Here is a 50,068-nt window from a genome sequence, read left to right on the forward strand (position 1 = left end):
CTTCAAGGCCTACGGCACGACGAACCGCACAACAGGCTAGGAACCGGAAAGCCTCAACCGACGCACAACCGTCAAGCCTCATCTGACGCTAGACACTCTGGCGATCAGCAGCCTGGCCAAGCCCATACGGATTTCCGTATGTGGTCGCTACGCTGGAGTGGACCAGCATCACAGGACGCAGGGAGTGTGCTCACCGGATGGGACCGAAGTCGGAGCGGGTCTATCTCACGATTCGAGAGTGGATCTCGACAGGCAAGTACCAGCCTGGCTCCAAGCTCCCCTCCGAGCGGACCCTCTCGGAAGAGCTGAGCATTGGCCGTACGGCACTTCGTCAGGTGCTGGCCAAGCTCATCGCTGAGGGCGTCATCGAGGTCCACGGCCGTAGCTCGTACCGCGTGCCGGCCCGATACGTGAGCACTGTGCCGCCAACCGACCTTAAGCCGTGGCAGATTCACGGCGAGCGCACGGTGTACGACAACCGCTGGGTGAAGCTGGGTCTTGTGGACGTCGAACCGCCCGGCGTCGAGCGCTTCGAGCACCACGTCGTACGGCTGCACCATGTCGCCATCGCGGCTGTCATCGACGAACAAGACCGCGTGTTGATGCTCTGGCGCTACCGCTTCGTCCCCGACTCGTTCGGCTGGGAGCTCCCTGGGGGGATCGTCGACGAGGGAGAAGACGCCGCACACGCCGCTCTCCGGGAAGTCGAGGAAGAGACCGGCTGGCGTCCGGATGCCCTGGAATATGTGGTCACCTATCAGCCCATGGTCGGCATGGTTGACTCACCGCACGAGATCTACGTAGGCCAGGGCGCGAAGCTCGTCGGCGAACCGACCGACCTCGAAGAAGCGGGACACGTCGCCTGGGTGCCTCTCGCAGACATTCCCGGGCTGATGGCCCGCGGGGAACTCATGGGCTCGGGGACGCTCGTGGCCCTCCTGTACCTGCTCGCCTCACGGGGTGCTGGAGCCGCCCCTACAAGCGCTGCGTGAGATCTTCGATCCGGCGCCGGTGACGCACTGATCCGGTGCGGTTCGCCAGCAGCCGGGCTTGCTGCAGGTGCTCGTGGGCCTGGTCATACTCGCCGCGGGCCATGTGCGCCTGGGCGAGATCACAACGCAGTCCCGCCGACGCTCGTATGAACGTGGGGTCTGCGGAGTCGAGGGCGGCGTACAGACTGGTCACCGCTTCGTCGTCGCCTATCAGGGCCAGTGCGTTGCCTCGCCACCTGTCGAGGTGCCCCTCGTTCAGGAAAATGCTCAGCATGTCCGCGTCTCGGGCCTCCTCCCCCGGTGGCAGGTATCGCATCGCGTTCTCAAGCGCCCGCCGGCAGTCATCCGGCATCCCCGCACGGGCGCAGATCTCGGCCTCGGCCGCGTACAGCCAGGCTGTGAGACGCGGTGACATCGCCTTGCCGCCGACGCGCTGAGCGTCTCGTATCAGACGCACCGCGACGGGGGCCCGGCCCGCGTCACACAGCACGTACGCCTGCTCGGCCGTGGCATGCGCAAGGTACATCGGCTCCTCAGCCTCCTGCGCGGCCCGCTTGCCCAACTCGTAGTGACGCCAGGCTCGTTCGACCGCTCCCACATCGAGCGCTTGCCATGCGGCCAGCGTTGCGGCCCCCGCCAACGCGAGGGCAACCGGGCGCCGGGTCTCGGGGAGTACGGCGAAGGTGAGTGCGTCTTCCAGTTTCGCCAGATGCCCCGTCATCGGGTCGACAAGGCTCGCGGCCCCCATCTGGCGGTCCATGGTCCTGAACAGTTCAGTCTGATCCATGAACGTCGTCACCATGGTGAGGCTGACGCTGCGGGCTGCGTCGATCCGGCTTATGAGTTCGTCGTATCCATCAGCCGCGATGGGGACGGCCAACGCCTCCGCCCTGCCGTGCAGTTCGTCGTCCGTGATGCCGAGGAGAGCACGAAGGATCTTCGCGTAGCGGGCTGAGATTGAGCGCCGGCCGTTCTCCCACTCCGAGACGTAGACGCGCAAGCTGGCGGTGGATGCAACGGTGAGCATGTGCTGATGCGCATGGCGTTCGATCTCTCGAACTAACCGCTCCTGCGACCACTCTCGTGCACTCCGTGCTGCCTTGAGTCCGTTCGTCACGTCGCCTCGCCCCGCCTGTGGTTGCCAAGCCTTAACAGCAGCATGCCTCATATCTGTGCAGGTCGTCAGGGGTTAACGAGCCGGGTGTTAACCCCTGTTGTCTACCGGGACGTTGGCAGGACCGGTTCCCTAGAAGGGTCGCAGGAAGGCGAGTTGAAGAGCCGGGCCGGCGACAACGCTTGACATCTGGTGCGCACCAGATGCAACCTTCTGGTGCGCACCAGATTAGAGCGCAAACGCCCGCGCCTTTGCTGCGGGCCACCCGACAAAGCACAGGAGCGGCGACCCACCGCCAAGCAAGTACGCCGCTCCCGCCCCTGAAAGGGAGTTCCATCATGCGGCAGATTCCCGTCGACACCACGAACGCGACTGTGATGGTCGCCAAGGCCCCGCAGCCCAAGGTCAAGGACCGCCGGACCGGCGAGATCGCCCTGGACAAGGACGGCGTCACGCTGATGACCGTGGAGGTCATGTTCTCCACGCCCGACGAGGTGGAGATCCTCAAGCTCACCGTTCCTCAGCCGGGCGTCTCCGAGGACCTGACCATGGGCACCCCGGTTGCCCTCACCGGTCTGGTCGCCTCGGCCTGGGAGAACGACTTCAACGGTCAGAAGCGCCACGGCATCGCTTTCCGGGCGGTCGCCGTCACCTCGCTCGCCGCCGGCTCGACGTCGAAGGTGGCCTGATCATGGCCGCGTTAACAGTCGCCCTCGTGCTGGTCATCGCTGCCGCAGTCATCCTGCGGTGGCGGCGCCCCGCCTGGTACTGGCTGGCCTTCGGTGCCGTCTTCGCCGCGGTGCGGGTCCTGTTCCAGTACACCTCCGTGATGGACGCGTGCGGGCTCACGGTGCCGCCGTCGCGCTGGCGCCTGGCCATGGCCCGGCTCGCCAACCGACCCGTCCCCGAGTCCCGCGCCCCGCGCATCCTGCGCCTCCGGCCCACCCGGACCGGCCTGGTGCTGCGTCTCAAGCTCCGTCCCGGGCAGGACGCCTTCGACGTCTCCGCCTCCTGCGACCGGCTGCGCCACTCCTTCGCAATGTACGGCGTCGCCTCCCGTGAGCTGCGCTCGGGTGTGGTGGAGGTTCGGATGACCGGCTACGACGTCCTCAAGCGGGTCCAGATGCCCGCGAGGACCGATCCGGCTCCGATGCGGGTTCCGGTCGCCCTACGCGAGGACGGTGCGGTGCACTACCGCGACTACCGTGCCGTCCCGCACGGGCTGACCCTCGGTGCCACAGAGTCGGGGAAGTCCGTCTACCAGCGCAACCTGGTGGCCGGCCTCGCCCCGATGGACGTCGCACTCGTCGGCATCGACTGCAAGCAAGGCGTGGAACTCTTCCCGCTGGCCCGCCGGTTCTCCGCGCTCGCCGACAACCCCGACACCGCCCTCGACCTCCTCGAAGCCCTGGTCTCTCACATGGCAGACGTCTACCAGGTGATCCGGGCCGAGCAGCGGATCACGGTCAACGTGCCCGATGCGGAGATCGCCGCCGACATTTGGGACCTCCCTGACCACCTTCGCCCGCTGCCCATCGTGGTCCTGGTCGACGAGGTTGCCGAACTCGCCCTCTTCGCCACGAAGGACGAGGAGAAGCGCCGGGACCGCATCATCACCGCCCTGGTCCGCCTTGCCCAGCTTGGCCGGGCCGCCGGAATCTACCTGGAGATCTGCGGGCAACGCTTTGGCTCCGAACTCGGCAAGGGCATCACCATGCTCCGAGCCCAGCTCACCGGCCGCACCGCCCACCGCGTCAACGACGAATCCTCAGCCAACATGGCCTTCGGCGACATCGCCCCGGACGCCGTCCTGGCCGCGATCCAGATTCCGGCCGAGACCCCCGGCATCGCCGTGACCGGCGACTCCTCCGGCGGCTGGGCCCGTATCCGCGCCCCGCACATCACGCTGCGCCAGGCCGTGAACCTCTGCAACAAGCACGCCGGCCGCACCCCTGACCTGCCTGCCCTCGCGCCGTTCCGGCCCGTTGTCGGCACCCCGGCCCCGGCCCCGGTCTCCGAGCCGCTGGCCAAGGCCGCTCCCGCGACCGTCTGAGCCCTCCCGCTCCTGGTCGGCGCGACCGTCTCGCGCCAGGTCCCTACCCCCTCCATGCCTGAAAGAAGGGAGACCGACTCCCATGTGTGAGCACATCGAGGACTTCCACCGCACCGTGCTGATGCTCGGCGCACTGGCCCTCTACGCGGACACGCCCGGCGCCGACGACCTGTTCATCGACACCATCGGCCCGTCGCTCGCGGCGTCGCTGCCCGAGCCGCCGCCGGGCATGTTCCCGCCCGGCTACGACCCAGCCGGCGGCCCCGACTACCCCGGCGGCTCATGATGGGCCGCCCCGCCTTCCGCGTGGACGCCGTCCTCGTCCAGGCCGTCATCGCCGGAGCCCTCTCCTTCGCCCACCTCCACGAACTCGCCGACGCCGCCGGACAGACCGGCTGGAAGGGCTGGGCCTACCCCATCTCTGTGGACCTGCTCCTGGTCGCTGCCTGGCGGCGGCTCCGCGCGGACGCGCCGTCCCGGCTGGCCTGGTGCTGGTTCCTGATTGCCCTGGTCGCCTCACTCGGCGCCAACGTCGCCACCGCAGGGTTCCTCGACCTCGCGCACCCGCCGGCCTGGCTGCGGTTCGGGATCGCCGGATGGCCCGCCCTCGCCTTCCTCGGCGGAACCCTCCTCGCCCACTCCCACAGCTCCGAGGGCCCGGATCCGGTTCGGCCGGCGCCAGACGCCCCGGTCCCCACGGCGGAAGTCACGCCGGAGCCCGTTCCCGCACCGCGGGCGGAGCCCGCTCCCATCGCCACCTTTGCCGCGGGCACCCCCGCGCTCGCACCCGCAGCCCCGTCTGCGGTGCCGTCCGGTCCGCCGGTTCCCACCGCACTGGTCGACCACGCCCGCAAGCTCGCCGCCGACCACCAGACCCGCACCGGGTCCCCGATCGATACCGACACCCTCCGCGCCCGCCTCGGCGTCCCGCCCCAGCTGGCCGACGCGATCGCCGCCCAACTCACCTGACCTGAAAGGAGAGCCCGTCATGCCTGCCCGCGACCACTTCCACTCCGTGATGCGGATCGGCCCCGTGCAGATCGGCACGCACCGCGACCGCCACGGCCACACCAAACACGCCGCCGTGTGCACCAACGACCGCTGCGGATGGTCCGCCGACTACTCCAGCCAGTCCGCCGCACAGCTCGCCGCCCGCACCCACCGCTGCACCGCCCGCTGAGGAGACACCCCGTGCAGGTCCCGCTCTGGTTCGCCCTGATCGTCGTCGGCTGGCTCGGCGTCAAGCTCGTCCGCCCGCCCTGGTGGCTCGTCGCCGTCCTGCTCCTCGGCGGCTACCTCCTCGCCGACAGCCTGCTTGCCCCCGTCATCGACACGGCCATCAAGTAACCACCCGAGAAGGGAGACCCCGCCATGTTCCGCCCCAAGGTTCCGACCATGCCCCAGCCCTCCGGCCACATCACCCCGCCCACGGTCGTCGAGCCGACCGCCGTCATCCAGCAGACCCCGCAGCACTTCGCGCCCGCCCCGGTCATCTCTCCGGCTCCGGTCCCGACGCGGCCGGCCGTGCAGCTCACCCCCGGAGCCGTCATCGCCCTCGTCGGCAGCGGGACCGCCGTGGTCCTGGTCGTTGGCGCCGTCCTGGTCTCGATGCTCCTCGCGGTCGCCATCACGGCCGCGTCAGTCGCCGTGTGTGCCCTGGTCATCCGCTCGCTCAGCACCGGACAGACACGCCGCTGAAAAGCACGCCTTCCAGCAGTGCACAAGCCGCCAAGCACCGCCGCTGACCGGACGGCCCCGCTCAACCTCCAACCGCAGTAAAGGAGATCCCCCGTGGAGATGCACGCGCTCGCCTTAGCTCTGCCCCTGATCGGCTGGGCCGCCCACTCCGGGCTGCTGACCCAACGCCTGGCCACCGCCCGTCGCGACCCGCTGACAGGCCTGTACACCCGCGCGGGATGGACTGCCCGTGCTCAGCGCACCATCCGCCAGCACCGCGACGCCTTGGTTCTCCTGATCGACCTGGACGACTTCAAGTCCCTCAACGACACCCACAGCCACGCCGCTGGTGACGCCGCCCTCGTCGTAGCAGCGTCCCGCCTCACCGACTGGTGCGGGCGCCACGGTGTCGCAGGCCGCTTCGGAGGAGACGAGTTCGTCGCCGTCGCCACCCGCCGGCACGGCGAGCCCGGCATGGGTGAGCTGATCCGGGACCTGAACCGCCCGTTCACACATCACGGCCAGACCCTTCCCCTGGCCGCGTCGGTCGGCGTCTGCCACCTGGCCGACCTGCCCCACCCCGCGCTGCCGGAAGCGCTCACCGCGGCTGATGCCGCCATGTACGCGGCCAAAGGGCACCCCGGCCGCCGCGGAGCCCGCCCCACCTCTCACTGACCGGCCTCCGGGCGGCGCACAAGCCGCCAAGCATCGCCGCCGCCCGGACGGTCCGGCCCCTTCCAACCGCAATCGAAAGGAACCCCCAGCATGACGCACCGCACCCGCCCGCCGTCCCGGATCTGCCCGAACTGCGACGGCTTCGCCTCCGCCGCCATCACCCTCGGCGGCCGCGACCTGAACGGGCACCTGCGGACCATCACCGCCTACTGCCCCGCCTGCCACGGCACCGGAACCGCTCGCCGCTCGCCCGCCCGGGAGGGCGCTCGTGTCTGACGCACTCCTCGACCCGACCACCCTCGGCGACCTGCTGAGGGTGGCTTCGGCCGATGACTTCGACCGCTGGCACGAGCAGATCCGCCGCACCGGCGGCTGCGCCGACCCCGTTCACCTCACCGGCTGGACCCTCAGCAAGGACAAGACCACCGGCGAGACCCTCCACCACTACTCGACCGAGAACGAGCCCGGCGGACGGCTGCGGGTCGCGTGCGGCAACCGGCGGGCCTCCCGCTGCCCCTCCTGCGCCTGGACGTTCGCGGGCGACACCTACCACCTCATCCGCGCGGGCCTGGCCGGAGACGACCGCCGCGACATTCCGTCCACAGTCCGTGATCACCCCCGGGTCTTCGCCACACTCACCGCCCCGTCCTTCGGCCCCGTCCACAACCGCCCCGACCGCGGGACCTGCCGCTGCGGCACCCACCACACCGCCACCGACCCCGCGCTCGGCACGGCCCTCGATCCCGAGACGTACGACTACGCGGGCGCCGTCCTGTTCAACAACCACGCGGGCGACCTGTGGCAGCGCTTCACCAACCGGCTCCGTCGTGAGATCGCTGCCCGCGCCAGCCTGTCGCAGCGGGAGTTGAAGGAGTCGGCCCGGCTCTCCTACGGGAAGGTCGCCGAGTTCCAAAAGCGTGGCGCCCTGCACTTCCACGCCGTGATCCGCCTCGACGGAGCGGACGGCCCCGACACTCCGCCCCCGTCCTGGGCGAGCGTCGGACTGCTCTCCGACGCCATCCGCGCGGCCGCCGCGCACTCCTACACCTCGGTCTCCGCCCCGGCCGTCGGCACTCAGCCAGCGCGTACCTTCCGGTGGGGAACCCAGCTCGACGTCCGCCCCGTGAATGCGTTCGGCGACGGCTCCGACATCACCGAACAGGCGGTCGCCTCCTACGTCGCGAAGTACGCCACCAAGGCCGCGGAGAACACCGGCACGCTGGACCGCCGCATCGGCGAACTCGCCGAACTCGACCGCCACCAGATCCCCGACCACACCCGCCGCCTTATCGAAGCGTGCAAGCAGCTTGATCCGCTCTACCCGGAACGGCGCCTGTGGGCGTGGGCTCACATGCTCGGCTTCCGCGGCCACTTCTCCTCGAAGTCCCGCCGCTACTCCACCACCCTCGGGGAGCTCCGCCAGGCCCGCGCCGACTTCCGCGCCGCACAGGAACGGCAAGCCCTCGGCCTGGACGACCGCGAGCCGGACACCGTCCTCGTCCTCGCCGACTGGCAGTACGCCGGCCACGGCCACACCCCCGGCGAATCCGCCCTCGCCGCCACCATCGCCCGCGACCTCCAACACAACCGCGAAACCGCCCGCGAGGCGCTCTCCGCTCTGGACGGAGCCTGACGTGAAAGACGAGCTGATGACCGTCCCGCAGATCCTTAGCGAGCTCGGCGGAGTGTCTCGACGGACGTTCTACCGCTGGCGTGAGTTGGGGTATGGGCCGGCCGCGTTCAAGCTGCCCAACGGGGAGCTGCGAGTGTGGCGGAGTGACTTCGCCACGTGGCTGCGGCAGCTGGAGGCCGCCGCGTGAAGTCTCTCGACGTGAAGGTCTGGGCCGTACGAAAGCGTGATACGAAAACGCCCTCGTACGGCGTTCGGTGGTCTGTTGCTGGCAACGTCTTCTCCGACTCCTTCCGTACGAAGGCACTCGCCGATCACTATCGCGCGAAGCTCATGCGGGCGATGCGCGACGGTGAAGAATTCGATGAGACGTCCGGGCTGCCGGGGTCCATGGAACAGAAGAAGTCGGCCGTTTCCTGGTACGACTTCGCCCTCAGGTACCTCGCCATGAAATGGCCACATGCCGCCCCGAATACGCGCGACGGCATCAACGAATCGCTCACCAGCGTGACCGTGGAGCTCCTCGACGAGCGGGCTGGACGGCCGTCCGACCAGGCCATCCGCCAGGCGCTCCGCAACTGGGCGTTCGTCCTGCCGGGGCCCGAAGACCGTGACGTCCCGGACGATGTGCGGAACGTCCTCCACTGGGTGTCGAAGGCATCGCGGCCGCTCGCCGATCTCGCTGAGCCTGCCACGGCCCGTGCAGTACTGGACTCGCTGAAACTAAAGCTCGACGGCACGGCCGCGGCAGCCGAAACCGTGCGGCGAAAGCGGCGGACTCTCGTCAACGCTGCCAACTATGCCGTCGACCTGGGGGAGCTGCGCGAAAACCCGATCACGGCCGTCCGCTGGCAGAAACCGAAGGTCTCCAACCAGGTTGACCCACGCGTAGTCGCGAACCCCGAGCAGGCTCGCAATCTCCTCGCTGCCGTCTCCTACGTGGGCGGCTACCGGCGGGCCCGCGGTCGACGCCTGGTGGGTCTCTTCGCCGCCATGTACTTCGGCGGTCTCCGGCCGGCTGAAGCGGTCGGCCTGGTCGAGACAGACCTGAACCTCCCCGAACAGGGCTGGGGGGCGGCGCTGCTCCATCGGACTCGTCCGTCGGTCGGCAAGCAGTGGACCGACTCGGGGGAGACCCACGACGATCGCGGTTTGAAGAACCGGCCGACCGAGGACGTCAGGCGGGTGCCGATTCCGCCCCACCTCGTCGCCGCACTCCGCGAGCATCTGGCGACCTTCGGCACGGCGGACGACGGGCGGCTCTTCTTCAGTGAGAAGGGCTCGGTCGTCCCCTCCTCGACCTACTACCGCGTCTGGCAGGAAGCCCGGTTCCTCGCGCTCCCGCCGTCGGCGGCGTCCTCGCTGCTCGCGAGTCGGCCGTACGACCTGCGGCACTCGGCACTGTCCACATGGCTCAACGCGGGTGTTGACCCGACCGAGGTGGCCGAGCGCGCCGGCAACAGCGTCGAGGTCCTGCTGAGCCGCTACGCGAAGTGCCTCGACGGACGGCAGGACGTCGCCAACCGGCGGATCGAGGACCTGCTACGCGAGTACGAGTGAGACATCCTGCACCCCACTGAGGCCTCGGGCAACTTGTCCGGGGCCTCTCTCGTTTTGTGCCCTACCTGCTGCGACGCTTCGAGCCGAGAGCCGACGAGGGGGACTCGTGGAACTGAAGGTCACGCGCTGGAAGCGGTACGGACATGATCGCCTGTATGCCAACCTGCCTGACGGCACGGCGGTCGGCTGGGCGGATGCGAAGACGGGGGACATCACGGTTTTACTCGCTGAGTACCGCGACGACGTGATCGCCGTACTGACAGACCACTTACAGAACAACTCCGAACCGGTTCCGCCGCAGAAGACGCCCAGCACGCCCGAGGCTGAGGGGCTCCCGCCGCTGCCGCCTCTGACGGCTGCCGACGACCTGTCCGCCAACCGTCCCGGCGAGTCTCTCCGTGACCTGCTCGCCAAGTCCGGGCCAAGCCTGATCAAGCGAGTGGTCTCACAGCTCCTGCGGCGCTCCACCGAGTGGGATTCCTGGCGGACGGGTCTGGCGGGGGAGCAGAGGGTGGGAGCCGAGCTGAACCGCTTGGAGCGTCACGGCTGGCGGGTCCTGCACTCCATTCCCTTGGGCGACAAGGTGGATGTCGATCACTTGCTGATCGGGCCCGGTGGAGTCTTCAGCATCAATACAAAGCATCACCACAAAAGGGCCGTGTGGGTCGGCGACGACTCCGTGAAGGTCGATCGCGGAAAGCCGGTGCCCTACGCGCGCAAGAGCCGGGCGGAGGCCAAGCGGGTAGCCCGAGTGCTTGAGCGCTATTGCGGCTTTCCTGTACCGGTGGAACCGGTGCTCGTCTTCGTCGGCGTGACCGACTTGAAGGTGGTCGCTACGCAGCTCAGCGTGCGCGTGTACCGGGAGCGTGAGGTGGCGGCACTAGCGCCGCTTTCAGGGGTGCTGACGGTGGAGCGGGTCGAGCAGGTGTACAGCGTTGCTCGCCATCGCCAGGCTTGGAGCCACCTCCCGCCGGCTGCGAAACGAAAGAGCTGACCCGCTATGCGAAGTGCCTCGACGGATGGCAGGACGCCACCAACCGAGGGATCGAGGACCTGCTTCGCGAGTACGAGTCGTGGCGTTCAGGCTCCGGGGTGAGGGGTGCCCAGCGTCTTGGCTGCTTCCGTCTGCTCCTTGGCACGCATCAGCTCTCGCGCGGTTCCCACCAGAAAACCCGCCGCGAGCAGTCCGACTACCACGGAACCCAGCCGAATCCCGTCGGCGTCGGATCCGTCCAGACGGTCAGCGTGGCGGACCTCCGTGGGGTCCGACGGGCTGTAGATGATGGGTACTTGGCCGCCGGGCATCGCGTCGTTTCCCGATCCGTCGCCGACGTCGATATCCGCCTGCACCGTGCTGGACGGCGTAGTGAAGCGCACGGTCAAGGAGTTCGCCTGGTCTTCCTCCGACCGGCCGGCAATGGCGACTACGGTCGCTTCGGTCCTACGCCCGTGCGCTCGGAGGTTCTGAAGTGTCTGGTCCTCCTGGCCGGCCTTCCAGCCCATGAATCCGGCCGCGGTGGCGAACAGCAGGAAACCCACAGCAGCCGATCGGGCTCTGGCCCAGCGGGAGCCCAGCGCCAGCGAGGCCCACCCATAGAGAAAGCGGTACGTGCCCCGGCCATCGCTCCGTATGGACCTGCGCTCACTCATCTGCGCCCCCTCGCCCAGTTACGAGTTAGGACACACAGGTCGTCGCCGAGGTTGCAGTGATGGCCGGCTCCGCGGCAGAGGCTCCGCGTGCCTGCCCGGAGGATCTGCTCGTTTCAGTGCTTCACCTGCGGCAATAGACCAAGATCCCGTCCACGCCTCGTCCACAGACCCCGACGCACGGCCGCTTCGGGCCGCATACGCCTGCACATGCAAGAAGACCCCGGCCTCAGCGTTTCCGCTGGTGACGGGGTCTTTGGGCACCTCATAAGGGGTGCCCCCGGCAGGATTCGAACCTGCGCACACGGCTCCGGAGGCCGTTGCTCTATCCCCTGAGCTACGGGGGCGTCTGGCGTTGAGCTGTTGCTCGCGGCGACGGGTAGAACACTACCAGCTTGGTCGGGGTGATCAGGAACGGGTTTCCCGGGGGTGCTCCCCGCGCGGGCGGAAGTCGGGAAAACCCGGACGCGGTGGCCGGTCCGGACCTACTCTCGAGTTGTGCCAGGGGCGTCGGGCCGGGTGCTTGTTGTGGACGACAACAAGGTCATCCGGCAGCTGATCAGGGTCAATCTCGAACTGGAGGGTCTCGAGGTCGTGACCGCGGCCGATGGTGCCGAGTGTCTGGATGTCGTTCATCAGGTGCGGCCCGACGTGATCACCCTTGATGTCGTCATGCCCCGGCTCGATGGTCTGCGGACCGCCGCTCTGCTTCGTGCCGACCCCCGCACCCATGACCTTCCCCTCGCCATCGTCAGCGCCTGTACCCAGTACGAGGTCGAGACCGGCCTCGACGTCGGTGTCGACGCCTTCCTCGCCAAGCCCTTCGAGCCCTCCGAACTCGTGCGGCTCGTAAGGGAGTTGATGGAGCGGCGGCGAGGGCCGGAGGAGTCGGAGGAGCGGGAGCGCGGGGGAGACGGCGGCGCAGATGGCGAGGGTGGCGAGGTCGAGTTCTCCGGGGAATGGGCCGGGGGCAACCCCGTCTACCCGTGAGTCCACCCCTCGGGGGGACCTGTAGAGGCCATGCAAGCGGTGCAACTGGTTCAACCGGTGACCCTGCGGCCCGGGTCCGCAACAATCCCTCCGCAACAATCCCGTCGAGCCGTCGAGCCGTCGAGCCGTCGAGCCGTCGAGCCGCAGGCCCATCGTCCCGCTCCTCACCCGTAGGCGCGTAGGTATACAGACCCCCTCCCGCCCGTAAGCCCATCGGGCCGCAGCCCCCGTCGCCCACCCCCCTGCGTCCACATCCCGGACACCCTCCCAAACCGGGTCGCCTGCCCAGCCCCCTCCTCCCCTAGGCTTGTCCCGTGACCCCCGTCGAGCTCTCCCGTACCGTGCTGCGCGCGGTGCGTCGTGCTGTTGACGAGGGGGAGCTGAGCGTGAGCGTGCCGGAGCGGGTCGTGGTCACGCCGCCGGGGCCCGGTGGGTGTGGGGACTACGCCACCAACATCGCGCTTCAGCTCGCCCGCCCGGCCGGGCAGCCGCCCATGCGGGTCGCCGAGATCCTGGTGCCCCATCTCGCGAGCGCCGCCGGCGTCGGTGCCGTCGTCGTCACCGGCCCCGGCTTCCTGAACATCAGCCTCAGCCCCACCACGTCCCCCACGGCGACCCTGGTCGCCGAGATCCGCGCCCTCGGCCCCGGCTACGGCCACGGCGACGCCCTCGCCGGGCAGGTGGTCGCGCTGCGGGTGCCGTACGACGTCCGGGCCGAGGTCGTCGCCGACGCCGTCGTACGGATCGTCGCGACCCAGGGCGGCCGCGGCGAGGTCGGTCACGGCCAGGTCGGTCACGGTGAGCCCGTCAGTCTCCGGCCCGTGCCGGCGCCCGAGGATCCGGCCCCGCTCGGGCCCGACGCCGCCCGGTGGGCCCTGCTGCATCCCGCCGCCCACGACCGGCCCCGGATCACCGCCGACCACCTGGTGCAGCGCGAGAGCAACCCGCTCTTCCGGGTGCGGTACGCCCACGCCCGGACGCGAGCCGTCGGCCGCGGTGCCGGACGGCTCGGCTTCGATGCCGAACCCGGCGACGTCCCCGGCGCCCCGGGCGCCCTCGTCACCGCCCTCGCCGACTACCCCCGCATCCTCACGGCCGCGGCCACCCACCGCGCTCCCGACCGGCTCGCCCGGCATCTCGTCACCGTCGCCGATGCCGCCCTGCCGTTCCTGCCGACCGTGCTGCCCCGCGGCGACGAGAAACCCTCGGCCGCCCACCGTGCCCGGCTCGCCCTCGCCGAAGCCACCGGGACGGTGCTGGCCGGCGGCCTGTCCCTGCTCGGCATCGACGCACCCGATCACCTCTGAAGAGAGCGCCAGAAGAGCAATGAGCCGTTCCGCACACCCCGCCGGGCCCCGTCACGCCGACGTCCTGCCCGAAGGGCACTACTCCGCCCCGCCCACCGACCTCAACGCCCTCGACCCCAAGGTGTGGGCCCAGACCGTCACCCGTGACGCCGAGGGGACCGTCACGGTCGGCGGCGTCGACGTGAAGACCCTTGCCGAGCAGCACGGCACCCCCGCCTACGTGCTCGACGAGACCGACTTCCGGGCCCGGGCGCAGGCCTGGCGCACCGCCTTCGGCCCGGACGCCGACGTGTTCTACGCCGGGAAGGCCTTCCTGTCGCGGGCCGTCGTGCGCTGGCTGCACGAGGAGGGGCTCAATCTCGACGTGTGCTCCGGCGGCGAGCTGGCCACCGCCCTCTCCGCCGGGATGCCCGCCGACCGGATCGCCTTCCACGGCAACAACAAGTCGACGGCGGAGATCGAGCGGGCGGTCGAGGCCGGCGTCGGGCGGATCGTGCTCGACTCGTTCCAGGAGATCGTGCGGGTCGCCCACATCGCCCAGTCCCGCGGCAGGCGGCAGCGCGTGCAGATTCGTATCACCGTCGGCGTCGAGGCGCACACGCACGAGTTCATCGCCACCGCCCACGAGGACCAGAAGTTCGGGATTCCGCTGGCCGGGGGGCAGGCCGCCGAGGCGGTACGACGGGCGCTGCAGCTGGACGGGCTGGAGGTCATCGGGATCCACTCGCACATCGGGTCGCAGATCTTCGACATGTCGGGCTTCGAGGTCGCCGCGCACCGGGTCGTGGGGCTGCTGAAGGACATCCGTGACGAGCACGGTGTCGAGCTGCCCGAGATCGATCTCGGCGGCGGGCTCGGTATCGCGTACACGAGTGACGACGATCCGCGGGAGCCGCACGAGATCGCCAAGGCGCTCACCGAGATCGTCAGCCGGGAGTGCGAGGCCGCCCGGCTGCGGACTCCGCGTATCTCCGTCGAGCCGGGGCGGGCCATCGTCGGGCCGACCGCCTTCACCCTCTACGAGGTCGGCACCATCAAGCCCCTCGACGGGCTGCGGACGTATGTCTCCGTCGACGGCGGCATGTCCGACAACATCCGGACCGCGTTGTACGACGCCGAGTACAGCGTCGCTCTCGTGTCGCGGACGAGCGACGCCGAGCCGATGCTCGCCCGTGTCGTCGGCAAGCACTGCGAGAGCGGGGACATCGTGGTGAAGGACGCGTTCCTGCCGGGCGACCTGGCACCCGGTGACCTGATCGCCGTACCCGCCACCGGTGCCTACTGCCGGTCCATGGCGAGCAACTACAACCATGTGCTCCGGCCGCCCGTCGTCGCGGTCCGCGACGGCGAGTCCCGCGTCATCGTCCGCCGGGAGACGGAGGAGGACCTCCTGCGCCTCGACGTCGGATGACGTCGGATCGCGTCCGATCGCGGAGGGGCGCGTCGAATCACGACCGATCACGACGGATCACGGCGGATCACATCGGGCGGCATTGCGACGGCAATTCGGCGGCACTTCCACGGCATCCGAGGGCATTCGACGGCATCGGACGGCATTCTCGGATGGCATCCGACGACCCGGATGACAAAGACGGATGACCCGGATGGCACAGGCGGAAGATCTCCTGTCTGCCACCTCCGCAAAATGAAATAGATGTCTCACGATCCGGACGAAGGGTAGAAACTCCCGTCCGGTGAGTGAGACTGGTCCAACCGTAGACGGTATGAGGAAACGAGGTCGGATGATGCGTACGCGTCCGCTGAAGGTGGCGCTGCTGGGCTGTGGGGTTGTCGGCTCAGAGGTGGCGCGCATCATGACGACGCACGCCGACGACCTCGCACAGCGGATCGGTGCCCCGATCGAACTGGCCGGGGTCGCCGTACGACGGCCCTCCAAGGTGCGTGAGGGCATCGACCCGGGTCTGGTCACCACGGACGCGACCGCCCTGGTCAAGCGGGGGGACATCGACGTCGTCGTCGAGGTCATCGGAGGCATCGAGCCCGCCCGCACCCTCATCACCACCGCCTTCGAGCACGGCGCCTCCGTCGTCTCCGCCAACAAGGCGCTGCTCGCCCAGGACGGCGCGGCCCTGCACGCGGTCGCCGAGCAGAACGGCAAGGACCTCTACTACGAGGCCGCCGTCGCCGGTGCCATCCCGCTGATCCGGCCGCTGCGCGAGTCCCTCGCCGGCGACAAGGTCAACCGGGTGCTCGGGATCGTCAACGGGACCACCAATTTCATCCTCGACAAGATGGACTCGACGGGGGCCGGTTATCAGGAGGCCCTCGACGAGGCCACCGCGCTCGGGTACGCGGAAGCCGACCCCACCGCCGACGTCGAGGGTTTCGACGCCGCCGCCAAGGCCGCCATCCTCGCCGGGATCGCCTTCCACTCGCGGGTGCGCCTCGACGACGTCTACCGCGAGGGCATGACCGAGGTCACCGCCTCCGACTTCGCCTCCGCCAAGAACATGGGCTGCACCATCAAGCTGCTCGCCATCTGCGAGCGGGCGGCGGACGGCGGCTCCGTCACCGCGCGCGTGCACCCCGCGATGATTCCGCTGACCCACCCGCTCGCCTCCGTGCGCGGCGCGTACAACGCCGTCTTCGTCGAGTCGGACGCGTCCGGCCAGCTGATGTTCTACGGTCCCGGCGCCGGCGGCGCCCCGACCGCCTCCGCGGTCCTCGGCGACCTGGTCGCCGTCTGCCGCAACCGGCTCAGCGGGGCAACGGGGCCCGGCGAGTCGGCGTACGCAGCCCTGCCCGTGTCGCCGATGGGCGACGTCGTCACGCGCTACCACATCAGCCTCGACGTCGCCGACAAACCGGGTGTTCTCGCCCAGGTGGCCACCGTGTTCGCCGAGCACGGGGTTTCCATCGATACGGTTCGCCAGCAGGGCAAGGACGGCGAGGCCTCCCTCGTCGTCGTCACCCACCGGGCCTCCGACGCCTCCCTCTCCGGGACCGTCGAGGCGCTGCGCAAGCTCGACACCGTGCGGGGTGTCGCCAGCATCATGCGGGTTGAAGGAGAGTAACCAGCAATGACCCACCAGTGGCGCGGAATCATCGAGGAGTACCGGGACCGGCTGCCCGTCTCCGACACCACGCCGGTCGTGACGCTCCGCGAGGGCGGCACGCCCCTCGTGCCCGCGCAGGTGCTCTCCGAGCGCACGGGGTGCGAGGTCCACCTGAAGGTGGAGGGTGCCAACCCCACCGGGTCCTTCAAGGACCGCGGTATGACCATGGCCATCAGCAAGGCCAAGGAGGAGGGCGCGCAGGCGGTCATCTGCGCCTCCACCGGCAACACCTCCGCCTCCGCCGCGGCCTACGCCGTGCGGGCCGGCATGGTCTCGGCCGTGCTCGTCCCGCGGGGCAAGATCGCGCTCGGCAAGATGGGCCAGGCCCTCGTGCACGGCGCGAAGATCCTCCAGGTCGACGGCAACTTCGACGACTGCCTCACTCTCGCCCGCAACCTGAGCGAGAACTACCCGGTGGCGCTGGTCAATTCGGTCAACCCGGTGCGCATCGAGGGGCAGAAGACGGCCGCCTTCGAGATCGTGGACATGCTGGGCGACGCGCCCGACATCCACGTCCTGCCGGTCGGCAACGCGGGCAACATCACCGCGTACTGGAAGGGTTACAAGGAGTACGCCGCGGACGGGATCGCCGCCGGGACCCCCCGGATGTGGGGATTCCAGGCCTCCGGTTCCGCGCCCATCGTGCGCGGCGAGATCGTCAAGGACCCCTCGACCATCGCCACCGCGATCCGGATCGGCAACCCCGCCTCCTGGCAGTTCGCGCTCGCGGCCCGGGACGAGTCCGGGGGCTTCATCGACGAGGTGACGGACCGTGAGATCCTGCGCGCCTACCGGCTGTTGGCCGCTCAGGAGGGTGTCTTCGTGGAGCCCGCCTCCGCCGCCTCCGTGGCCGGTCTGCTCAAGGCCGCCGAGCAGGGCAAGGTCGACCCGGGCCAGCGCATCGTCTGCACGGTCACCGGCAACGGCCTGAAGGACCCCGACTGGGCCGTCGCCGGCGCCCCGCAGCCGGTCACCGTGCCGGTCGACGCGGCCGCCGCGGCCGAGCGGCTCGGTCTCGCCTAGAGAACCACTGGAGCGGCGCCCGGGAACCGTACGAGCGGCGCCCGGGAGTCGCACGAGCCGGGCCCGGGAGCCGTGCGAGCGGCGCCCGGGCAACGCTCGGCCAACCCTCGGCGGGCAACCGGTGAACAGACCGCGGCGTCCTAAACAGGGGACTCCCTAAGGAGGGGGCACGGGGGGCTTACGACACGCATCGTGCGCCTCCTGTGCGCCCTATGTCGCGACAGAACCTTCCTTCGATAGGCTGTACCGAACCCGCCCGCTGCATATGCCTGCGTATATGGCGCGGTGCCGTGCCGCCTCCGCGGCCCGAGGTTCCCTCAGGTACCTATCGAGTGTCATTCGACCATCACGCAGCTCAAGGAGAGTCATCGAGCGATGGCCGGTCCAGCGTTCCGCGCCGCCGCCGTCCGGGTGCGCACCCCCGCCACCAGCGCCAACCTCGGTCCGGGCTTCGATGCCCTGGGCCTCGCGCTGGGGCTCTACGACGATGTCGTCGTACGGGTGGCCGACTCCGGGCTGCACATCGACATCGCGGGTGAGGGCAGCGAGACGCTGCCGCGTGACGAGAGCCACCTCCTCGTACGCTCCCTGCGCACCGCCTTCGACCTGCTGGGTGGACAGCCCCGCGGCCTGGAGATCGTGTGCGCCAACCGCATCCCGCACGGTCGCGGCCTGGGCTCCTCCTCCGCCGCCATCTGCGCCGGCATCGTCGCCGCGCGTGCCGTGACCATAGGTGGCGAGGCCAGGCTCGACGACGCCGCGCTCCTCGAACTGGCCACCGAGATCGAGGGCCACCCCGACAACGTCGCGGCCTGTCTGCTGGGCGGCTTCACGCTCTCCTGGATGGAGTCCGGTGCCGCCCGGGCGATCAGGATGGAGCCTGCCGATTCCATCGTTCCGGTGGTTTTCGTGCCCGGGAAGCCGGTCCTCACCGAGACCGCGCGCGGACTGCTCCCGCGCACCGTGCCGCACGTCGACGCCGCCGCCAACGCGGGCCGTGCCGCCCTGCTCGTCGAGGCCCTCACCAGGCGCCCCGAGCTGCTGTTGCCCGCCACCGAGGACCGTCTCCACCAGGAGTACCGCGCACCGGCCATGCCGGAGAGCGCGGCGCTGGTGGAGCGGCTGCGCGCCGACGGCATCCCGGCCGTGATCTCCGGCGCCGGACCCACCGTCATGGCGCTGGCCGACGCCGCGAGCGCCGACAAGATCGAAGCCCTGGCAGGCTCGGAGTGGGCCGCCAACCGGCTGAAACTCGATGTACAGGGAGCGAGCGTGCTGCCGCTTGCGCCCTCCAGTGACATTTAACTGCGCACGGTTGCCGGATTTGGAGAGGGGGAATGTTTGTTGGATCCGGTAGTGTTAACCTCAAGTCTGCACCCGACCCCACCATGGCGAGGTGCTTCGTGTCCCCGTCCGGGACAGACATTCTTCCGGGAGTCTCCCAAGCCACTCAGCGTTTCGTATGTCGTACCTGGGCAGTACGCCGTACGCGGACATTGAGCGGGCCGCTGGGCACGCTTCGGAATTGGTGCTACCACGCCACGTGACACCGGGTGCCACGGCTGAGGAAGCGCCGTCACCAGAAATCCTCTCCGCCGCTTAGGCGGACCACCGCCCCGGCACGGTCCACACAGCAAGGACCGCAGCCGGACAGCACAACCGGTCGCCGAGCCAGACAGGCCGACGTCCGCTCCAGGGAAGGACCCTTCGTGAGCGACACCACCGATCTGATGGGCGCACGTGTCGAGGAGACCGCTGCCGCGCCCGCCACGGACGCCTCCGCGCCTGCCACCGGTGCCGGCTCCCGGCGGCGCCGCGGTACCGGCCTCGAGGGCATGGTGCTGGCAGAGCTTCAGCAGGTCGCATCCGGCCTCGGTATCAGGGGCACGGCGCGGATGCGCAAGAGCCAGCTGATCGAGGTCATCAAGGAGGCGCAGGCCGGTGGGGGCGCCGCCCCCAAGGCCGCCGAGAGCGCCACCGAGACCAAGCCGAAGCGCCGGGCCACCTCCAAGGCCCGTACCGGCGGCGAGGTCGCCGAGAAGCAGGCGGAGCAGGCCGCCGAGGCCCCCGCCGAGCAGGCCGTGGCCCAGCAGCAGATCGAGATCCCCGGCCAGCCCGCCGGCGGCACCGCCCGCGACGCCGAGCGTGGCGGCGAGGACGCGCCGGCCGAGCGCCGCCGTCGCCGGGCCACCGCCGAGGCCGGCAGCCCCACCGCGAGCGGCGCCGAGACCGTCGTCGCCGAGGCGAAGAGCGAGCCGAAGGCCGAGACGCCCGCCGCGCAGCCGCAGGGCGACGCCGACGGCGAGGGCCGCGGCCGCCGTGACCGCCGCGAGCGCGGCCGGGACCGCGACCGGCGCGGCAAGGGCGACGAGCAGCCGGGCGCCGGCCAGGGCGGCCGTCAGGACCGTCAGGACCGCGACCGCCAGGACCGGGACCGTCAGCAGCAGCCGCAGCAGCAGAGCGGCGGCCGCCAGGACCGCAACGCCGGCCCGCAGGACGACGACGACTTCGACGGCGGCCGCCGTGGCCGTCGCGGCCGTTACCGGGACCGCCGGGGCCGTCGTGGCCGCGACGAGATCGGCGGTGCCGAGCCGCAGGTCGCCGACGACGACGTCCTGATCCCCGTCGCGGGCATCCTGGACATCCTCGACAACTACGCGTTCATCCGGACCTCCGGCTACCTGCCGGGCCCGAACGACGTGTACGTCTCCCTCGCCCAGGTCCGCAAGAGCGGCCTGCGCAAGGGTGACCACGTCACCGGTGCGGTCCGCCAGCCCAAGGAGGGCGAGCGCCGCGAGAAGTTCAACGCGCTCGTGCGCCTGGACTCCGTCAACGGCATGGCGCCCGAACAGGGCCGTGGCCGCCCGGAGTTCAACAAGCTGACGCCGCTGTACCCGCAGGACCGGCTCCGTCTGGAGACCGACCCGGGCGTGCTGACCACCCGCATCATCGACCTCGTCGCGCCGATCGGTAAGGGCCAGCGCGGTCTGATCGTGGCCCCGCCGAAGACCGGCAAGACCATGATCATGCAGGCGATCGCCAACGCGATCACGCACAACAACCCCGAGTGCCACCTGATGGTCGTCCTCGTCGACGAGCGTCCGGAAGAGGTCACCGACATGCAGCGGTCGGTGAAGGGCGAGGTCATCTCCTCGACCTTCGACCGCCCGGCCGAGGACCACACCACGGTCGCCGAGCTGGCGATCGAGCGCGCCAAGCGTCTGGTGGAGCTGGGCCACGACGTCGTCGTGCTGCTCGACTCGATCACGCGTCTGGGCCGTGCGTACAACCTGGCCGCGCCGGCCTCCGGCCGCATCCTGTCCGGTGGTGTCGACTCGACCGCCCTGTACCCGCCGAAGCGCTTCTTCGGTGCGGCCCGCAACATCGAGGACGGCGGATCTCTCACGATCCTCGCCACCGCCCTTGTGGACACCGGGTCCCGCATGGACGAGGTGATCTTCGAGGAGTTCAAGGGCACGGGTAACGCCGAGCTGAAGCTCGACCGGAAGCTCGCGGACAAGAGGATCTTCCCGGCGGTGGACGTCGACGCGTCCGGCACCCGTAAGGAAGAGATCCTGCTCGCCCCCGACGAGCTCGCCATCGTCTGGAAGCTGCGCCGTGTGCTGCACGCCCTCGACCAGCAGCAGGCCGTCGAGCTGCTGCTCGACAAGATGAAGCAGACGAAGTCGAATGCCGAGTTCCTGATGCAGATTCAGAAGACGACGCCGACTCCCGGTAACGGGGACTAGTCGACAAAGCCCGCGCCCTTTCAGGACGCTCGAAGGGCCGTTCCTCGCAATCGCGGGGTGCGGCCCTTTTCGTTTCTCTCCTCGGTGTAGGATCTCGCCCTTCGGTCAGTTGACCGAATCTCGAAATCCTGATCCCGAGGGGGGACTTAGGTGGGTACACCCACGTCCGGGAGTGGTCGGCACAGACGTCGGATACGGTTCGCGCTGCCCGTCGCCGCGGCCGGTGTCGCCGCGGCCGTCACCGCCGCGCTGATCTCGACCTCCGCCAATGCGGCCACCCTGCCGGTGCCTACGGTCAAGCCGTCCGTCAGCACGACGTCGCAGGCCGTCCTGAACCAGCGGATCGCCCGTGCGATCACCGCCGACAGCGGGACGACGTCCACGAAGAAGTCGACCGCCACCGCGAGCGGTTCGGCTGTCTCGCCGAAGATCATCGGTGGCGGTACGACCACCATCTCCTCGGCGCCGTGGATGGCGCAGCTCTGGTACTACGACGACAAGGGCACCACCAGCACCAGCGACGACGTCGGCTTCTTCTGCGGTGGCTCGGTCATCTCGCCCACGAAGATCCTCACTGCCGCGCACTGCGTCAAGGGCTTCAAGTGGAGCACCACCGACTCCGCGGTCGTCACCGGCACCGCCTCGCTGCCCACCAGCAACGCCGACGGCACCGCCAACCTGCACGGCGGCACCGCCACCGGCGTCCTGCGCCAGTGGAACCACCCGTCGTACACCGTGTCGACCAACGGCGTCCCCAACAACGACATCGCCGTGCTCACCCTGGCCGTCCCGGTCAAGGCCACGCCGATCAAGCTGACGACCAACACCGACACGGCCTCCTACAAGGCGAACACCAGCGCCAAGGTCTACGGCTGGGGCCGCACCAGCTCCACCTCGGAGGACATCTCCGAGACGCTGAAGACGGCCACGCTGCCGGTCCAGTCCGACACCGCCTGCACGAACGCCTACGGCAGCGACATCGTCAAGGGCCACATGGTCTGCGCCGGCAAGCCCGCCACCGGCTCCGACACCGGTACCACCTCCGCCTGCAACGGCGACTCCGGCGGCCCGCTGGTCGTCGGCGGCCGGATCGTCGGCGTGGTCTCCTGGGGCGTCGAGGACTGTGTCGCCAAGGGCGCCTACAGCGTCTTCACGAAGGTCAGCACCTACGTCGGTGCCGCCTACGCGCAGATCACCGACACCAACCTGAGCCTGTTCAACAATCTCAACGACGGCAAGGCCGACCTGTTCGCCCGCAAGTCGTCGACCCACGTCGGCTACGAGCTGGACTCGAAGGGCACCTCGCTCGCCTCCCGTGCCTCCTGGGGCGACTGGACCGGCGTCAACGTCATCCTCCAGGCCGACCTCAACCGGGACGGCTTCCAGGACCTGGTCTACCGGGTGGCCTCCACCGGTGACATCTACTGGGACCACTTCGCGCTGAACAGCGCCCAGACCAGCGGCTCCTGGGTCTCGAAGAAGATCTTCACCAACTGGAAGACCCGCAAGGCCACCGTCATCCCCGGTGACCTCACCGGCGACTACCTGCCCGACGTGCTGTCCGAGGACTCCGCCGGTGTCCTGTGGCTGTACCCGGGCAAGGGCAACGGCACCTTCGGCACCCGCGTCAAGGTCGGCACCGGCTGGAGCCAGTACAACCAGCTGCGCGGCGTCGGCGACTTCAACGGCGACGGCAAGGCCGACCTGCTGGCCCGCAAGAGCAGCGGCGGCGACCTCTACCTGTACAAGGGCACCGGCAAGTCCGGCACCGGCCTCTTCTCGGCGCGGGTGAAGGTCCGCTCCGCCTGGACCGGCTTCAACACCCTGGCCGCGGTCGGCGACATGACCGGCGACGGCAAGGCCGACCTGCTGGCCCGTACGACCGGCGGCACGCTGTACCTCTACCCGGGCACCGGCAAGGCGACCAGTGAGATCTTCGGCACAAGGAAGTCGCTCGGTACCGGTTTCCAGCAGTACGACATCTTCGGCTGAAATACCTGGTGAGCGGGGTTCGCCCCTACTTGCCCGGTGACACGGTGTGCCCATCGCCCTACGCGGTGGGCACACTGCGTTGTGCAACCCTTTCCCGAGTTTCGCCGTCTGACCAGGCGGAGCGACGATGGTCCGGTACGTGCCGATGATCCTGGTACGCCGGGCCTGACCCTGAAAGCAGGGGGTAACCGAGCAGTCGTACGAGAACAGAGGAGCCCATGTCTGCCGAGAGCACGCCGGAGCCCGCGATACCCGAGGCCGGTCCGACAGTCCCGGGCCGCCGGGGCAGGGGCCGCCGCCGCAAGGCCCCCGGCACGGGCCGCAGGGCGCTCCGGGTCACGGCCTGGACGGCGGCCGGCATCCTCGTTCTCGGCGGCACCGGACTCGGTTACGTGTACTTCAAGCTCAACGGCAACCTCAGGACCGTCGACATCAACCAGGCGCTCGGCAGCGACCGGCCCACCAAGGTCGACAACGGCTCCGAGAACATCCTGGTCCTCGGCTCGGACACGCGCTCCGGGGCCAACAAGAAGCTCGGCGGCGGCGCGGACGACGGCAGCGCCCGATCCGACACGGCGATGATCGTCCACGTCTACCAGGGCCACAAGCGGGCCGGCGTGGTCTCCGTCCCCCGGGACACCCTGATCGACCGCCCGTCCTGCACGGACGCGAACGGTGTCACGCACGACGCGGCCACCGACGTGATGTTCAACTCCGCGTACTCCACGGGCGGCGCGACCTGCGCGGTCAAGACCGTCGAGTCGGTCACCGGCATCCGCATGGACCACTACCTGGAGGTCGACTTCTCGGGCTTCCAGAAGCTCGTCGACGAGCTGGGCGGGGTCACGGTCACCACGACCAAGAGCATCGACGACCCGCAGAGCCACCTCGACCTCAAGGCCGGCGAGCACAAGCTCGACGGCGAGCAGGCGCTCGGCCTGGTCCGCACTCGGCACGGCGTCGGCGACGGCTCCGACCTGGGCCGCATCCAGCTCCAGCAGGCGTTCGTCAAGGCTCTGATCAACCAGGTCAAGCAGGTGGGCGTCTTCACCAGCCCCAAGAAGCTGTACGACCTGGCCGACACCGCGACGACGACGGTCACCACCGACTCCGACCTGGGCTCGGTGAACTCCCTGGTCGACTTCGCGAACGGCCTGAAGTCCATCGGCTCCAAGAACATGCGCATGGTCACCATGCCGGTCGAGTACGACCCGGCGAACCCGAACCGGGTGATCGTGGCCGAGGCGAAGGCGAAGCTGGTCTGGACGGCCCTGAAGAACGACAGGCCGATCCCGGCGAGCGCCACGAAGGGCACGGCGACGGGGCAGGCCAAGGGGGTCGTGACGTCGTCGTGAGGGTGCGGCGCCGTCGTGGCCTGTCGCGCAGTTCCCCGCGCCCCTGAAGACAGGTGGGACCGGCGGACCCGCATTGAGGGGCGCGGGGAACTGCGAGACCAGCCCCCACTCGCCCGAAGGGGAATAGATCACCAGTGCCCCCGGTTTTGGGGTATGCGGCCAGCCCTGGCAGACTGGTACGTCGGCCCCGGTTCACGCCCCGCAGCCCGCGGCAGCGACCCGGTGCCCTCCCGAAATCTAGGAGACACCTTGAAGCGCGAGATCCACCCCGAGTACGTCGAGACGCAGGTCAGCTGCACCTGTGGCGCGTCGTTCACCACCCGTAGCACCATCCAGTCCGGCACCATCCGGGCTGAGGTCTGCTCCGAGTGCCACCCGTTCTACACGGGCAAGCAGAAGATCCTCGACACCGGTGGCCGTGTGGCCCGCTTCGAGGCCCGCTTCGGCAAGGCTGCCGCCGGCTCCAAGAAGTAGCGAGCCCCACTTCGCCGGTCCACGGCCGTGTCCCTACGGGGCGCGCCCGGGACCGGCGTTTTTGGTCGCCCGCCTTCCCTTCCGTACGCAGTATCAGGAGCCCAAAAATGTTCGAGGCCGTCGAGGAACTCGTCGTCGAGCACGCCGACCTGGAGAAGAAGCTCGCCGACCCGTCGGTCCACGCCGACCAGGCCAACGCGCGCAAGCTGAACAAGCGCTACGCCGAACTCACCCCGATCGTCGGCACGTACCGCTCCTGGAAGCAGACCGGCGACGACATCGAGACCGCGCGTGAACTGGCCGCCGACGACCCCGACTTCGCCGCCGAGGTCAAGGAGCTGGACAAGCAGCGCGACGAGCTCACCGAGAAGCTGCGCCTGCTGCTGGTCCCGCGTGACCCCAACGACGACAAGGACGTCATCCTGGAGGTCAAGGCGGGCGCGGGCGGCGACGAGTCGGCCCTGTTCGCCGGTGACCTGCTGCGCATGTACCTGCGGTACGCCGAGCGGGTCGGCTGGAAGACCGAGATCATCGACGCCACCGAGTCCGAGCTGGGCGGCTACAAGGACGTCCAGGTCGCCGTGAAGACCAAGGGCGGCCAGGGTGCCACCGAGCCCGGGCAGGGCGTCTGGGCCCGGCTGAAGTACGAGGGCGGCGTGCACCGCGTGCAGCGCGTGCCGGCGACCGAGTCGCAGGGCCGTATCCACACCTCGGCCGCGGGCGTTCTCGTCACCCCCGAGGCCGAGGAGGTCGACGTCGAGATCAACCCCAACGACCTCCGCATCGACGTCTACCGCTCCTCGGGACCCGGCGGGCAGTCCGTCAACACGACCGACTCCGCGGTGCGCATCACGCACATTCCCACCGGAGTGGTCGCCTCCTGCCAGAACGAGAAGAGCCAGCTGCAGAACAAGGAGCAGGCGATGCGTATCCTGCGCTCCAGGCTGCTCGCCGCGGCGCAGGAGGAGGCGGAGAAGGAAGCCGCCGACGCCCGCCGCAGCCAGGTCCGCACCGTCGACCGCTCCGAGAAGATCCGCACGTACAACTTCCCGGAGAATCGCATCTCGGACCACCGAGTCGGCTTCAAGGCGTACAACTTGGACCAGGTCCTGGACGGCGAACTCGACGCGGTGATCCAGGCCTGCGTCGACGCGGACTCGGCCGCGAAGCTCGCGGCCGCGTAAGGCATGCACGACTGAGTACGACACGGAGGACCAGCGTGAACCTGCTGCTCGCCGAGGTGGCCCAGGCCACCCAGCGGCTGGCCGACGCCGGCGTGCCCTCGCCGCGCAACGACGCGGAGGAGCTCGCCGCGTTCGTGCACGGCGTGAAGCGGGGCGCGCTGCACTCCGTCAAGGACTCCGACTTCGACGCCCGCTACTGGGAGGTCATCGCCCGGCGGGAGCAGCGCGAGCCGCTCCAGCACATCACCGGGCGGGCCTACTTCCGCTACCTCGAACTCCAGGTGGGTCCGGGCGTCTTCGTACCGCGCCCGGAGACCGAGTCCGTCGTCGGCTGGGCCATAGACGCCGTACGCGCCATGGACGTGGTCGAGCCGTGCATCGTCGACCTGTGCACCGGCTCCGGCGCCATCGCGCTCGCCCTCGCCCAGGAGGTCCCGCGCTCGCGCGTGCACGCCGTGGAGCTGTCTGAGGAGGCGCTCCAGTGGACCCGCAAGAACGTGGCGGGCTCCCGGGTCGACCTGCGCCAGGGAGACGCTCTGGACGCCTTCCACGACCTCGACGGCCATGTCGACCTGGTGATCTCCAACCCGCCGTACATCCCGCTCACCGAGTGGGAGTACGTCGCCCCCGAGGCGCGCGACTACGACCCGGAGCTGGCCCTGTTCTCCGGTGAGGACGGCCTCGACCTCATCCGGGGCATCGAACGCACCGCGCACCGGCTGCTGCGCCCCGGCGGTGTCGTCGTCATCGAGCACGCCGACACCCAGGGCGGCCAGGTGCCGTGGATCTTCACCGAGGAGCGGGGCTGGGCCGACGCGGCCGACCACCCGGACCTCAACAACCGCCCCCGCTTCGCGACCGCCCGCAAGGCGCTGCCGTGAGCACCCCCCAGACTGATCCCCGGGACTCCCGGGAGTCCCGGACGTACGTGTACTTCGTGTACGAGGAGGCCCGCTAGACATGGCACGGCGATACGACACCAACGACGCGACCGACCGCGCGACGGGTCTGCGCGAAGCCGCGTCCGCCGTCCGCCGGGGCGAACTGGTGGTGCTGCCCACGGACACGGTGTACGGCATCGGCGCCGACGCGTTCACCGCGGAGGCGGTCTCCGACCTGCTCGACGCCAAGGGCCGGGGCCGCAACATGCCCACGCCGGTGCTGATCGGGTCCCCGAACACGCTGCACGGGCTCGTCACCGACTTCTCCGAGCTGGCCTGGGAGCTGGTCGACGCGTTCTGGCCGGGCGCCCTCACCCTGGTCGCCAGGCATCAGCCGTCCCTCCAGTGGGACCTCGGCGACACCCGGGGCACGGTCGCCGTGCGCATGCCCCTGCACCCGGTCGCCATCGAACTGCTCACCGAGGTCGGCCCGATGGCCGTCTCCTCCGCCAACCTCACCGGCCACCCGTCCCCGGAGACCTGTGACGCCGCGCAGGAGATGCTCGGCGACTCCGTCTCCGTCTACCTCGACGGCGGTCCGACCCCGGGCAACGTCCCCTCGTCGATCGTCGACGTCAGCCGTGAGGTGCCGCTGCTGCTGCGCGCGGGCGCGATCTCGGCAGAGGAGCTGCGCAAGGTCGTACCCGACCTCGAGGTGGCGAATTGACAGCCCCTGACGCGGGGCGTGGCATAGGCAACGGGGAGCGCGCATCGGAGATCACGACCACGTTCGTGGGGCTTCCGCGCGACAGCTTCCGCATCCTCCACGTCAGCACCGGCAACGTGTGCCGCTCGCCGATCACCGAGCGGCTGACCCGCCATCTCGTGACGGACCGGCTCGGCACCTTTCTGGGCGGCGGGCTGATCGTGGAGAGCGCGGGCACCTGGGGCCATGAGGGCGCGCCCATGGAGGCCAACGCGGAGGCGGTCCTGGCCGACTTCGGCGCGGACGCGACCGGGTTCGTGGGGCGCGAGCTGCTCGACGAGCACGTCATCCGCGCCGACCTGGTGCTGACCGCCACCCGTGACCACCGCGCCCAGGTCATCTCCATGGGCCACTCGGCGGGCCTGCGCACCTTCACGCTGAAGGAGTTCACCCGCCTGGTCCGCGCGATCGACCCGGCGACCCTGCCCCCGCTGCACGAGGGCGTGGTCATCCGTGCCCGTGCGCTGGTCCGTGCGGCGGCCGCGCTGCGCGGATGGCTGCTGGCCCCCACGGCGGAGGCGGACGAGGTCTACGACCCGTACGGCGCCCCGCTGCCGTTCTTCCGTTCCATCGGCGACGAGATACACGAGGCCCTGGACCCCGTGGTCACGGCGCTGACGGGCGTCCCGGCGCGGATGTAGCCCGAGGCGCCGTACACACCGCGCACCCCACCCACCCCGGGCCTACATTGGACGTACGTCACCGTCGACCGCCCGGAGCCCGTCATGCCGGTCAGCCCTACCCTCGTCGAGGCCGATCTGCTGCGCCGGCAGGATCCGGAGCTGGCGGAGATCCTGCTGGGGGAGCTGGCCCGGCAGTCGACGTCGTTGCAGCTGATCGCCGCCGAGAACTTCTCCTCCCCGGCCGTGCTGGCCGCCCTCGGCTCGCCGCTCGCCAACAAGTACGCCGAGGGGTATCCGGGCGCCCGGCACCACGGCGGCTGCGAGATCGTGGACGTCGCCGAGCGGCTCGCCGTGGACCGTGCCAAGGCCCTGTTCGGCGCCGCGCACGCCAATGTGCAGTCCCATTCCGGGTCGTCCGCCGTCCTGGCCGCCTACGCGGCCCTGCTGCGCCCCGGCGACACCGTGCTCGCCCTCGGGCTGCCCTACGGCGGTCATCTCACGCACGGCTCGCCGGCCAACTTCTCCGGCCGCTGGTTCGACTTCGTCGGGTACGGGGTGGACGCGGAGAGCGGGCTCATCGACTACGACCAGGTGCGGGCGCTGGCCCGGTCCCACCGGCCCAAGGCGATCGTGTGCGGGTCCATCGCCTATCCCCGGCACATCGACTACGCCTTCTTCCGCGCGGTCGCCGACGAGGTGGGCGCGTATCTGATCGCCGACGCCGCCCATCCCATCGGGCTGGTGGCCGGGGGCGCGGCGCCGAACCCGGTGCCGTACGCCGATGTGGTGTGCGCGACCACACACAAGGTGCTGCGCGGGCCGCGCGGCGGGATGCTCCTGTGCGGTTCGCCCGGCCTGGCCGAGCGCCTCGACCGGGCTGTGTTCCCTTTCACACAGGGCGGCGCGCAGATGCACACCATCGCCGCCAAGGCGGTCGCGTTCGGGGAGGCGGCAACACCGGCGTTCACCGTGTACGCCCATCAGGTGGTCGCCAATGCGAGGGTTCTCGCGGCCGCCCTTGCGGACCAGGGGCTGGTGGTCACGACGGGGGGCACGGACACCCATCTGATCACCGTCGACCCCGCACCCCTCGGCGTCGACGGGCGTACCGCCCGGGGCCGGCTCGTCGCCGCCGGGATCGTCCTGGACAGCTGCGCCCTGCCGCACGGGGATGCGCGCGGCCTGCGGCTGGGCACCGCCGCCGTGACCACACAGGGCATGGAGGCGGGGGAGATGACCCGGATCGCGGATCTGCTGGGGGAGGTGCTGCGCGGTGGGACGGACCCGGGGAGGGTGCGTGACGAGGTGCGCGAGCTCACCGGTAGATTTCCGCCGTATCCCGGTGGAGACGGGGTAGGCGCAGCGTCGTAGAGCCGTTGTACGCCCACCTCACAGCCACACGTGCAACCATCGTCGCTACCCGGAAGTCCCCATACATATGCGACCGTCGCTAGGGTGTGGGGCTGTGATGGCCAGCGAGACCTGTGGGGAAGCCTGTGCGTGAATACCTGCTGACGCTCTGCATCACGGCCGCGGTGACGTATCTGCTGACAGGGCCGGTGCGGAAGTTCGCGATCGTGGCCGGGGCCATGCCGGAGATCCGGGCCCGTGACGTGCACCGGGAGCCCACTCCGCGGCTCGGCGGGATCGCGATGTTCTTCGGGCTGTGCGCGGGTCTGCTGGTCGCCGACCACCTGACCAACCTCAACGAGGTCTTCGAGAAGTCGAACGAGCCGAGGGCGCTGCTCTCCGGCGCCGCGCTGATCTGGCTGATCGGTGTGCTCGACGACAAGTTCGAGATCGACGCCCTGATCAAGCTGGGCGGTCAGATGATCGCCGCGGGCGTCATGGTCATGCAGGGTCTGACGATCCTGTGGCTGCCCATCCCGGGCGTCGGCACGGTCGCCCTGACCCCGTGGCAGGGCACCCTGCTGACGGTGGCCCTGGTGGTCATCACCATCAACGCGGTCAACTTCGTCGACGGCCTGGACGGCCTGGCCTCCGGCATGGTGTGCATCGCGGCCGCGGCGTTCTTCATGTACGCGTACCGGATCTGGTACTCCTACGGCATCGAGGCCGCCGCCCCGGCCACGCTGTTCTCGGCGATCCTGATGGGCATGTGCCTGGGTTTCCTGCCGCACAACATCCATCCGGCGCGGATCTTCATGGGCGACTCCGGCTCGATGCTGATCGGCCTGGTGCTGGCCGCCGGTGCGATCTCGATCACAGGCCAGCTCGACCCGGACGTGATGAACCTGTTCGCCGGGTCCGAGCGCAACGCCGTGCACCAGATGGTTCCGGTCTACATCCCGCTGCTGCTGCCGCTGACCATCATCGCGGTGCCGGCCGCCGACCTGGTGCTGGCGATCGTGCGGCGCACCTGGCGCGGCCAGTCGCCGTTCGCCGCCGACCGCGGGCACCTGCACCACCGGCTCCTGGAGATCGGCCACTCGCACAGCAGGGCCGTGCTGATCATGTACTTCTGGTCGGCGCTGATCGGCTTCGGGGCGCTGGCGTACTCGGTGAACTCCGCGTCCATGTGGATCGTGCTCGGCGTGGTCTTCCTCAGCGCGATCGGCCTGGGGCTGCTTCTGCTGCCGCGGTTCACCCCGCGCGTGCCGGTGTGGGGCCAGCGGTTCGTGCCGCCGCGCTACCGGCGCCGCGGGCCCGCTCCGGAGGCCGCCGAGCCGGCGGCCGCGACTGCTGCCGAGGCTGCCCAGGCGGCCGTCCCCGGTGCGCCGGAGAAGGCCGAGGAACCGTGTGACGGGCACCGTCCCGCGGTGACCGCCGGAGTGGCCCGGGTCAACGGTGCGACGGCCATCGGCCCCCGGTCGCGCATCCTGGACCGGCACACCTCCGAAACCTCGCGCTGACCCCGCGCCAACCCTCGCAAGGTAAGAATCTGACTAGAGCATTGCCAAGTCGTGGGGGAGCAAAGACCCCTAATACCAGACACAACGGCTCGGTTTTCGCTCAGACGCGCATGTTCACTCTCATGTGTGACAGCGAGCACACCTACCAGGTAAAGACCTCATCAAATAGTTTGTGATACGGTTCACGAGAACCCGGGACAGAGTCGACGGACCCGACTGCGTCGGCCCGTCAGCGTGAGGTCTTCGACCCTCCGACCGGGACTACGCTCGTCCATGACGACACCTGCCCCCTGTGAAAGCGGAGTTGCCGCCATGCCGTCCAATGACGCCCGGAACCTGGCCCAGGCCGCCGTACCCACGGCCGCCGTCGGCGTGCTCGCTGCCGTCGTCAGCGCGGTCGTCGCGGGCGGCAAGGGGGCGATCGGAGCCGTCGTCGCGACGGTGCTCGTGATCCTCTTCATGGGGATCGGTCTCTACGTTCTGCAGCGCACGGCCAAATCCATGCCGCAGCTCTTCCAGATGATGGGCCTGATGCTCTACGCGGCCCAGCTTCTGCTGATGGTCGTCTTCATGGCCGCGTTCAAGAACACGACGCTGTTCAATCCCCGAGCCTTCGCCTTCGTGCTGGTGATCGCCACGCTCGCGTGGATCGCCGCACAGACCCGCGCCCACATGAAGGCCAAGATCCTCTATGTCGAGCCGGAGAAGTCCGAGAAGTCCGAGAAGGCCGGGCACTCGTCGTGAGAGGTAGGCCCGGGATAAAGGCTCACGAGAGATGCTGCTATCGTCCGGTGCCAACTGCGGCATCGCGGGCGCGGGCATCTGAGCTGACGCCTGCTCAATCGCGAGGCGAGATGCCCCCCAGCCGCCCCCACATCCGTAACACCAGTCCCGTGCCGAACCGCGGCCATGCGCCGCGCCGACACAACGAGGTTGCCGTACCTATGCGCCACGCTGAAGGAGCCCGCGGTGAGTGCTGACCCGATGCAGACGCTCGCTTTCGACACGAGCTGTCACCTGTTCGGAAACGACGGGTGCGGTTTCGACACGGTCGCTCCGGGCCTGCACTCGTTCCTGTTCAAGCCGCTTTGGGGCGACGCGGACAGCACCGTGTACTTCAACAAGACGATGCTGCTGGCGCTGCTCGGGTCGATCATCGTCGTCGGCTTCTTCTGGGCCGCCTTCGCCAGGCCGAAGGTCGTCCCGGGCAAGCTCCAGATGGTGGCCGAGGCCGGATACGACTTCGTCCGCCGCGGTGTCGTCTACGAGACCATCGGCAAGAAGGAAGGCGAGAAGTACGTCCCGCTCGTCGTCTCGCTCTTCTTCTTCATCTGGATGATGAACATCTGGTCGATCATCCCGATCGCCCAGTTCCCGGTGACCGCGATCATCTCGTACCCCGCCGCCCTGGCCGCGATCGTCTACATCCTGTGGGTCTCGCTGACCTTCAAGCGGCACGGTTTCGTCGGGGCCTTCAAGAACTTCACCGGCTACGACAAGTCGCTCGGCGCGGTCCTCCCGCTGTCGATGACGATCGAGCTCTTCTCGAACCTGCTCGTGCGGCCCTTCACTCACGCCGTCCGGCTCTTCGCGAACATGTTCGCCGGCCACACCCTGCTGCTGCTCTTCACCGTTGCCAGCTGGTACATGCTCAACGGCGTCGGCATCGCCTACTCCGGTGTCTCGTTCGTGATGGTCCTCGTGATGACCGCCTTCGAGCTCTTCATCCAGGCTGTCCAGGCATACGTCTTCGTACTGCTGACCTGCAGCTTCATCCAGGGCGCGCTCGCCGAGTCCCACTGAGCGCCAACCCGACCACCCACCCCAGGCATCCGGTGGCCAACCCCCACCGGTCATTGAAAGAGAAGGAAGAACCGGCATGTCCGTTCTGCACGAGACCCTGGCCGCTGTCCAGATCAAGGGCAACCTCGGCTCCATCGGTTACGGCCTCGCCGCGATCGGCCCGGGCGTCGGCGTCGGCATCATCTTCGGTAACGGCACCCAGGCCCTCGCCCGCCAGCCCGAGGCGGCCGGCCTGATCCGCGCCAACCAGATCCTCGGCTTCGCCTTCTGTGAGGCGCTCGCCCTGATCGGTCTGGTCATGCCGTTCGTCTACCCGGCCTCCTGACCCGACCGCAGCGCACGTTCAGACGAAAGGCACTGATATGAGCCCCCTGGTTCAGCTGGCGGCGGAGGAGGCCGAGAACCCCCTCATCCCGCCGATCCCAGAGCTCGTCATCGGCCTCATCGCCTTCGTCATCGTCTTCGGCTTCCTCGCCAAGAAGCTCCTTCCGAACATCAACAAGGTTCTGGAGCAGCGCCGCGAGGCGATCGAGGGCGGTATCGAGAAGGCCGAGGCCGCGCAGACCGAGGCCCAGAGCGTCCTTGAGCAGTACAAGGCGCAGCTGGCCGAGGCTCGGCACGAGGCCGCGCGCCTGCGCCAGGAGGCTCAGGAGCAGGGCGCCACCCTCATCGCCGACATGCGCGCCGAGGGCCAGCGGCAGCGTGAGGAGATCGTCGCCGCCGGTCACGCCCAGATCGAGGCCGACCGCAAGTCCGCCGCGCAGTCGCTGCGTCAGGACGTCGGCCAGCTGGCCACCGACCTGGCCGGCAAGCTCGTCGGCGAGTCCCTGGAGGACCACGCCCGGCAGAGCCGCGTGATCGACCGCTTCCTCGACGAGCTTGAGGAGAAGGCCGAGGCGGCCCGATGAACGGAGCGAGCCGCGACGCACTGGCAGCCGCACGGACGCGTCTCGACGCGCTGACGGACACGACGTCCGTGGACGCGACGCGGCTCGCGGACGAGCTGGCGGCCGTCACCACGCTGCTCGACCGCGAGGGCGGCCTGCGCCGGGTCCTCACCGACCCGGCGCAGTCCGGCGAGGCCAAGGCCGAGCTGGTCCGGCGCCTGATCGGCGGCCAGGTCGGCGAGTCCACCGTCGACGTGGTGTCCGGCCTGGTCCGGTCCCGCTGGTCGCAGCCCCGCGACCTGGTGGACGCGCTGGAGGAGCTGGCGAACACCGCCGACCTCACGGCCGCGGAGAAGTCGGGCACGCTGGACGACGTCGAGGACGAGCTGTTCCGCTTCGGCCGGATCGTCTCCTCCAGCACCGAGCTGCGCGCCGCGCTCACCGACCGCAAGGCCACCACCGCGGCCAAGACCGAACTGCTGCACCGGCTGCTCGGCGGCCGTGCCAAGCAGGTCACCGAGCGTCTGGTCACGCGCCTTGTGACCGCGCCGCGGGGACGTAGCCTGGAAGCGGGCCTCGACGCCCTCTCCAAGCTCGCCGCGGAGCGCCGCAGCCGCGTCGTCGCCATCGTCACCTCGGCGGTTCCGCTGAGCGACCCGCAGAAGCGGCGCCTGGGCGCCGCCCTCGCGAAGCTCTACGGCCGCACGATGCACCTCAACCTCGACGTCGACCCCGAGGTCGTCGGCGGGATCCGGGTGCAGGTCGGTGACGAGGTCATCAACGGTTCCATCGCGGACCGGCTGGAGGACGCGGCCCGCCGCATGGCGAGCTAGCACCTCGGTAGTCGAGAACAAGCAGTACGAACTTACGACGGCCCGGGTTGGGCCGTACATGAAGAATCCTGGGGGTCGCCCCCAGACCCCCCAAGTGAAACTTCGGGCCCAACAAGGAGAGCAGGGAACCCAGATGGCGGAGCTCACGATCCGGCCGGAGGAGATCCGGGACGCGCTGGAGAACTTCGTCCAGTCGTACAAGCCGGACGCGGCCTCGCGCGAGGAGATCGGTACGGTCACCCTTGCCGGCGACGGCATCGCGAAGGTCGAGGGCCTGCCCTCGGCCATGGCCAACGAACTGCTGAAGTTCGAGGACGGCACCCTCGGCCTCGCGCTCAACCTGGAAGAGCGCGAGATCGGCGCCATCGTCCTCGGTGAGTTCAGCGGCATCGAGGAGGGTCAGCCGGTGCAGCGCACCGGTGAGGTCCTCTCCGTCGCGGTGGGCGAGGGCTACCTCGGCCGCGTCGTCGACCCGCTCGGCAACCCGATCGACGGCCTCGGCGAGATCGAGACGTCCGGCCGCCGCGCCCTGGAGCTGCAGGCTCCGGGCGTCATGGCCCGTAAGTCGGTGCACGAGCCGATGGAGACCGGCTACAAGGCCGTCGACGCGATGACCCCGGTCGGCCGCGGCCAGCGCCAGCTGATCATCGGTGACCGCCAGACCGGCAAGACCGCACTCGCCGTCGACACGATCATCAACCAGCGTGACAACTGGCGCTCGGGCGACCCGAAGAAGCAGGTCCGCTGCGTCTACGTCGCCATCGGCCAGAAGGGCTCGACCATCGCCTCCGTGCGTGGCGCCCTCGAAGAGGCCGGCGCGCTGGAGTACACGACCATCGTCGCCGCCCCGGCGTCCGACCCGGCCGGCTTCAAGTACCTGGCGCCGTACACCGGTTCGGCCATCGGCCAGCACTGGATGTACGACGGCAAGCACGTCCTCATCATCTTCGACGACCTCTCGAAGCAGGCCGACGCCTACCGCGCCGTGTCGCTGCTGCTGCGCCGCCCGCCGGGCCGTGAGGCCTACCCGGGTGACGTCTTCTACCTGCACTCCCGTCTGCTGGAGCGCTGCGCCAAGCTGTCCGACGAGATGGGTGCCGGTTCGATGACCGGTCTGCCGATCGTCGAGACCAAGGCCAACGACGTCTCGGCGTTCATCCCGACCAACGTCATCTCCATCACCGACGGCCAGTGCTTCCTGGAGTCGGACCTGTTCAACGCCGGTCAGCGCCCCGCGCTGAACGTCGGTATCTCCGTCTCCCGAGTCGGTGGTTCCGCGCAGCACAAGGCGATGAAGCAGGTCTCCGGCCGTCTGCGTCTGGACCTCGCCCAGTACCGTGAGCTGGAGGCGTTCGCCGCCTTCGGTTCCGACCTGGACGCCGCGTCGAAGTCGCAGCTGGAGCGTGGTTCCCGACTGGTCGAGCTGCTCAAGCAGGCTCAGTACCAGCCGATGCCGACCGAGGACCAGGTCGTCTCCGTGTGGGCCGGCACCACCGGCAGGATGGACGACGTCCCGGTCTCCGACATCCGCCGCTTCGAGAAGGAGCTCCTTGAGCACCTGCACCGCAAGGAGCAGGGCCTCATGACCTCCATCAAGGAGGGCGGCAAGATGTCGGACGACACCCTCACCGCTGTTGCCGACGCGATCGCCGAGTTCAAGAAGCAGTTCGAGACCTCGGACGGCAAGCTTCTCGGCGAGGACGCCCCGGCCGCGGCCAAGTGACGTAAGGAAGGGACCTGACTCATGGGAGCCCAGCTCCGGGTCTACAAGCGTCGCATCCGATCCGTCACCGCGACCAAGAAGATCACCAAGGCGATGGAGATGATCGCCGCCTCGCGCGTGGTCAAGGCGCATCGCAAGGTGCGGGCCTCCGCGCCGTACGCGACCGAGCTCACCCGCGCGGTCACGGCGGTCGGTACGGGTTCGAACACCAAGCACCCGCTCACCACGGAGGCGGAGAACCCGGCCCGTGCCGCGGTCCTGCTCCTCACGAGCGACCGCGGTCTGGCCGGTGCCTTCAACTCCAACGCCATCAAGGCCGCCGAGCAGTTGACGGCGCGTCTTGAGGCGGAGGGCAAGGAGGTCGACACGTACATCGTCGGCCGCCGTGGTCTGGCCCACTACACCTTCCGCGAGCGCAAGGTCGTGGAATCGTGGTCGGGCTTCACCGACGAGCCCACGTACGCGGACGCCAAGAAGGTCGCGGCGCCTCTGATCGAGGCCATCGAGACGGAGACGGCGGACGGCGGCGTGGACGAGCTCCACATCGTCTACACCGAGTTCGTGTCGATGATGACGCAGTCGGCGCTCGACGCCCGGCTGCTGCCGCTGCGCCTCGAAGAGGTCGCGGAGGAGAGGCCCCCGGGCGAGATCCTCCCGCTGTACGACTTCGAGCCCTCGGCGGAGGACGTCCTCGACGCCCTTCTGCCGCGCTATGTGGAGAGCCGTATCTACAACGCGCTTCTCCAGTCGGCCGCTTCGAAGCACGCCGCCACGCGGCGCGCGATGAAGTCGGCGACCGACAACGCGGGCGAGCTGATCAACACGCTCTCCCGGCTTGCCAACGCGGCCCGCCAGGCCGAAATCACCCAGGAAATCAGCGAGATCGTCGGTGGCGCCAGCGCCCTGGCCGACGCGACCGCGGGGAGTGACCGCTAATGACCACCACTGTTGAGACCGCGACGGCCACGGGCCGCGTCGCCCGGGTCATCGGCCCGGTCGTCGACGTGGAGTTCCCCGTCGACGCGATGCCGGAGATCTACAACGCGCTGCACGTCGAGGTGGCCGACCCGGCCAACGCCGGCGAGAAGAAGATCCTGACCCTGGAGGTCGCCCAGCACCTGGGTGACGGCCTGGTCCGCACGATCTCGATGCAGCCCACCGACGGTCTGGTCCGCCAGGCCCCGGTCACCGACACCGGCGACGGCATCACCGTCCCGGTCGGCGACTTCACCAAGGGCAAGGTGTTCAACACCCTCGGTGAGGTGCTGAACGTCGACGAGCAGTACGAGGGCGAGCGCTGGTCCATCCACCGCAAGGCCCCGAACTTCGACGAGCTCGAGTCGAAGACCGAGATGTTCGAGACCGGCGTCAAGGTCATCGACCTGCTGACCCCGTACGTCAAGGGCGGCAAGATCGGTCTGTTCGGCGGTGCCGGCGTCGGCAAGACGGTGCTCATCCAGGAGATGATCTACCGCGTCGCCAACAACCACGACGGTGTCTCCGTGTTCGCCGGTGTCGGCGAGCGCACGCGTGAGGGCAACGACCTCATCGAGGAGATGGCGGACTCGGGCGTCATCGACAAGACCGCCCTTGTCTTCGGCCAGATGGACGAGCCCCCGGGCACCCGTCTGCGCGTGGCCCTCGCGGGTCTGACCATGGCGGAGTACTTCCGCGATGTGCAGAAGCAGGACGTGCTGTTCTTCATCGACAACATCTTCCGCTTCACGCAGGCCGGTTCCGAGGTCTCGACCCTGCTCGGCCGCATGCCCTCCGCGGTGGGCTACCAGCCGAACCTGGCCGACGAGATGGGTCTCCTCCAGGAGCGCATCACCTCGACCCGCGGTCACTCGATCACCTCGATGCAGGCGATCTACGTCCCCGCGGACGACCTGACCGACCCGGCCCCGGCCACCACCTTCGCCCACCTCGACGCGACGACGGTTCTGTCCCGTCCGATCTCCGAGAAGGGCATCTACCCGGCCGTGGACCCGCTGGACTCCACGTCCCGGATCCTGGACCCGCGCTACATCGCGGCGGACCACTACAACACCGCGATGCGCGTCAAGACGGTCCTGCAGAAGTACAAGGACCTCCAGGACATCATCGCGATCCTCGGTATCGACGAGCTCGGCGAGGAGGACAAGCTCGTCGTCCACCGGGCCCGTCGCGTGGAGCGCTTCCTGTCCCAGAACACCCACGTCGCCAAGCAGTTCACCGGCGTCGACGGGTCGGACGTGCCGCTGGACGAGTCGATCGTGGCGTTCAACGCGATCATCGACGGCGAGTACGACCACTTCCCGGAGCAGGCGTTCTTCCTGTGCGGTGGCATCGAGGACCTCAAGGCCAACGCCAAGGAGCTGGGCGTCTCCTGAACTCGCCTGAGTTCGTGTGAGGGGGCGGGCGCGTCCCGCCCCCTCACTCACGCCCATTAGACTTGTATCCAACACCCGGTGATCGCACCGGGTGGTGACCCGAGGAGCCACCTTTGGCTGCTGAGCTGCATGTCGAGCTGGTCGCCGCAGACCGCCAGGTCTGGTCCGGCGAGGCCACCCTGGTCGTCGCGCGCACCACGTCCGGCGACATCGGCGTCATGCCCGGTCACCAGCCGCTGCTCGGTGTGCTGGAGTCGGGCCCGGTGACCATCCGTACGAGTGAAGGTGGGACGGTCGTCGCCGCGGTGCACGGCGGTTTCATCTCGTTCGCGGACAACAAGCTGTCGCTGCTGGCCGAGATCGCCGAGCTCTCGGACGAGATCGACGTCCAGCGCGCGGAGCGGGAGCTGGAGCGCGCGAAGGCGGAGGGCGACGCCACCGCCGAGCGACGCGCCGACGTTCGTCTGCGGGCGGCGACGTCGCGCTGACACACTGCGCGTATGCGTTGACGTAACTCAGCCGCGGCTGGGATCGGAGCCATCCGGTCCCAGCCGCGGCTGAGGTAGATCTGGGTCTTTTTACGTTCCATTACCTAGGAGACGAGGAGGTCGGTGCCGATGGTCCTCGCTCTGACTGTGTGCGGAATCGTGGTCGCGCTCGTGGTGGTGGGACTCTTCCTGTTCGGACTGCGGCGCAGACTGATCCAGCGCTCCGGCGGCACCTTCGACTGTTCGCTGCGCTGGGACGTCCCCGAGAAACCGGACACCAGCGGCAAGGGCTGGAGCTACGGCGTGGCCCGCTACAACGGCGACAGCGTCGAGTGGTACCGGGTCTTCTCCTACGCCTACCGACCCCGCCGGGTCCTGGAACGCGACCGGATCGAGGTGGCCGGCCGCCGCCTCCCGGAGGGCGAGGAGGAACTGGCCCTGCTCTCCGACGCCGTGATCCTCACCTGTGTCCATCGGGGTACCCGCCTCGAACTCGCCATGAGCGACGACGCGCTGACCGGGTTCCTCGCGTGGCTGGAAGCAGCCCCGCCCGGACAGCGGGTGAATGTGGCCTAGCCACATTCACCCGCTGGGTGGGTCCCGCCTTACTACAGGTTCGAGTTGATGGCGCTCACCAGCTCGCCGTTGCTGGTGTCACCGCTGAACTCCCAGAAGAACGCGCCGCCGAGACCCTGGGTCTTGGCCCAGCTCATCTTCCCGGCGATCGTCGAGGGAGTGTCGTAGGACCACCAGTTGCTGCCGCAGTGCGCGTACGCGGTGCCGGCGACGGTGCCGGTGGCCGGGCAGGAGGTCTTGAGCACCTTGTAGTCCTCGATGCCCTGCTCGTAGGTGCCCGGCGCCGGACCGGTGGCCGTGCCACCGGGCGCGTCCTGCGTCACGCCCGTCCAGCCGCGGCCGTAGAAGCCGATGCCGATCAGCAGCTTGCTCGCGGGCACGCCCTTCGACTTGAACTTGGCGATCGCGTCGGCCGTGGTGAAGCCGGGCGTCGGGATGCCGGTGTACGTGGTGAGCGGGGAGTGCGGGGCGGTCGGGCCGTCCGCGTCGAAGGCGCCGAAGAAGTCGTACGACATCACGTTGTACCAGTCGACGTACTGGGCCGCGCCCGCGTAGTCCGCGGCGTCGATCTTGCCGCCGGAGGTGCCGTCCGCGGTGGTGGCCGCGGTGACCAGGTTGTTCGAGCCGAACTTGGCGCGCAGCGCGGCCATCAGGTTCTTGTAGGCCGCGGCCCCGCTGGTGTCACAGCTCAGCCCGCAGGCGTTCGGGTACTCCCAGTCGATGTCGATGCCGTCGAAGACATCGGCCCAGCGCGGGTCCTCGACCAGGTTGTAGCAGGAGTCGGCGAACGCGGTCGGGTTGGCCGCGGCCTGGGCGAAGCCGCCGGACCAGGTCCAGCCGCCGAAGGACCACAGGATCTTGATGTTCGGGTACTTGGCCTTCAACTCGCGCAGCTGGTTGAAGTTGCCGGCCAGCGGCTGGTCCCAGGTGTCGGCGACGCCGCTGACCGACTGGTCGGCGGTGAACGTCTTCTGGTAGTCGGCGTAGGCGTCACCGATGGCGCACTGCCCGTTGGTGACGTTGCCGAAGGCGTAGTTGATGTGCGTGATCTTCGCCGCGGAGCCGGACGTCACCAGGTTCTTGACCTGGTAGTTGCGGCCGTAGATGCCCCACTCGGTGAAGTAGCCCAGCTTGACCTTGGAGCCGGTGGTCGGGGGAGTGGTCGTCCCGCCGGTGGTGTGCACCGCGACCGCGCCGCTGACCGGACCGGTCTGGTTCGCGGTGTCGCGGGCCTGGACGGTGTAGGAGTAGTCGGTGCCGGCCGTGAGACCCGTGTCGGTGTACGACGTGGTGGTCACCGTGGAGACGACCCTGCCGTCGCGCAGCACGTCGTAGTTGCTGACGCCCTTGTCGTCGGTGGCGGCGGACCAGCTCAGCTTCACCGAGGTGTCGGTGATGCCGGACGCGGTCGGGGTGCCGGGCGCGGAGGGGGCCGCGTCACCGGGGACGGTGGTGCCGCCGTCGCAACTGGCGCCGTTGAGGAGGCAGTTGCTCGGGGAGCCGGAGCCCGCGCCGTTGAAGCCGAAGGAGACCGAGGCGCCGGGGGCGATGGAGCCGTTGTAGGACTTGTTCTTGGCGGTCCAGTGGGTGCCGGAGGAGGTGACGTCCGCGTCCCAGGCGGAGGTGACCGAGGTCCCGGAGGGGTAGTCCCATTCGACGGTCCAGGAACTGATCGACGTGGTACCGGTGTTCTTGACGGTCCACTGGCCGCCGAAGCCGGTGCCCCAGTCCGAGGTCTTGGCGTAGGTGGCGGTGGCGGTCGTCGCGGCCTGGGCGGGGCCCGCGAGGCCGACCAGGCCGGCCAGGGGGAGCAACAGTGTCGCGAACCCTGCCGCGGCTCTGTGTCTGAAGCGCATCCTGCGCCTCCTATGGGGAGTCGGGGGGCACGACTGAGCCTTCGCGCCCACAGTGCCGCGAGAATAGAAAGGTCTGGACCACCGGTCAATAGGTCTGGACCACTCTGCTGAAACGGGACTAGATCCCCAACTCCTGTGCGAGCACCGCCGCTTGCACCCGGCTGCGCAGCTCCAGCTTCGCCAGCAACCGGCTGACGTGTGTCTTCACCGTGGCCTCGGCCATGTCGAGGCGTACCCCGATCTCGGCGTTGGACAACCCCTCACCCAGACACCCCAGCACCTCCCGCTCCCGCCGGGTCAGCGCGTCAAGGACGGCCGGATCGGCCCTCGGCCCGCGCACCGGCCCGGCCGCGAACTCCGCGATCAGCCGCCGGGTCACCGCCGGGGCGACGATCCCCTCGCCCCGCGCCACCGTCCGCACCGCCGCCAGCAGGTCCCGCGCCTCCGTGTTCTTCAGCAGGAACCCGGCGGCCCCCGCCCGCAACGCCCCGAACACGTACTCGTCGAGGTCGAAGGTGGTCAGCACCAGGACGTCCGCGAGGCCCTCCGCGACCACCTCCCGGGTCGCCGACACCCCGTCCAGGCGCGGCATCTGCACATCCATCAGCACCAGGTCCGGCCGCAGCTCCCGGGCCAGCGCCACCGCCTGCTCCCCGTCCGCCGCCTCCCCGACCACCTCGACATCGGGCGCGCTGCGCAGGATGAGGACAAGCCCGGCCCGTACGGCCGACTGGTCCTCGGCGACCAGTACACGGATCACTCGCTCGCTCCTTCGCTCGGCGGGCTCGGGGTGCTCAGGGGACTCAGGTGGTGCGGAGGGCTCAGCGGGAGGGTGGCGTGGACCGTCCACAGTGACCCGTCGGGGCCTGCCGCGAAGGTGCCGCCGAGCAGTGCGGCCCGCTCCCGCATACCGGTCAGACCGGCGCCGGAACCGGGCACGCTCGGCCCGGCCCGATCGCCGTACGGGCTGGTCACCCGGACGTCGAGGACACCGTCCCGGCGGACGAGGGCGACCGTGACCCGGCCGGGGCGGGCGTGCTTGAGGGCGTTGGTGAGGGACTCCTGGACGATCCGGTAGGCGGCGAGCTCCACGGGCGCGGGGACCTTCCCGGGCCCGGCCGCCGCCGGTCCTCCCCCCTCCGTCTCCGGTTCCAGGTCGACGCCGAGGCCGTTCGCGCGGGCGCTGTCGATCAGTGCGGGGAGGCCGGCCAGGGTGGGGGCGGCGGTGGGCTCCTGCTCGCCGCCTCCCGCCTCCCGGAGGATGCCGATCAGCCGCCGCATCTCCGCCAGACCCGCCACGCTGTTCTCCCGGATGACGGTCAGGGCCTCCTTGGAGGTGCCCGGCTCGTCGATCGACAGCGCGGCCGTGGAGTGCAGGGCGATCGCCGACAGATGGCCCGCGACCAGGTCGTGCAGGTCCCGCGCGGTCCGCGCCCGCTCCGCGGTCACCGCCTGGACCCGGTCCATCTCGGCCAGCAGCGCGGTCTGTTCGGCGCGCAGCCCGGCGGCCGCGGCGGCGTCCCGGTGGTCGCGGACGATCCAGCCGGTGGCCGCCGGGCCGAACGCCACGATCCCGGTGACCACCCCGATCAGCAGCGCCTCCGGCACCCGCCACACCGCGAACGGCACCAGCGTCGCGGCCACCGTGAGCAGCCCGGTGATCCAGGGGATACGGCGGGCCGAGGCGGGCGGGCCGTACAGGACGGCCGCGTACACCAGGTCGGTGAACATCAGGACCGTGGCCAGACTGCCCTGGGTGACCTGGTCCGCGCAGATGGCGGCCGTGCCGGTCAGCAGGGCGGCGCGCGGCGCGGTGCGGCGGGCCAGCTCGCAGCAGGCCGTCACGCACAGGGGCACCAGCACCGGCCAGGGGCCGTCGAAAAGGGTGAGCGGGTAGTCCCGCGAGCGGGTGCCCAGCCCGAGCCACGCCAGCAGCACTCCGCCGAGCAGGCCGCCGGCGGCGACGTACACGTCGAAGCGGTGCGGTCGGGGGAGTCGCGGGGCCATGGCTCCATCCAACACGGCCCGCACGGCGTCCGCCTGCGCCGCGAGAAGGGTCCCGGACTGCATCTTTCGATGTAGTGCGGGCTCGTCACCGCCGACGACGCGCCGGCCGCCCGGCGCCGGGAGCCTGGAGGAGGAATGACCGAGACCCCGGCGGACCCCCGGTGAGGAGCCAACCGTGATCGTCGCCCTGATCATCGTCTGCGAAGTGGCCTTCTGGGTGCTGCTCGCGGCCGGCCTGGCCGTCCGCTACCTGCTGAAGCGACGCCGGCTCAGCGTCGTCCTGCTGCTCGGCGAGCCCGTCCTCGAACTCGTGCTGTTCGTGGTCACCGCGGTCGACCTGCGCAACGGCGCCGAACCCGGCTGGGAGCACGGTCTGGCCGCGCTCTACATCGGCTTCACCGTCGCCTACGGCCACTACACGATCCGCTGGCTGGACGGCCACGCGGCACACCGCCTGGCCGGTGCCCCGCGCCCGCCGAAGCCGCCCCGCTACGGCATGGCGCGCGCCCGCCACGAGGGCGGCCTGTGGCTGCGCACGGTCCTGATGGCGGCCGTCGCCTGCGCACTGCTCCAGGCCGCGATCTGGTACGTCGGCGACGGCGACACCTCGTCCCTGCGGACCTTCCAGTGGGTGGCGCTCAGGACCGCCGGCCTCCATGGCGTGATCGCGCTGACGTACGTGGTCTGGCCGAAGAAGCGGCCGGACGGGACGGCGGACGCGGGGGAGCCGGACCCGGGGTCAGCGCTCCCCGCCGGGGACCCACAGCACGTCGCCGACGTCCTTGTTGGCCGTCCGGGCAAGGATGAACAGTAGGTCCGACAGCCGGTTGAGATAGGTCGCGGTCAGCGGGTTCATACCGCCGCTTTCTCCCGGGGCGCCGTGCACCTCCAGCGCGGCCCAGGTCGACCGCTCGGCCCGCCGCACGACCGTGCAGGCCTGGTGGAGCAGGGCCGCGCCGGGGGTGCCGCCGGGCAGGATGAACGAACGGAGCTTCCCCAGCCCCTCGTTGAAGCGGTCGCAGTCCGCCTCCAGCTTGTCGACGTAGAACTGCTCGACCCGCAGCGGCGGGAACTCCGGGTTCTCCACCACGGGCGTGCACAGGTCCGCGCCGACGTCGAAGAGGTCGTTCTGCACCCGGGTGAGCACCTTGACGACCTCCTCGTCCAGGCCGCCCAGCGCGATCGCCGTCCCGATCACCGCGTTCGCCTCGTTGGCGTCCGCGTACGCCGAGATCCGCAGATCGGTCTTGGCGACCCGGCTCATGTCCCCGAGGGCGGTACTGCCCTGGTCGCCGGTCCTGGTGTAGATGCGCGTCAGATTGACCATAGAGCCAGCGTAGTTACGCCCCGGCCGTCCGGAACACGCGTGTGCCCACCGTCACGGCGAGTGTCGCGAGGGCGACGGCGACCAGGAGGTGGCGCGTAATGAACCATGCCGTTGGGCACGGCTGACAAGACGTGACGGTTGTCTCACGCCCTGAGACCGTGACACGCATTACTTACCGGGTTTCCCGGCCCCTCACGAGCGCTAGGGTCCCGCCCAAGAGGCATACCTAAACAGCGTGTAAGGGGAGCGGAGTGGCACGGAAGCTTGCCGTCATCGGTGCCGGCTTGATGGGTTCCGGCATCGCCCAGGTCGCCGCGCAGGCCGGCTGGGACGTGGTCCTGCGTGACGTCACGGACGAGGCGCTGGACCGTGCCGTCGGGGGCATCCAGGCCTCGTACGACAAGTTCGTGAGCAAGGGGAAGCTGGAGGCGCACGACGCCGACGCCGCCCTGGCCCGGATCACCACGACCACCGAGCTGGACGCGGCCGCCGACGCCGACCTCGTCGTCGAGGCCGTCTTCGAGAAGCTGGAGGTCAAGCACGAGATCTTCCGCGCGCTCGACAAGATCGTGCGCCCGGACGCCGTGCTCGCCTCCAACACCTCCGCCATCCCGATCACCAAGATCGCGGCGGCCACCGAGCATCCCGAGCGGGTCGTCGGCGTCCACTTCTTCTCGCCGGTGCCGATGATGCAGCTCGTGGAACTGGTCCGCGGCTACAAGACCAGCGACGAAGCCCTCGCCACCGCGCGGGAGTTCGCCGAGTCCGTCGGCAAGACCTGCATCGTCGTCAACCGGGACGTCGCCGGCTTCGTGACGACCCGGCTGATCTCGGCGCTCGTCGTCGAGGCCACCAAGCTGTACGAGTCGGGCGTCGCCACCGCCGAGGACATCGACCTGGCCTGCAAGCTGGGCTTCGGTCACGCCATGGGCCCGCTGGCCACGGCGGACCTCACCGGCGTCGACATCCTGCTGCACGCCACCGGCAACATCTACACCGAGTCGCAGGACGAGAAGTTCGCCCCGCCGGAGCTGATGCGCCGGATGGTTGACGCCGGTGACATCGGGCGCAAGAGCGGGCAGGGCTTTTACACGTACTGAAACATCAGTACGTAGGGCCTGTGAACCGCCTCCGAAAACGCACAAGTCCCGGGAGTTTCACTCTCGGGGGTGAATTCGGTATCGGTTCGCTTACAGATGGCAACCTCTGGCCGTCGAACGCAGTCAGAGGTTGCATCACTGGACATCACTTTCACGGAGTAGGACACGCACTCTCGGGGAGCGCATATGCACATCAGGGGCGACCACGCCGAGCTGGTCGTCGGGGGCCGCCTCGACGTTCGCAGCGCGGCGGACGCCCGTACGGTCCTGCACTCGGCCGTCGACGACGGAGTCGGCGATCTGGTGCTGGACCTGTCCGAGCTGGACTCCTGGGACGCCACCGGACTCGGGGTGATCATGGGGGCCCACCGGCGGGCCGGCCGCTGCGGCCGCCGCCTGGTGCTGCGCGGTGTACCGCCGCAGATGCAGCGCCTGCTGGTGGCCACCAGGCTGCACCGGATCCTGGCGATCGAGGGGGGTATCGGGGTGGAGTCGCTGCCCCGGGTCTGACACCGGGACCGGGCAGCCGCACCGGGACCGGGTGTGCGGTGGCGAACGGGTGGGACACGGTGTGCACCGGGCGACGGGGGTGACCCGGACGGACCGCGCACAAGCGCATGTCAGGCGCAATCCTCACGAGACTGTGATGTCTTGGACGGCGCGGTACCCCGGACTGTCGTAGATACTGTGCGAAGGTTTAGGGTTCGGTCGCCCGCTGCCTTGTCACCCTTCGAGCGCGGGCCCGGACCAGAAGCGACAGCGCAGTGTGCAACAGGCCGGGAGGGGCCCGCATTCACGGCACACCACGCTTTTGGGGGGCTAGGAACCTATGGACCCGATCAACCCGGGACCCGAGGCGTACGGCCATGACGGCGACGGCAGCACGCCGCGCCAGCGCCCGCCGAGGGAATCCCTCACCAACGACTTCGGCCAGAGTGCGTCGGCGGTCGTCCGCACGGCGCGGCTGGTCTCCGGCGACTTCCTGCTGACCGTGAACCCGGTCGACGGCAGCGAGATAGAACCCTGCCCGCCGACCGAACGTCCCGCCAGACCGGAGAAGCGCACCGCCGCCGAACGCGCCGAGTACGAGCGCGCCGCCCGGCCGCCGGTGCCGCCCGGCCCCGCCCAGCCCGAGCTGCCGCTCCTGGAGCGCCAGGACGACCGCGAGCGTCTGGTACGACTCCTCGCCCGCGGCCGCTCCGTCCGCCTCACCGGCCCCTCCGGCTCCGGCCGGACCGCGCTCCTCGACCTGGTCGCCGACGACTGCTCGGACCTCGCCCCGGACGGCGTGGTCCGCCTCAGCGGCTTCCACCGCACGTCCGCGGACCTGCTCCACGATCTCTTCTACGCCGTCTACAAGGCGCCCGCGCACCGGCCCGACCACGACGAGCTCCTCGAACTGGTCCGTGACATCGGCGCGGTCGTCGTCCTCGACGACGTCGAGTTCGGCGGCTCCGGGCTCGACGAGCTGATCGACGCCACCCCGGAGTGCGCCTTCCTCATCGGTGCCACCCCGGACGTGCCGGCGCCCTCCGCCGACTCCGCCGTCGAGGAGCTCTTCCTCAGCGGCCTGGAGCGGGCCGGGGGCGTGGACATCCTGGAGCGTGCGGTCGGCCGGGTGCTCAGCGAGGAGGAGGCCAACTGGGCCGGCGACCTCTGGTTCGAGTCCGAGGGCCTGCCGCTGCGGTTCGTCCAGGCCGGCGCGCTGCTGCGGCAGCGCGACCAACTGCGGGCCAGCACCGGCGCCGTCGACGAACTCGGCGTCTTCGCGTCCGAGCTGTCCGACATGGCGGTCGACGTGCCCATCGACGCCGCGGCGACCGACGAGGTCCCGCTGCCGTCCCTCGGCGAGGCCGCCGCGCCCGCCCCGCTGCTCGCCGCCCGCCTCAGCGCCTCCGCCCGCGCCACCCTGCGCTTCGCGGTCGCCCTCGGCGGCGAGGTCCCGCACCAGGCCCATCTGCCCGCCCTCGTCGGCGACACCCACGCGGACGCCGCCCTCGGCGAACTGGCGAGCTGCGGACTGGTCTCCCCGGTCGGCTCCCGCTACCGGCTCGCCGCGGGCGTCCAGCAGCAGCTGGAGGCCGCCGGATACGCCGACGACGCCGAGGCCCAGGCCCTCGCCGCCGGCCAGCACTACTCCTGGTGGGCCGGGCACCCCTCGGTCACCCCGGACCGGGTGTGCGCCGAGGCGGACGCGGTCCTCGCCGCCCTGACGGTCATCGTGCCCGCCACCGTGCCCCCGGCCGAGGACGAGGAGTCCACGCCGGTACGACTGGCCCGCACGGCCGCGCCCGCGTTCGCGGCGGGGCTGCACTGGAGCGCCTGGGAACGCGCGCTGCGCGCCGGTGCGGAGGCCGCCCGCCTTGCCGGCGAGGTAGGTGAACAAGCCTATTTCCACCACGAGTTGGGGATACTCGCGCTCTGCGATGGCCAGCTGGACCGGGCCCGGGCGGAGCTGGAGGCCTCCATCGGGCTGCGCGGGGCACTCTCCGACAAGCGGGGTACGACGGCCGGCCGGCGTGCGCTGGCGCTGGTCGCCGACCGCTCGGGGGAGGCCCTTCCCGGCCTCGCCGCGATGGCGGGCGACGAGATCCCCGACGCCCGCCACGAGGAGTCCATATCCCCGGCGGGCGGCGTCACGACGCCCTTCCCGGCCGTCCACTCCCCGATCTCGGACACGCTGGTCACCCGCCGCGTCCCGGCGCAGTCGCAGTCGCCGCAGGCCCGGGGTGGCGGCGGTCTGGTCCGCATGGCCCGCCGCAACCTGGTGGCGGTGGGTTCGGGCGTGCTCCTCACCGCGGTCCTCGGCACGGTGGTGGGGCTCGGCATGACCTCCCACGACAACGCCGACAACCCGGCCAACAACGTGAGCGTCAACCCGTCGGCGAGCGAGGGCACGGGCGACGGCACCCTGGGCGCCGACCCCAAGCAGTCGTCGGGCACGGGGGACACGGGCACGACGACGGCCAAACCGACGGACCCCGGCCCCGACGGCACGCTCGGCACGTCGGACGACCCGACGCCGCCGTCGGACGAGGTGTCCCCTTCGGACACCCCGACGGGCACGAAGGGATCGTCGGGCGGCGGTACGACTCACTCGCCGTCCAAGTCGCCGACCCCGACGCCGACGCCCTCGAAGTCGGTCTCACCGAGCCCTTCGAAGACGTCCGAGTCGCCGACGCCGAGCGAGTCGCCTTCGCCCTCGTCGTCGGGCCCGACCGACACCCCCAGCACAACCGACTCGGCAAGCGGCCCGACCTCCGACTCCCCGACGGTGACGACGTCGAGCGCATCGGAGGGCACCACTTCCGGCACCGCGACCGGCACGGTCATCTGAAACAGCCGGGGGCCCCGCGCACCGCCCGGGGCGCCCGACACGTTGCCGTCTGCCGCGTGTAAGAAAATGAGCAGCTTGTAGGCCACCATTCCCCCCCTCGCGGTGTTGTGCAGGATA

50 protein-coding genes and 1 tRNA gene are annotated in these 50,068 nt (G+C 69.8%); 44 read left to right on the forward strand and 7 right to left on the reverse strand.

Annotated elements, in window-relative coordinates:
• The first annotated feature begins 197 nt into the window (after positions 1–197).
• Positions 198–992, forward strand: coding sequence for an NUDIX domain-containing protein (locus ACFWXC_RS46595; protein WP_384489230.1), 795 nt, complete (start codon positions 198–200; stop codon positions 990–992).
• Here the strand turns inward: ACFWXC_RS46595 and ACFWXC_RS46600 are convergent.
• Positions 976–2,109, reverse strand: a complete 1,134-nt coding sequence (locus ACFWXC_RS46600) for an XRE family transcriptional regulator (RefSeq protein ID WP_384489232.1) — start codon at positions 2,107–2,109, stop codon at positions 976–978. The genes ACFWXC_RS46595 and ACFWXC_RS46600 overlap by 17 nt on opposite strands.
• A 335-nt stretch (positions 2,110–2,444) precedes the next feature.
• Between ACFWXC_RS46600 and ACFWXC_RS46605 the strand changes: the two genes are divergently transcribed.
• The 13 genes from ACFWXC_RS46605 to ACFWXC_RS46665 all read left to right on the forward strand — a co-directional run bounded on the left by ACFWXC_RS46605 (position 2,445) and on the right by ACFWXC_RS46665 (position 10,695).
• On the forward strand, positions 2,445–2,795 hold the full coding sequence (locus ACFWXC_RS46605; RefSeq protein ID WP_384489234.1) for a hypothetical protein: 351 nt from the start codon (positions 2,445–2,447) through the stop codon (positions 2,793–2,795).
• Between the two features lie 2 nt (positions 2,796–2,797).
• Positions 2,798–4,159 carry an FtsK/SpoIIIE domain-containing protein gene (locus tag ACFWXC_RS46610; RefSeq protein ID WP_384489235.1) on the forward strand — a complete coding sequence of 454 codons (1,362 nt, stop codon included), beginning with the start codon at positions 2,798–2,800 and terminating at the stop codon, positions 4,157–4,159.
• Positions 4,160–4,241: 82 nt separating this feature from the next.
• A complete protein-coding gene (locus ACFWXC_RS46615; RefSeq protein ID WP_384489237.1) occupies positions 4,242–4,445 on the forward strand; it encodes a hypothetical protein in 204 nt (67 codons plus the stop codon).
• Positions 4,445–5,128, forward strand: a complete 684-nt coding sequence (locus ACFWXC_RS46620) for a DUF2637 domain-containing protein (protein WP_384489323.1) — start codon at positions 4,445–4,447, stop codon at positions 5,126–5,128. The genes ACFWXC_RS46615 and ACFWXC_RS46620 overlap by 1 nt, the downstream gene beginning before the upstream one ends.
• A 19-nt stretch (positions 5,129–5,147) precedes the next feature.
• Positions 5,148–5,339, forward strand: a complete 192-nt coding sequence (locus ACFWXC_RS46625) for a mobile element transfer protein (protein WP_069764280.1) — start codon at positions 5,148–5,150, stop codon at positions 5,337–5,339.
• Between the two features lie 11 nt (positions 5,340–5,350).
• Complete coding sequence (locus ACFWXC_RS46630) at positions 5,351–5,506, forward strand: hypothetical protein (protein ID WP_384489239.1); 156 nt, start codon at positions 5,351–5,353, stop codon at positions 5,504–5,506.
• A gap of 24 nt (positions 5,507–5,530) precedes the next feature.
• Positions 5,531–5,857 carry a SpdD-like protein gene (locus tag ACFWXC_RS46635; protein WP_384489241.1) on the forward strand — a complete coding sequence of 109 codons (327 nt, stop codon included), beginning with the start codon at positions 5,531–5,533 and terminating at the stop codon, positions 5,855–5,857.
• A 93-nt stretch (positions 5,858–5,950) separates the two neighbouring features.
• The gene (locus tag ACFWXC_RS46640; protein WP_384489243.1) at positions 5,951–6,511 is read left to right on the forward strand and encodes a GGDEF domain-containing protein; all 561 of its coding nucleotides are present in this window, start codon (positions 5,951–5,953) and stop codon (positions 6,509–6,511) included.
• Between the two features lie 90 nt (positions 6,512–6,601).
• Positions 6,602–6,787, forward strand: a complete 186-nt coding sequence (locus tag ACFWXC_RS46645) for a hypothetical protein (protein WP_384489245.1) — start codon at positions 6,602–6,604, stop codon at positions 6,785–6,787.
• Complete coding sequence (gene repSA, locus ACFWXC_RS46650) at positions 6,780–8,144, forward strand: replication initiator protein RepSA (RefSeq protein ID WP_384489247.1); 1,365 nt, start codon at positions 6,780–6,782, stop codon at positions 8,142–8,144. Before ACFWXC_RS46645 ends, repSA begins: the two co-directional genes overlap by 8 nt.
• Positions 8,145–8,160: 16 nt before the next feature.
• Positions 8,161–8,331, forward strand: coding sequence for a helix-turn-helix transcriptional regulator (locus tag ACFWXC_RS46655; RefSeq protein ID WP_384489325.1), 171 nt, complete (start codon positions 8,161–8,163; stop codon positions 8,329–8,331).
• Positions 8,328–9,701, forward strand: coding sequence for a tyrosine-type recombinase/integrase (locus ACFWXC_RS46660; protein WP_384489249.1), 1,374 nt, complete (start codon positions 8,328–8,330; stop codon positions 9,699–9,701). The genes ACFWXC_RS46655 and ACFWXC_RS46660 overlap by 4 nt, the downstream gene beginning before the upstream one ends.
• Before the next feature lie 106 nt (positions 9,702–9,807).
• Entirely contained in the window at positions 9,808–10,695 is an 888-nt protein-coding gene (locus ACFWXC_RS46665; protein WP_384489251.1) for a nuclease-related domain-containing protein, read from the forward strand.
• 86 nt (positions 10,696–10,781) lie between these two features.
• Here ACFWXC_RS46665 and ACFWXC_RS46670 read toward each other — a convergent pair whose 3' ends face one another.
• Both ACFWXC_RS46670 and ACFWXC_RS46675 read right to left on the reverse strand, forming a co-directional pair.
• Positions 10,782–11,240 (reverse strand): DUF3592 domain-containing protein, encoded by a 459-nt coding sequence (locus ACFWXC_RS46670; RefSeq protein WP_384489252.1) that lies wholly within the window; start codon positions 11,238–11,240, stop codon positions 10,782–10,784.
• 383 nt (positions 11,241–11,623) lie between these two features.
• Positions 11,624–11,695 (reverse strand) — tRNA-Arg (locus ACFWXC_RS46675).
• 82 nt (positions 11,696–11,777) lie between these two features.
• Here ACFWXC_RS46675 and ACFWXC_RS46680 point away from each other — a divergent pair.
• The 26 genes from ACFWXC_RS46680 (at position 11,778) to ACFWXC_RS46805 (ending at position 40,324) form a co-directional block, all read left to right on the forward strand.
• Positions 11,778–12,338, forward strand: coding sequence for a response regulator (locus ACFWXC_RS46680; RefSeq protein ID WP_384489254.1), 561 nt, complete (start codon positions 11,778–11,780; stop codon positions 12,336–12,338).
• A gap of 314 nt (positions 12,339–12,652) precedes the next feature.
• Positions 12,653–13,645, forward strand: coding sequence for an ArgS-related anticodon-binding protein NrtL (nrtL, locus tag ACFWXC_RS46685; protein WP_384489256.1), 993 nt, complete (start codon positions 12,653–12,655; stop codon positions 13,643–13,645).
• Between the two features lie 19 nt (positions 13,646–13,664).
• A complete protein-coding gene (gene lysA, locus ACFWXC_RS46690) occupies positions 13,665–15,056 on the forward strand; it encodes a diaminopimelate decarboxylase (protein ID WP_384489258.1) in 1,392 nt (463 codons plus the stop codon).
• Between the two features lie 331 nt (positions 15,057–15,387).
• On the forward strand, positions 15,388–16,680 hold the full coding sequence (locus tag ACFWXC_RS46695) for a homoserine dehydrogenase (RefSeq protein ID WP_384489260.1): 1,293 nt from the start codon (positions 15,388–15,390) through the stop codon (positions 16,678–16,680).
• Between the two features lie 6 nt (positions 16,681–16,686).
• Complete coding sequence (gene thrC, locus ACFWXC_RS46700; RefSeq protein WP_384489262.1) at positions 16,687–17,745, forward strand: threonine synthase; 1,059 nt, start codon at positions 16,687–16,689, stop codon at positions 17,743–17,745.
• Between the two features lie 375 nt (positions 17,746–18,120).
• Complete coding sequence (gene thrB, locus ACFWXC_RS46705) at positions 18,121–19,050, forward strand: homoserine kinase (protein ID WP_384489264.1); 930 nt, start codon at positions 18,121–18,123, stop codon at positions 19,048–19,050.
• Between the two features lie 404 nt (positions 19,051–19,454).
• Positions 19,455–21,494 (forward strand): transcription termination factor Rho, encoded by a 2,040-nt coding sequence (rho, locus tag ACFWXC_RS46710; RefSeq protein ID WP_384489266.1) that lies wholly within the window; start codon positions 19,455–19,457, stop codon positions 21,492–21,494.
• Positions 21,495–21,644: 150 nt separating this feature from the next.
• Positions 21,645–23,486 carry a trypsin-like serine protease gene (locus ACFWXC_RS46715; protein WP_384489268.1) on the forward strand — a complete coding sequence of 614 codons (1,842 nt, stop codon included), beginning with the start codon at positions 21,645–21,647 and terminating at the stop codon, positions 23,484–23,486.
• A gap of 218 nt (positions 23,487–23,704) precedes the next feature.
• Positions 23,705–24,841: an LCP family protein gene (locus ACFWXC_RS46720; protein ID WP_384489270.1), complete on the forward strand. Its 1,137-nt coding sequence runs from the start codon at positions 23,705–23,707 to the stop codon at positions 24,839–24,841.
• 249 nt (positions 24,842–25,090) lie between these two features.
• On the forward strand, positions 25,091–25,315 hold the full coding sequence (rpmE, locus tag ACFWXC_RS46725) for a 50S ribosomal protein L31 (RefSeq protein WP_190206740.1): 225 nt from the start codon (positions 25,091–25,093) through the stop codon (positions 25,313–25,315).
• Between the two features lie 107 nt (positions 25,316–25,422).
• Complete coding sequence (prfA, locus tag ACFWXC_RS46730) at positions 25,423–26,499, forward strand: peptide chain release factor 1 (RefSeq protein WP_384489272.1); 1,077 nt, start codon at positions 25,423–25,425, stop codon at positions 26,497–26,499.
• Between the two features lie 35 nt (positions 26,500–26,534).
• Entirely contained in the window at positions 26,535–27,380 is an 846-nt protein-coding gene (prmC, locus tag ACFWXC_RS46735) for a peptide chain release factor N(5)-glutamine methyltransferase (RefSeq protein ID WP_362575517.1), read from the forward strand.
• A 79-nt stretch (positions 27,381–27,459) separates the two neighbouring features.
• Positions 27,460–28,107 carry an L-threonylcarbamoyladenylate synthase gene (locus ACFWXC_RS46740; protein ID WP_351710488.1) on the forward strand — a complete coding sequence of 216 codons (648 nt, stop codon included), beginning with the start codon at positions 27,460–27,462 and terminating at the stop codon, positions 28,105–28,107.
• Positions 28,104–28,787 (forward strand): protein-tyrosine-phosphatase, encoded by a 684-nt coding sequence (locus ACFWXC_RS46745; RefSeq protein ID WP_351710490.1) that lies wholly within the window; start codon positions 28,104–28,106, stop codon positions 28,785–28,787. Before ACFWXC_RS46740 ends, ACFWXC_RS46745 begins: the two co-directional genes overlap by 4 nt.
• A gap of 84 nt (positions 28,788–28,871) precedes the next feature.
• Positions 28,872–30,140, forward strand: a complete 1,269-nt coding sequence (gene glyA / locus ACFWXC_RS46750; protein ID WP_384489275.1) for a serine hydroxymethyltransferase — start codon at positions 28,872–28,874, stop codon at positions 30,138–30,140.
• Between the two features lie 125 nt (positions 30,141–30,265).
• Positions 30,266–31,642, forward strand: a complete 1,377-nt coding sequence (locus ACFWXC_RS46755; protein ID WP_384489277.1) for an MraY family glycosyltransferase — start codon at positions 30,266–30,268, stop codon at positions 31,640–31,642.
• 312 nt (positions 31,643–31,954) lie between these two features.
• Positions 31,955–32,386, forward strand: coding sequence for a hypothetical protein (locus tag ACFWXC_RS46760; RefSeq protein WP_384489279.1), 432 nt, complete (start codon positions 31,955–31,957; stop codon positions 32,384–32,386).
• A gap of 225 nt (positions 32,387–32,611) precedes the next feature.
• Entirely contained in the window at positions 32,612–33,445 is an 834-nt protein-coding gene (atpB, locus tag ACFWXC_RS46765) for a F0F1 ATP synthase subunit A (RefSeq protein ID WP_384489281.1), read from the forward strand.
• A gap of 76 nt (positions 33,446–33,521) precedes the next feature.
• Positions 33,522–33,770 (forward strand): F0F1 ATP synthase subunit C, encoded by a 249-nt coding sequence (locus ACFWXC_RS46770; RefSeq protein WP_067003022.1) that lies wholly within the window; start codon positions 33,522–33,524, stop codon positions 33,768–33,770.
• A 37-nt stretch (positions 33,771–33,807) separates the two neighbouring features.
• Positions 33,808–34,353, forward strand: coding sequence for a F0F1 ATP synthase subunit B (locus tag ACFWXC_RS46775; RefSeq protein WP_384489284.1), 546 nt, complete (start codon positions 33,808–33,810; stop codon positions 34,351–34,353).
• Positions 34,350–35,165, forward strand: coding sequence for a F0F1 ATP synthase subunit delta (locus ACFWXC_RS46780; protein WP_384489286.1), 816 nt, complete (start codon positions 34,350–34,352; stop codon positions 35,163–35,165). The genes ACFWXC_RS46775 and ACFWXC_RS46780 overlap by 4 nt, the downstream gene beginning before the upstream one ends.
• Before the next feature lie 133 nt (positions 35,166–35,298).
• Positions 35,299–36,888, forward strand: coding sequence for a F0F1 ATP synthase subunit alpha (atpA, locus tag ACFWXC_RS46785; protein WP_384489288.1), 1,590 nt, complete (start codon positions 35,299–35,301; stop codon positions 36,886–36,888).
• A gap of 21 nt (positions 36,889–36,909) precedes the next feature.
• A complete protein-coding gene (locus ACFWXC_RS46790; RefSeq protein ID WP_384489290.1) occupies positions 36,910–37,824 on the forward strand; it encodes a F0F1 ATP synthase subunit gamma in 915 nt (304 codons plus the stop codon).
• Positions 37,824–39,260 carry a F0F1 ATP synthase subunit beta gene (atpD, locus tag ACFWXC_RS46795; RefSeq protein ID WP_384489292.1) on the forward strand — a complete coding sequence of 479 codons (1,437 nt, stop codon included), beginning with the start codon at positions 37,824–37,826 and terminating at the stop codon, positions 39,258–39,260. Before ACFWXC_RS46790 ends, atpD begins: the two co-directional genes overlap by 1 nt.
• Positions 39,261–39,373: 113 nt before the next feature.
• Positions 39,374–39,748, forward strand: a complete 375-nt coding sequence (locus tag ACFWXC_RS46800; RefSeq protein WP_351710510.1) for a F0F1 ATP synthase subunit epsilon — start codon at positions 39,374–39,376, stop codon at positions 39,746–39,748.
• 129 nt (positions 39,749–39,877) lie between these two features.
• Entirely contained in the window at positions 39,878–40,324 is a 447-nt protein-coding gene (locus ACFWXC_RS46805; RefSeq protein ID WP_351747619.1) for a DUF2550 domain-containing protein, read from the forward strand.
• A 32-nt stretch (positions 40,325–40,356) separates the two neighbouring features.
• Here ACFWXC_RS46805 and ACFWXC_RS46810 read toward each other — a convergent pair whose 3' ends face one another.
• The 3 genes from ACFWXC_RS46810 to ACFWXC_RS46820 form a co-directional block, all read right to left on the reverse strand.
• Positions 40,357–42,180: a glycosyl hydrolase family 18 protein gene (locus ACFWXC_RS46810; protein ID WP_384489295.1), complete on the reverse strand. Its 1,824-nt coding sequence runs from the start codon at positions 42,178–42,180 to the stop codon at positions 40,357–40,359.
• A 118-nt stretch (positions 42,181–42,298) separates the two neighbouring features.
• Positions 42,299–42,940: a response regulator gene (locus tag ACFWXC_RS46815; protein WP_384489297.1), complete on the reverse strand. Its 642-nt coding sequence runs from the start codon at positions 42,938–42,940 to the stop codon at positions 42,299–42,301.
• Positions 42,937–44,187: a sensor histidine kinase gene (locus ACFWXC_RS46820; RefSeq protein WP_384489299.1), complete on the reverse strand. Its 1,251-nt coding sequence runs from the start codon at positions 44,185–44,187 to the stop codon at positions 42,937–42,939. The genes ACFWXC_RS46815 and ACFWXC_RS46820 overlap by 4 nt, the downstream gene beginning before the upstream one ends.
• A 175-nt stretch (positions 44,188–44,362) precedes the next feature.
• On the opposite strand from ACFWXC_RS46820, the gene ACFWXC_RS46825 reads away from it, so the two are divergent.
• The gene (locus ACFWXC_RS46825; RefSeq protein ID WP_384489301.1) at positions 44,363–45,001 is read left to right on the forward strand and encodes a hypothetical protein; all 639 of its coding nucleotides are present in this window, start codon (positions 44,363–44,365) and stop codon (positions 44,999–45,001) included.
• Here ACFWXC_RS46825 and ACFWXC_RS46830 read toward each other — a convergent pair.
• Positions 44,927–45,514 carry a cob(I)yrinic acid a,c-diamide adenosyltransferase gene (locus ACFWXC_RS46830; protein ID WP_384489303.1) on the reverse strand — a complete coding sequence of 196 codons (588 nt, stop codon included), beginning with the start codon at positions 45,512–45,514 and terminating at the stop codon, positions 44,927–44,929. The two genes, ACFWXC_RS46825 and ACFWXC_RS46830, sit on opposite strands and share 75 nt — an antisense overlap.
• A gap of 251 nt (positions 45,515–45,765) precedes the next feature.
• Between ACFWXC_RS46830 and ACFWXC_RS46835 the strand changes: the two genes are divergently transcribed.
• The 3 genes from ACFWXC_RS46835 to ACFWXC_RS46845 all read left to right on the forward strand — a co-directional run bounded on the left by ACFWXC_RS46835 (position 45,766) and on the right by ACFWXC_RS46845 (position 49,951).
• Positions 45,766–46,614, forward strand: coding sequence for a 3-hydroxyacyl-CoA dehydrogenase family protein (locus tag ACFWXC_RS46835; protein WP_384489305.1), 849 nt, complete (start codon positions 45,766–45,768; stop codon positions 46,612–46,614).
• A 186-nt stretch (positions 46,615–46,800) separates the two neighbouring features.
• Positions 46,801–47,124, forward strand: a complete 324-nt coding sequence (locus ACFWXC_RS46840; RefSeq protein ID WP_186284954.1) for an STAS domain-containing protein — start codon at positions 46,801–46,803, stop codon at positions 47,122–47,124.
• A gap of 319 nt (positions 47,125–47,443) precedes the next feature.
• Positions 47,444–49,951, forward strand: a complete 2,508-nt coding sequence (locus ACFWXC_RS46845; RefSeq protein WP_384489307.1) for an ATP-binding protein — start codon at positions 47,444–47,446, stop codon at positions 49,949–49,951.
• Positions 49,952–50,068 lie beyond the last annotated feature (117 nt).

Origin of the sequence: Streptomyces sp. NPDC058683 (assembly GCF_042716195.1) — a bacterium.
Taxonomy (GTDB): Bacteria; Actinomycetota; Actinomycetes; order Streptomycetales; family Streptomycetaceae; genus Streptomyces.

Excerpts from the sequence above, each read along its gene's own strand:
- ACFWXC_RS46845 (WP_384489307.1), top strand. The coding sequence starts at position 47,444 with ATGGACCCGATCAACCCGGGACCCGAGGCGTACGGCCATGACGGCGAC.
- atpD (WP_384489292.1), top strand. The coding sequence starts at position 37,824 with ATGACCACCACTGTTGAGACCGCGACGGCCACGGGCCGCGTCGCCCGG.
- ACFWXC_RS46625 (WP_069764280.1), top strand. The coding sequence starts at position 5,148 with ATGCCTGCCCGCGACCACTTCCACTCCGTGATGCGGATCGGCCCCGTG.
- ACFWXC_RS46760 (WP_384489279.1), top strand. The coding sequence starts at position 31,955 with ATGCCGTCCAATGACGCCCGGAACCTGGCCCAGGCCGCCGTACCCACG.
- ACFWXC_RS46595 (WP_384489230.1), top strand. The coding sequence starts at position 198 with ATGGGACCGAAGTCGGAGCGGGTCTATCTCACGATTCGAGAGTGGATC.
- ACFWXC_RS46720 (WP_384489270.1), top strand. The coding sequence starts at position 23,705 with ATGTCTGCCGAGAGCACGCCGGAGCCCGCGATACCCGAGGCCGGTCCG.
- ACFWXC_RS46810 (WP_384489295.1), bottom strand. The coding sequence starts at position 42,180 with ATGCGCTTCAGACACAGAGCCGCGGCAGGGTTCGCGACACTGTTGCTC.
- ACFWXC_RS46820 (WP_384489299.1), bottom strand. The coding sequence starts at position 44,187 with ATGGCCCCGCGACTCCCCCGACCGCACCGCTTCGACGTGTACGTCGCC.
- ACFWXC_RS46635 (WP_384489241.1), top strand. The coding sequence starts at position 5,531 with ATGTTCCGCCCCAAGGTTCCGACCATGCCCCAGCCCTCCGGCCACATC.
- ACFWXC_RS46655 (WP_384489325.1), top strand. The coding sequence starts at position 8,161 with ATGACCGTCCCGCAGATCCTTAGCGAGCTCGGCGGAGTGTCTCGACGG.
- ACFWXC_RS46805 (WP_351747619.1), top strand. The coding sequence starts at position 39,878 with ATGGTCCTCGCTCTGACTGTGTGCGGAATCGTGGTCGCGCTCGTGGTG.
- lysA (WP_384489258.1), top strand. The coding sequence starts at position 13,665 with ATGAGCCGTTCCGCACACCCCGCCGGGCCCCGTCACGCCGACGTCCTG.
- ACFWXC_RS46840 (WP_186284954.1), top strand. The coding sequence starts at position 46,801 with ATGCACATCAGGGGCGACCACGCCGAGCTGGTCGTCGGGGGCCGCCTC.
- prfA (WP_384489272.1), top strand. The coding sequence starts at position 25,423 with ATGTTCGAGGCCGTCGAGGAACTCGTCGTCGAGCACGCCGACCTGGAG.
- ACFWXC_RS46790 (WP_384489290.1), top strand. The coding sequence starts at position 36,910 with ATGGGAGCCCAGCTCCGGGTCTACAAGCGTCGCATCCGATCCGTCACC.
- atpA (WP_384489288.1), top strand. The coding sequence starts at position 35,299 with ATGGCGGAGCTCACGATCCGGCCGGAGGAGATCCGGGACGCGCTGGAG.
- thrB (WP_384489264.1), top strand. The coding sequence starts at position 18,121 with ATGGCCGGTCCAGCGTTCCGCGCCGCCGCCGTCCGGGTGCGCACCCCC.
- ACFWXC_RS46610 (WP_384489235.1), top strand. The coding sequence starts at position 2,798 with ATGGCCGCGTTAACAGTCGCCCTCGTGCTGGTCATCGCTGCCGCAGTC.
- ACFWXC_RS46695 (WP_384489260.1), top strand. The coding sequence starts at position 15,388 with ATGATGCGTACGCGTCCGCTGAAGGTGGCGCTGCTGGGCTGTGGGGTT.
- ACFWXC_RS46780 (WP_384489286.1), top strand. The coding sequence starts at position 34,350 with ATGAACGGAGCGAGCCGCGACGCACTGGCAGCCGCACGGACGCGTCTC.
- ACFWXC_RS46620 (WP_384489323.1), top strand. The coding sequence starts at position 4,445 with ATGGGCCGCCCCGCCTTCCGCGTGGACGCCGTCCTCGTCCAGGCCGTC.
- ACFWXC_RS46830 (WP_384489303.1), bottom strand. The coding sequence starts at position 45,514 with ATGGTCAATCTGACGCGCATCTACACCAGGACCGGCGACCAGGGCAGT.
- glyA (WP_384489275.1), top strand. The coding sequence starts at position 28,872 with ATGCCGGTCAGCCCTACCCTCGTCGAGGCCGATCTGCTGCGCCGGCAG.
- ACFWXC_RS46615 (WP_384489237.1), top strand. The coding sequence starts at position 4,242 with ATGTGTGAGCACATCGAGGACTTCCACCGCACCGTGCTGATGCTCGGC.
- ACFWXC_RS46740 (WP_351710488.1), top strand. The coding sequence starts at position 27,460 with ATGGCACGGCGATACGACACCAACGACGCGACCGACCGCGCGACGGGT.
- ACFWXC_RS46645 (WP_384489245.1), top strand. The coding sequence starts at position 6,602 with ATGACGCACCGCACCCGCCCGCCGTCCCGGATCTGCCCGAACTGCGAC.
- ACFWXC_RS46775 (WP_384489284.1), top strand. The coding sequence starts at position 33,808 with ATGAGCCCCCTGGTTCAGCTGGCGGCGGAGGAGGCCGAGAACCCCCTC.
- ACFWXC_RS46770 (WP_067003022.1), top strand. The coding sequence starts at position 33,522 with ATGTCCGTTCTGCACGAGACCCTGGCCGCTGTCCAGATCAAGGGCAAC.
- ACFWXC_RS46605 (WP_384489234.1), top strand. The coding sequence starts at position 2,445 with ATGCGGCAGATTCCCGTCGACACCACGAACGCGACTGTGATGGTCGCC.
- thrC (WP_384489262.1), top strand. The coding sequence starts at position 16,687 with ATGACCCACCAGTGGCGCGGAATCATCGAGGAGTACCGGGACCGGCTG.